At 44.4% G+C, this 57,671-nt stretch carries 46 protein-coding genes (1 of these 46 running past the window's edge); 31 read left to right on the top strand and 15 right to left on the bottom strand.

What is annotated here, in order from left to right; all coding sequences use genetic code 11:
* The 5 genes from BZA03_RS12670 to BZA03_RS12650 form a co-directional block, all read right to left on the bottom strand.
* Positions 1–1,022, bottom strand: partial view of an efflux RND transporter periplasmic adaptor subunit gene (locus BZA03_RS12670; RefSeq protein WP_012516822.1) — the 5' portion only. It extends 217 nt beyond the left edge of the window; only the first 1,022 of its 1,239 coding nucleotides appear in the window; it begins with the start codon at positions 1,020–1,022; the stop codon falls past the left edge of the window.
* Positions 1,019–2,308 (bottom strand): TolC family protein, encoded by a 1,290-nt coding sequence (locus tag BZA03_RS12665; protein ID WP_020742708.1) that lies wholly within the window; start codon positions 2,306–2,308, stop codon positions 1,019–1,021. Before BZA03_RS12665 ends, BZA03_RS12670 begins: the two co-directional genes overlap by 4 nt.
* 87 nt (positions 2,309–2,395) lie before the next feature.
* A complete protein-coding gene (locus tag BZA03_RS12660) occupies positions 2,396–3,340 on the bottom strand; it encodes a M56 family metallopeptidase (protein WP_012516824.1) in 945 nt (314 codons plus the stop codon).
* Between the two features lie 8 nt (positions 3,341–3,348).
* A complete protein-coding gene (locus tag BZA03_RS12655; RefSeq protein ID WP_020742709.1) occupies positions 3,349–3,735 on the bottom strand; it encodes a BlaI/MecI/CopY family transcriptional regulator in 387 nt (128 codons plus the stop codon).
* A gap of 143 nt (positions 3,736–3,878) precedes the next feature.
* On the bottom strand, positions 3,879–5,168 hold the full coding sequence (locus BZA03_RS12650) for a tyrosine-type recombinase/integrase (RefSeq protein WP_012516826.1): 1,290 nt from the start codon (positions 5,166–5,168) through the stop codon (positions 3,879–3,881).
* A gap of 682 nt (positions 5,169–5,850) precedes the next feature.
* Between BZA03_RS12650 and BZA03_RS12645 the strand changes: the two genes are divergently transcribed.
* Positions 5,851–6,306: a hypothetical protein gene (locus BZA03_RS12645; protein ID WP_232362794.1), complete on the top strand. Its 456-nt coding sequence runs from the start codon at positions 5,851–5,853 to the stop codon at positions 6,304–6,306.
* Between the two features lie 180 nt (positions 6,307–6,486).
* On the opposite strand, the gene BZA03_RS12640 is transcribed toward BZA03_RS12645, so the two are convergent.
* Positions 6,487–7,296 (bottom strand): HAD family hydrolase, encoded by an 810-nt coding sequence (locus BZA03_RS12640; protein ID WP_014975408.1) that lies wholly within the window; start codon positions 7,294–7,296, stop codon positions 6,487–6,489.
* A gap of 538 nt (positions 7,297–7,834) precedes the next feature.
* On the opposite strand from BZA03_RS12640, the gene BZA03_RS12635 reads away from it, so the two are divergent.
* The 18 genes from BZA03_RS12635 (at position 7,835) to BZA03_RS12550 (ending at position 30,168) form a co-directional block, all read left to right on the top strand.
* Positions 7,835–8,797: a methyl-accepting chemotaxis protein gene (locus BZA03_RS12635; protein ID WP_375342586.1), complete on the top strand. Its 963-nt coding sequence runs from the start codon at positions 7,835–7,837 to the stop codon at positions 8,795–8,797.
* 56 nt (positions 8,798–8,853) lie between these two features.
* Positions 8,854–9,219 (top strand): response regulator, encoded by a 366-nt coding sequence (locus tag BZA03_RS12630; protein WP_014947933.1) that lies wholly within the window; start codon positions 8,854–8,856, stop codon positions 9,217–9,219.
* Between the two features lie 37 nt (positions 9,220–9,256).
* Positions 9,257–11,350: a chemotaxis protein CheA gene (locus tag BZA03_RS12625; RefSeq protein WP_110288973.1), complete on the top strand. Its 2,094-nt coding sequence runs from the start codon at positions 9,257–9,259 to the stop codon at positions 11,348–11,350.
* Positions 11,347–11,850, top strand: a complete 504-nt coding sequence (locus BZA03_RS12620; RefSeq protein ID WP_014947935.1) for a chemotaxis protein CheW — start codon at positions 11,347–11,349, stop codon at positions 11,848–11,850. The genes BZA03_RS12625 and BZA03_RS12620 overlap by 4 nt, the downstream gene beginning before the upstream one ends.
* A gap of 51 nt (positions 11,851–11,901) precedes the next feature.
* Positions 11,902–14,802, top strand: a complete 2,901-nt coding sequence (locus BZA03_RS20665) for a methyl-accepting chemotaxis protein (protein ID WP_110288972.1) — start codon at positions 11,902–11,904, stop codon at positions 14,800–14,802.
* Between the two features lie 3 nt (positions 14,803–14,805).
* Entirely contained in the window at positions 14,806–15,636 is an 831-nt protein-coding gene (locus BZA03_RS12610; protein ID WP_014947937.1) for a CheR family methyltransferase, read from the top strand.
* 14 nt (positions 15,637–15,650) lie between these two features.
* Complete coding sequence (cheD, locus tag BZA03_RS12605; RefSeq protein WP_014947938.1) at positions 15,651–16,280, top strand: chemoreceptor glutamine deamidase CheD; 630 nt, start codon at positions 15,651–15,653, stop codon at positions 16,278–16,280.
* Positions 16,255–17,301 carry a chemotaxis response regulator protein-glutamate methylesterase gene (locus BZA03_RS12600; RefSeq protein WP_014947939.1) on the top strand — a complete coding sequence of 349 codons (1,047 nt, stop codon included), beginning with the start codon at positions 16,255–16,257 and terminating at the stop codon, positions 17,299–17,301. Before cheD (BZA03_RS12605) ends, BZA03_RS12600 begins: the two co-directional genes overlap by 26 nt.
* A 201-nt stretch (positions 17,302–17,502) precedes the next feature.
* On the top strand, positions 17,503–18,714 hold the full coding sequence (locus tag BZA03_RS12595) for a methyl-accepting chemotaxis protein (protein ID WP_110288971.1): 1,212 nt from the start codon (positions 17,503–17,505) through the stop codon (positions 18,712–18,714).
* 66 nt (positions 18,715–18,780) lie between these two features.
* Positions 18,781–19,146, top strand: coding sequence for a response regulator (locus BZA03_RS12590; RefSeq protein ID WP_014947941.1), 366 nt, complete (start codon positions 18,781–18,783; stop codon positions 19,144–19,146).
* Between the two features lie 36 nt (positions 19,147–19,182).
* Positions 19,183–21,144, top strand: coding sequence for a chemotaxis protein CheA (locus tag BZA03_RS12585; protein WP_110288970.1), 1,962 nt, complete (start codon positions 19,183–19,185; stop codon positions 21,142–21,144).
* Positions 21,141–21,644, top strand: coding sequence for a chemotaxis protein CheW (locus tag BZA03_RS12580; protein ID WP_014947943.1), 504 nt, complete (start codon positions 21,141–21,143; stop codon positions 21,642–21,644). Before BZA03_RS12585 ends, BZA03_RS12580 begins: the two co-directional genes overlap by 4 nt.
* Before the next feature lie 4 nt (positions 21,645–21,648).
* Positions 21,649–23,955, top strand: coding sequence for a methyl-accepting chemotaxis protein (locus BZA03_RS12575; protein WP_014947944.1), 2,307 nt, complete (start codon positions 21,649–21,651; stop codon positions 23,953–23,955).
* A gap of 103 nt (positions 23,956–24,058) precedes the next feature.
* Positions 24,059–26,968 (top strand): methyl-accepting chemotaxis protein, encoded by a 2,910-nt coding sequence (locus tag BZA03_RS20660; protein ID WP_110288969.1) that lies wholly within the window; start codon positions 24,059–24,061, stop codon positions 26,966–26,968.
* Positions 26,968–27,801, top strand: a complete 834-nt coding sequence (locus BZA03_RS12565; protein WP_061439173.1) for a CheR family methyltransferase — start codon at positions 26,968–26,970, stop codon at positions 27,799–27,801. The genes BZA03_RS20660 and BZA03_RS12565 overlap by 1 nt, the downstream gene beginning before the upstream one ends.
* Before the next feature lie 8 nt (positions 27,802–27,809).
* A complete protein-coding gene (cheD, locus tag BZA03_RS12560; protein ID WP_110288968.1) occupies positions 27,810–28,427 on the top strand; it encodes a chemoreceptor glutamine deamidase CheD in 618 nt (205 codons plus the stop codon).
* A gap of 2 nt (positions 28,428–28,429) precedes the next feature.
* Positions 28,430–29,476: a chemotaxis response regulator protein-glutamate methylesterase gene (locus tag BZA03_RS12555; RefSeq protein WP_014947948.1), complete on the top strand. Its 1,047-nt coding sequence runs from the start codon at positions 28,430–28,432 to the stop codon at positions 29,474–29,476.
* 431 nt (positions 29,477–29,907) lie between these two features.
* Complete coding sequence (locus tag BZA03_RS12550) at positions 29,908–30,168, top strand: hypothetical protein (RefSeq protein ID WP_014947949.1); 261 nt, start codon at positions 29,908–29,910, stop codon at positions 30,166–30,168.
* A 133-nt stretch (positions 30,169–30,301) separates the two neighbouring features.
* On the opposite strand, the gene BZA03_RS12545 is transcribed toward BZA03_RS12550, so the two are convergent.
* Positions 30,302–30,973: a haloacid dehalogenase type II gene (locus BZA03_RS12545; protein WP_110288967.1), complete on the bottom strand. Its 672-nt coding sequence runs from the start codon at positions 30,971–30,973 to the stop codon at positions 30,302–30,304.
* 280 nt (positions 30,974–31,253) lie between these two features.
* Entirely contained in the window at positions 31,254–33,512 is a 2,259-nt protein-coding gene (locus BZA03_RS12540; RefSeq protein WP_110288966.1) for a TonB-dependent receptor, read from the bottom strand.
* 306 nt (positions 33,513–33,818) lie between these two features.
* On the opposite strand from BZA03_RS12540, the gene BZA03_RS12535 reads away from it, so the two are divergent.
* From BZA03_RS12535 to BZA03_RS12525, 3 genes are all read left to right on the top strand, one after another.
* Complete coding sequence (locus BZA03_RS12535; protein WP_110288965.1) at positions 33,819–34,853, top strand: LacI family DNA-binding transcriptional regulator; 1,035 nt, start codon at positions 33,819–33,821, stop codon at positions 34,851–34,853.
* A gap of 167 nt (positions 34,854–35,020) precedes the next feature.
* Entirely contained in the window at positions 35,021–36,259 is a 1,239-nt protein-coding gene (locus BZA03_RS12530; protein ID WP_258364640.1) for a sugar MFS transporter, read from the top strand.
* Positions 36,260–36,261: 2 nt separating this feature from the next.
* On the top strand, positions 36,262–37,785 hold the full coding sequence (locus BZA03_RS12525) for a trehalase family glycosidase (RefSeq protein ID WP_101563323.1): 1,524 nt from the start codon (positions 36,262–36,264) through the stop codon (positions 37,783–37,785).
* 70 nt (positions 37,786–37,855) lie between these two features.
* Here the strand turns inward: BZA03_RS12525 and BZA03_RS12520 are convergent, their stop codons facing one another.
* Positions 37,856–39,655 carry a GGDEF domain-containing protein gene (locus tag BZA03_RS12520; protein WP_110288963.1) on the bottom strand — a complete coding sequence of 600 codons (1,800 nt, stop codon included), beginning with the start codon at positions 39,653–39,655 and terminating at the stop codon, positions 37,856–37,858.
* Between the two features lie 159 nt (positions 39,656–39,814).
* On the bottom strand, positions 39,815–40,708 hold the full coding sequence (locus tag BZA03_RS12515; protein ID WP_110288962.1) for a DMT family transporter: 894 nt from the start codon (positions 40,706–40,708) through the stop codon (positions 39,815–39,817).
* Between the two features lie 281 nt (positions 40,709–40,989).
* Between BZA03_RS12515 and BZA03_RS12510 the strand changes: the two genes are divergently transcribed.
* On the top strand, positions 40,990–41,508 hold the full coding sequence (locus BZA03_RS12510; protein ID WP_110288961.1) for an HAD family hydrolase: 519 nt from the start codon (positions 40,990–40,992) through the stop codon (positions 41,506–41,508).
* On the opposite strand, the gene BZA03_RS20420 is transcribed toward BZA03_RS12510, so the two are convergent.
* Complete coding sequence (locus tag BZA03_RS20420; RefSeq protein WP_181417296.1) at positions 41,505–41,663, bottom strand: hypothetical protein; 159 nt, start codon at positions 41,661–41,663, stop codon at positions 41,505–41,507. The two genes, BZA03_RS12510 and BZA03_RS20420, sit on opposite strands and share 4 nt — an antisense overlap.
* 80 nt (positions 41,664–41,743) lie before the next feature.
* On the opposite strand from BZA03_RS20420, the gene BZA03_RS12505 reads away from it, so the two are divergent.
* A complete protein-coding gene (locus BZA03_RS12505) occupies positions 41,744–45,613 on the top strand; it encodes an ATP-binding protein (RefSeq protein ID WP_258364639.1) in 3,870 nt (1,289 codons plus the stop codon).
* A gap of 18 nt (positions 45,614–45,631) precedes the next feature.
* Here BZA03_RS12505 and BZA03_RS12500 read toward each other — a convergent pair whose 3' ends face one another.
* The 3 genes from BZA03_RS12500 to BZA03_RS12490 form a co-directional block, all read right to left on the bottom strand.
* Positions 45,632–45,955, bottom strand: coding sequence for a DUF3392 family protein (locus BZA03_RS12500; RefSeq protein ID WP_110288959.1), 324 nt, complete (start codon positions 45,953–45,955; stop codon positions 45,632–45,634).
* Between the two features lie 64 nt (positions 45,956–46,019).
* Positions 46,020–46,958 carry a sugar phosphate isomerase/epimerase gene (locus BZA03_RS12495; RefSeq protein ID WP_075177571.1) on the bottom strand — a complete coding sequence of 313 codons (939 nt, stop codon included), beginning with the start codon at positions 46,956–46,958 and terminating at the stop codon, positions 46,020–46,022.
* A gap of 54 nt (positions 46,959–47,012) precedes the next feature.
* Entirely contained in the window at positions 47,013–48,017 is a 1,005-nt protein-coding gene (locus BZA03_RS12490) for a LacI family DNA-binding transcriptional regulator (RefSeq protein WP_012516940.1), read from the bottom strand.
* Positions 48,018–48,393: 376 nt separating this feature from the next.
* Here BZA03_RS12490 and BZA03_RS12485 point away from each other — a divergent pair, with 376 nt between their 5' ends.
* The 7 genes from BZA03_RS12485 (at position 48,394) to BZA03_RS12455 (ending at position 55,998) form a co-directional block, all read left to right on the top strand.
* Entirely contained in the window at positions 48,394–49,548 is a 1,155-nt protein-coding gene (locus tag BZA03_RS12485; RefSeq protein ID WP_110288958.1) for a Gfo/Idh/MocA family protein, read from the top strand.
* A 36-nt stretch (positions 49,549–49,584) separates the two neighbouring features.
* Complete coding sequence (locus BZA03_RS12480; protein WP_110288957.1) at positions 49,585–50,652, top strand: sugar phosphate isomerase/epimerase; 1,068 nt, start codon at positions 49,585–49,587, stop codon at positions 50,650–50,652.
* 26 nt (positions 50,653–50,678) lie between these two features.
* Positions 50,679–51,896 (top strand): nucleoside permease, encoded by a 1,218-nt coding sequence (locus tag BZA03_RS12475; RefSeq protein WP_020745223.1) that lies wholly within the window; start codon positions 50,679–50,681, stop codon positions 51,894–51,896.
* Positions 51,889–52,818, top strand: a complete 930-nt coding sequence (locus tag BZA03_RS12470; RefSeq protein ID WP_015066065.1) for a hydroxypyruvate isomerase family protein — start codon at positions 51,889–51,891, stop codon at positions 52,816–52,818. Before BZA03_RS12475 ends, BZA03_RS12470 begins: the two co-directional genes overlap by 8 nt.
* A gap of 44 nt (positions 52,819–52,862) precedes the next feature.
* On the top strand, positions 52,863–54,548 hold the full coding sequence (locus BZA03_RS12465) for a GMC oxidoreductase (protein WP_101563333.1): 1,686 nt from the start codon (positions 52,863–52,865) through the stop codon (positions 54,546–54,548).
* Positions 54,548–55,165 carry a gluconate 2-dehydrogenase subunit 3 family protein gene (locus BZA03_RS12460; protein WP_039225776.1) on the top strand — a complete coding sequence of 206 codons (618 nt, stop codon included), beginning with the start codon at positions 54,548–54,550 and terminating at the stop codon, positions 55,163–55,165. The genes BZA03_RS12465 and BZA03_RS12460 overlap by 1 nt, the downstream gene beginning before the upstream one ends.
* A 65-nt stretch (positions 55,166–55,230) precedes the next feature.
* The gene (locus tag BZA03_RS12455; RefSeq protein ID WP_075177568.1) at positions 55,231–55,998 is read left to right on the top strand and encodes a DUF1080 domain-containing protein; all 768 of its coding nucleotides are present in this window, start codon (positions 55,231–55,233) and stop codon (positions 55,996–55,998) included.
* On the opposite strand, the gene BZA03_RS12450 is transcribed toward BZA03_RS12455, so the two are convergent.
* Positions 55,995–57,143 carry an iron-containing alcohol dehydrogenase gene (locus BZA03_RS12450; protein ID WP_110288955.1) on the bottom strand — a complete coding sequence of 383 codons (1,149 nt, stop codon included), beginning with the start codon at positions 57,141–57,143 and terminating at the stop codon, positions 55,995–55,997. The two genes, BZA03_RS12455 and BZA03_RS12450, sit on opposite strands and share 4 nt — an antisense overlap.
* Positions 57,144–57,671: the final 528 nt, after the last annotated feature.

Below are 57,671 nucleotides of genomic sequence, written 5' to 3'. Positions count from 1 at the left end.
GCTCTTTCAACGGTGAATGAGTCAAAGAGAATTTGGGCAGTTATAAACTGTCCTGGTGAGTAAAAGCCGTCATTATTATTTACAATGGCGCGATAGACTTTTGCTTGCGAGCCGTTAACGGCATAAAGGCTGTCAAAAATTTTAGTGCTTATCGTCTTATCGTGACCCGGAACTTGTATATCGACGGGAGCATCTAACAATTTCTTGTTTTGGTCTTCTGGATATACGTTCAGCTCTGCTATTAATTGCGAGGTATCAGTAATAGCGACTAGTTTCTTGTCTCCCGATTGTTCGCCTACCCCAATATCCTGAAATGTAATTAGGCCATCAATCGGCGATTTAACTTGATAACTTTGCAAGCTTTCGCTTGATTGGATAGTGAAAAGAGTCTGCCCTTTCTTTACTGCTTGACCTAAAATGACATCAACAGAAGTTATTTCGCCTGGATAACGCGCAGATATATTCCTCACTGCATTGGGGGGTAAAACTAACTGGCCATATACTTTCAACCGCGCGTTAAGTTTTTTACTCGATACGAAATCGGTTTTAATGTCCATAGCCTTTGCTAGTGAATCATCTATTTTTGTCCTTCCTTCATAGTTATCGTAAGACCATTCGTATGTTTTGCCTTGGTAATTGGCAGTAAGTGAAACTAAAAAAGAGTGAGGTTCATAGATAACCATGTCACCGCGCAGATAATTGCCCTCAACATAAAAATCTATGTCATCGATGCCATCTCCCAAACGCGTGAGTTTTACGTTCACTTCAATGTCTTCAGCTGATATTCGCTGTCCTGCATAACTAGCGTATACACGAAATTCGGGAGGGGTGTCGGTTTCATAAATCGCCAGCTCGATAGCAAGGTCACCCTGTCTCAATACTCGACCATTATTAGGGCCTTTCTCTACTTCTTCTTGAGTAATTTCTTTAGCTGACTCAGCAACAGCTAGGTTACTGATTGCGGATAAGCTAATGCCAATATGGGCAAATGCTATTAAGGTAAATAATTTGCGAAGTTTCATAGTGCTCTCTCATTCTTGGATACCGAAGTACCCGTTAATCTCTCTAATTCAATGTTAAATAGTTGAATGTTGGTATAGGCATCGATTAGGCTCTTCTGCGCATTTAACAGTTCTTTCTGGACCGCAAAGAGGTCCGTATATGAGTAACTTCCGATGTTGTATGCTCGACTAGCTTGCTCATTTGCTTGCTCTAACATCGGAATGGAACTGTTTGATAATTTTTGGATTACATGGAGGCTGTGCTTTAATTTGTGAGTCAACAACAGAGCATCAGTGGAAATACTTTGAAGTAAGGCATCAGATTCAGCAGCACTTTGGCTCTGCTTTGCACGCAAAGACGTGATTAATCCTTTATTACGACCTTCGCCTCCAATAGGTATTGATATCCCAGCTACAAATGCAAAGTCGTCAATTACTTCGTTTCGTCTAATGCCTGTCGACACTTCCCAAGCGGGTGACTCCTCTACTACTGCCAAATCAATTTCAGATTCAATTTCTTGTTGCTGTAGTATGTAGCGTTGGATTTTCGGGTTTTCCTTCAATCTTTTCAAAACTTCATCTAACTCAGAAATTGAAGGAATATTTGTAAGCGTTCCAGTTACTGAAAAGTTTGTAGTACCCTTCCACTGCGCCGCTAATGCAGATTTTGTTGCTGCAATCTCATGAACAAGATCTTCTACTTCTAGCTCGTACAAAGATAGCGAAGCGCGAGCGCGGAGTTCATCGATAGCGTTAGCTTTTGCTGCTTTTACACGACCTTCTACATTGTCCAAGAGATCTTTCGCTTGGTCTTCTGCAATCTTCGCCAACTTTAAGTTCTCTTTTTGAGCCAATAAGGTTATATACAATCGTGCTGTATTTGCTGCGATATCAACGGCTTTAACCTCTTGATCAATTGTAGTTGCGTCAGCTTTCGATGAAGCTAGATTGACCCTAGACTCGATAATGTCATTTTCAAGTAACCATGAAATGCTCAATGTTGCTTGCAATCCAGATACCCCTGAGTTGTTACCAGAGCCCAAGAAATCCTCGAGTTGCGCATTAACTACTTTAGGCGTGCCAACCTCAGCTTGAGTAATAAGAGCTTTTGCAGCCTCTGATTTATGTGTGAATACATGTAATTCAGGATGTTGTTGCAGGGATAGACTAATTGCATCATTCAATGTGAGTATTTCTTGTGCATTAACACCAACAGACATCCCACTGATGGACATGCTTATAAGCATACCACTCACAAAATACCGATTGATGATCGGTTTTTTGCTTAATTTTTTTCCAAAAAACATAAATAAAATCCTTATGAAAGCTTTTTAAAAGCCTTCGACTAAGTTTGAAAATAAAAACCGTTCACCGATCGGTTTTTAGAATAAATTTTAATGGCTAAACACCGTTTCAATAAGATGATGAACACCGTCTAAAGAAGTCATACATAGAAAAAATAATGCAATGGCAAAAGAGAACGCTACAGTCTTATTGATAGGTGACAACTGCAACCTACCCAAGAGGAAATAGATGCGTTGCTCAAGGACATCTGCTCCGAAATTTACAACTAAAGCGCTTGATTTAAGTATGTCCTCTTGCGCATTAAGCTTTGCAACTTTAATTAAAGTGCTTGCAACGAATATCCGGTCAATTCCTTCTTCTAATACAGCATTGTCTGCATCTTGTTCCATAGCCAACACCATCTGTAGAGTTAGTAATCTTGCTACTGGTGCAAAATAAAATGAGACCAAAATACTAAAAAGCCACTTTTTCAGGGGATCATTATTTACAACATGCGCTCTTTCGTGCTTTAAAATGACATCAAGTTCTTCGGGAGTAACCTCATTCAAAAGCCCTGTAGTTATGAAGCATTTCTTGCTCCGTATTCCAGAGGTAAACGCTGCAAATTTAGGTATCTCAACTTCATATACCCCCCGGCTTAAGTTTTTTGAGAGGCAAGTTAGCAAGCTCACCTCCTGTCTATGAAGCCATAGCTGTCTCGTCTTTGAAGTCAATACAAACATCATGTAAGAGAGCAGGAGTATTATTGTAACTGCATGCCAACTAAACCAGTTGAAATCTGATATATGATGCCAATGAGCATATTGTTTAGTTTCAAATATGCTTGAGTAGACATATATATCAAGTAAGTAAAGACAGACTAAAATGCTCATTATCCATGGCATTGAAACACAAAACCAAAGCAGAGCTTTCCTTGGTTTTAACTGAACAGATGTTAACTTTTGTCCTAGTAAAGATACGCCAATAGACACAACCAAATTAGTTATTGCGAATGCAATAGTAAAAATTGCTAGCAGGTTGAAGAATATTGTCATTATTTTACTTAATCCTTGTTCACTGACTTGAGCTTTTTTTGCTCTTCTATAAGTTGCTCTAGTTTAGTTAGTTGGTCGACACTAAATTCACTTGAGATGGAAGAAAAAGCTGCGATAAGGCTGCTATCGTCGCCAGCAATAAAGTCACTAGCAACTGACTTTATAAGCTGTCCGATCAACTCGTATCTCTCGACTTTTGTGTTATAGATATATGCATGCCCCTCTTTTTTTCTGGCTAGAAGTCCCTTTTTGAAAAGGCGATCAAGTGTACTCTGGTAGGTATTTAAGCTTCCTCCCCTCACATTTATGAAATGCGAATAAACTTGCTTTACATCAACATCTTTGTGCTTCCATAAATAATGTAGAACTAGCTTTTCAAGTTCACCAAGATTCATATTCGCCGCACCCTTTTAAAAAACCGATTAACGATAGGTATTATACATAGAGAGTACCGACCGGCAATCGGTTTTTATCTCAGTTTTTTTCACTTCATCGTTAGGCGGAACTTATTAATAATATTATCTCACTATATTTTGCACTAAATACACCCACGCTTTCTCAACTCCTCAGCCCATTCTTTAAAGCGTTTTTCGTCGCGCTCTGCGGTCTTTGCACGTCTGTTCAATGTTTTCTTAGACAATGCTTTGGGCTCTTCTTTGTCAAATGTTACTCCAGACAAAGCATCGGCAAACATTTCCGGCTTTACGTGACTATAGTGCTGCTCGATCATTGCTGTACTGGTTCCACATTGGCGCGCAATTACGTCCATGCTGGTTCCGTTGAGAAGCTGCCACGTAATGTAGGTATGTCGAAGAGAGTATAGCGTTCGCGGTCCTCTGGGTGACTCTTTTAATCCCGAACTTTGGAGAGCTTTCTCAAATGCCTTACCTAATTGCTTTGTGGGTTCACCATTTGCTAGCAAAAATAGTTTTTGGTTAGGTGTACGCAGTGGAAAACGTTCTCTGAGTCTAGTTAAAGCACCAATCACATCACGTTTACAAACTACTTTACGAGGGCCTGTATATTTTGTTGTTTTACCTTTGGTGATGTGAATGAAGAATTGAGCTTTAGACCCTTGCGTTTTTATTTCGATGTCCTTCCACGTTAAGGCGTCCATTTCCGTTCCGTGTCTAATACCAGTATTTATTGTTATTTCACAATAATCATAAAGTAACTCACAGATCTGACGAGTTTTTTCACTATGGGCATTAAATTCTCTTTCTAGTATTGCGTCCAATACAGCTTCGTATTCCTCTTCCGAAAATGCAGAGCGGCGTTTGCCTGCTTCACCTTTAGATGAAAGAACAGGTACTTGAGCGGCGATCATCCATTTTTGCTCAATAGCTTCTTTAAAAACGAGCTGAAGAGCAGCATTGTGAGTTAATAATGTAGAGGAGGCTGGAGACTTCTTCATCCGCCCTTTACGCCACTCATCAAATTTAGATATTTCTTCTTGGTCAATTGAAGTAATAAATGTCCGTGAAAAGTAAGGTATGTGGTAGTTTTCTAAAGCTCGAATATAGTCTTTATAGGTGCGTTTACCGCCCCCGTGTTCTAGTTGCTCTTCAAGCTTTTCGATGACGCGGTCAGCTACGTCTTTGAATCGCTTACTTTGGACTAGTGTGTTATTTTCGTGTCTAATTTGGTGGTCTAAGAAGATTCGATGTGCCATGGCGATAGCTTCGTCTTTATCTTTCTTCTTAGTTGATTTACAGAGCCATTTTTTGTGGTTGGTTAGTATAAATCGCGCGTACCAGCGTTCACTGTTATCTTGTTTAAAGATATACAGCTCATCGTTTATGTCGTGTCTTTCAGTCTGTTTTGCCATAGCGCCAGTAAAACAGAAAAGAGTTCTTTTTGCAAAGAATTTGCAAAGAAATTAAAAGTTGCTTATTTTCAAAGGGTTAAAGTGGTGATTTGCATTGAAAATCCGCGTGTCCCTGGTTCGATCCCGGGTCGAGGCACCATTATTCAGAAAGCCCTGCATGAAAATGCAGGGCTTTTTTGATCTCGGCGGTTGAAAAACACAGGCACACGCTAACGTGCCCCTGCGGCTGCGCCGCGCGTTGCAATCCCGGGTCGAGGCACCATTATTCAGAAAGCCCTGCATGAAAGTGCAGGGCTTTTTTGATTTCGGCCAACCAGCCCCGAGCTTTCAATTAAATCCGGTTTTTCCAAAAACTATTCTGATAAAAGTTATTTCTCTAGTGCTTTAACCATCCAGTTATGCCAAATTCTGCGTTAATACATACGAAAGGGTACTTAATTTAGCGAGTGGTGCACTTATTGACTTTTAATCTAAGTAACTTGATGCACTTAATCGTCGAGGTTTGATTTAATGCGTCTTGTGTCTTGTGTCTTGTGTCTTGCGTCTTGCGTTTGGAGTCTTGTATGAGTTATGACTAGACTTTCGTTATAGATTTTCACAATTTAAATTAAAAGGGAGTTTAATTACGATGCTTAAGTATATTCATAGTTTTCTGTTTTCGAATAAAAGCCATCGAGTACGTGTGAAGTCGCCAATTGTATTTAAATTAGGTGCTTATGTAACATTCTTCGTGGTTTCATCTATTGTATTTTCCGGTTCTACCTTAGCAAAAACGGTTTGTAGTACTGAAGTGATAGAGGAAAAAGGCACCCCTACTCTCAGTTCTGGGCTGATTGATGCAATGTATGAAGCAATTAGCACTAACACGTTTGCCCTTGACGAACCTTATACTTTGATAAGTAAGAAACATTTCTGTACGGGTGTAGGTAAGTCTAATAAAGGAACCGAAAGCTCTTTGGAAACCTTTAACAGTGTTCCAAATCCTGATCCAGCTCCGAAAGGAGGTGATAAGCAAACAGTCAAGCAGACTAGAGCTGATGGAACCAGGGAGTGGACTTATACATATATGAATGGAGTTTGGGTATTGACTGGATACAAATACACACCTTTGCCTGATGCTGATAGTTTGGATCCATAATTGACCGGCTCCAAATAAATGGATTCACGATATAGATGAATTCGGGCATGATTATGCCCCCTAGTGGGGCTTATCGATGAAATCGAAATGAACAGATAGTTTCCAATATTAAGCAGCATGAAGCGGGGCTGAAAGGCCAATTAACACCTCAAGTCATTGATGATGACGAACACACAAGCGCTAAGACATCTGTACCAAACTTAAAAACTCTTGAAGCGAAGACACATGGAATTGTGCCTTTGGTGACTTTTTAACGCCCGGTCGAAGTATCTGAACCGTTTTCATACCTAAACTATTACCCGCACTAATTTCTGACTCCTCACTGTCTCCAATAACCCATACCTCACTCGGAGCTGTATTGTATTTTTTGGCTATGATGTCGAAGTAGAATGCTTTGCCTTTTCTAGGCGGGTTACCTGGGTCATCGTAGTAAATGTCTTCAAAAGCACCTTCAACGCCCAATTGGCGAATTTTCGAATGTTGAAATTTTTGGAATCCAGAAGTTACAAGTATCTTCACCCCTTCAAACGCATGAACTAAATGAGTGTCTTCATAGCCTTCAATAGGGTGGGCAATACTCAACTGCGAAAAGTACGCATAACTCGCAGATTTTGAATGCTTAGAGAACTTATATTTTTCAACAATATAGTCCAAAGGTTTACGCCAAAAATCCAGACGCATTTCTTGTCTCATAGAGGGAGTTAAATCGTTACTTTTATCTGACTCGATGACATCGAATAGAGGTAGCAATATGTCTTCACCTACACTATTGCCCGGAGCTAAGCAGTTGTCGAAATCAAAAATAATTAATGGCATGTATGGATAAATTACTAGGGAGTGGTGTGCACCATAGTCGCACATGAATGTTTCGATTTCAGAAAGAGCAACCTGCATAGTCGCGTACTTGTCGCATAGTGGAATTACGCCAAATACTCTGAAAACAAGCCTGATAAGAACTAGTTTGCGCTTTTTAGACGCAGTTAAAGCCAAAAAACGCTTTTTTAATAAAAAACTTATGCATGTTCTTGCCTACTTTTCAAAATGGGTACTACGCTTACTTCATATGTAAAACGCAGCGAAATATAACGTTGTTACTTTTTAAAAGAGGTAACGCGCCATTGCTCTGTGTTTTAAAGAGATAGTTTTTGGCTTAACACCTGTGATTTTAAGCGGAGTGAGAAACTTCGAACTGTTAATAATGATAGGAAGCTAGCTGCTTCGTTCAACTGCCTTGTCTGAAAGAAGCAACCGGCAGTTGAATGTTCAGGGTGAAACTAAGCCGCGCGTAATTCTCAAGGAGAGTTTTTTGTCAGCTAACAACACATCTTCAAATCAGCAGAGCGCAGTAAACACCATATTTGCTATTTCAGGTATTGGAGTTATCGCTTCGTGGGTGCTCTACTTTTCAGTATCGGCGTTAGCCGCTCTCGCTGTGCTAACCGGCGCAGTGGTGATTTGTGCCCTTATTCACTCAAAAAATAACAGCGAAAGCGACGAGATATACCCGACAGAGAATAGTGCTGCGGATATGGCGACAAGCAGAAATACTGATATTGAAAAAGCCAGTGAGGGGTTAAGTGTTTCACTTGGCACTTGTGACGCCAATTTATCGGACATCAAATCGACGCAGGATGACGCAGTAGAAACTTTGTCTCACGCCTTTAGCAGTTTGAAATCACTAGTTTCTCAACAAATTGAGTGTATTGAAGATCTGTTAAGTGTGGACGAAGCGCATACGCAGTCTTACTCCGACCGAATGCGTAATTTCGCCCGCGAAACCGATGGAACACTAACGCAATTCATTGAATCTACAGAACAGATGTCGTCGTCGACAAAGCACCTAATGGAGCAAGTGCAAACCATTCAACAGGCCATGCCTACGGTAATTGAAGCACTGAGTGGTATTGATGACATCGCTGCACAAACTAATTTACTTGCTTTGAATGCGGCTATAGAGGCGGCGCGAGCAGGTGAGGCTGGTCGTGGCTTCGCTGTTGTTGCTGATGAAGTCAGGGCGCTCTCAACTCGCTCCACTCAGTTTAGTGATGTGATTAAAACCCAGGTCGAGAACATAAGAAGTCTGGTAGATAAGCTCACAGACACCGCTGAATTTGTAGCGTCGCAGGATATTTCTCAGGTGGTTAATGCTAAATCACATATCAGTGAGCAGTTGTCTGAGATTATCAAGAAAGCAGAGGCTGACCTTGTAACCACAAAACAGATTGAAGACATTGGCTCTCAGCTTGACGAGTCGATAAATGCGGCCATTCGGGGTATGCAGTTTGGCGATATCAACGGCCAACACATTCAGTATACCCAAGATATGATCAAGTTCATTTTAGAGCAGTTGGCGACGTTAGATGTCAACAATATCGAGCGTTTCGTCAGTGCATTAAACGAGTACCAAAAAGGACTCGCTGCGAAAGGGAAAAATGACCACAACCCTGTGTCTGCAACATCTATGGACGCTGGGGAAGTCGAATTGTTCTAGCTAAGCAAGGAACAGCAAGCACAGTCAGTAATGACCTACTTTGGAGAAGTGAGCATATGAGCAAACACATTTTAGTTGTAGACGATTCAGTATCTATTCGTCAGATGGTAGAGATGACCCTCAAAGGCGCAGGCTATACTGTCACGACAGCCCAAGACGGGCAAGATGCGTTAGATAAATGCAAAAGTCAGCAATTTAATTTTGTTTTAACCGATCAGAATATGCCACGAATGGATGGCCTTACGCTTATAAAAAATTTGCGCGGTTTGGGGACTTACAGCAGAACGCCTGTTGTTATGCTTACTACAGAAGCAGGCGACGATATGAAAGCAAAAGGTAAAGCCGCTGGCGCCACAGGCTGGATGGTAAAGCCTTTCGATCCAAACAAGCTTCTTGATGTAACGAAGCGCGTGCTGGGCTAAATCGCCCACCCACTCCTAAAATCTGGAAGGATTCGGAATGAGCATCGATATAGAACAGTTTCATGGCGTGTTTTTCGACGAGAGCGATGAGCATCTCGACGATATGGAACAGCTATTGATGAGTTTAGATGTTGAATCCCCTGATCCTGAAGAGCTAAATAGCATTTTTCGCGCTGCCCATTCGATTAAAGGTGGCAGCGGTATTTTCGGTTTTGATGCGTTGATGAATTTAACGCATGTGATGGAAAACTTGTTAGATAAAGCCCGCAACAATGAGCTTAGTGTTACCGCTGACATTGTAAATGTGCTTTTAGAAACTCTCGATGTTTTAAAAGACACGCTTAACGCCTACCGCGATGAGACCCCCGTACCAGAAGACAGTATTGCCGAGCGCATTAAAATTCTAAATGGCGTAATCAACGGTCAATATACAGACCCAGCCCCCGGCGATGGTGACGATTCTTCAGAAGTAAGCGTGAATGCGCAAAACGAAAGCGCTCAGGACGACAGCTTTGGTTTCTTTGACGATGAGCCTAATAGTGCTATTGAAGCCGCTGACGACAGTTTTGGTTTTTTCGACGACGAGCCAGTTAACGAAGTGCTCTCTCACGGCGACAACACTAAAAGTGAGAATAATGACGATGACGGCTTTGGCTTCTTCGATGATGAAATATCGAATAATACCGTCGACGCACAAACTGAAACGACTAAAGCCGAAACAGCTGAAGTAGAGCAGGGTTTCGGTTTTTTCGAAGACGCACCGTCAGCTACCAATATCAATACTTCCCCAGAAATTGCGAGTAGTAATAACGCGCAAAGCGCGAGTACTCAATTAAATACAGCAACAACATCTAACAATGATAAAGCGCCAACAAGTGGCGTTGCCCCCACGACAACACAAGCCAAAACGCCACCAAAACCGCCAGCGAAAAAGAGCACCGCCCGTGAATCGGCCTCTATTCGTGTAGACACCACTAAAATTGATGCCATGGTTAACTTAGTCGGAGAGCTGGTTATCACCCAGTCAATGCTGTCTATGATAGGGCAAGACGTTGAAGGGCAGGTTGGCGAACGGTTGCAGCTAGCTATTGATGAGCTGCAGCGAAACACCCGGGAAATTCAAGAATCAGTGATGTCTATGCGCATGCTCCCGCTAACCGCAACCTTTAATCGTTTCCCGCGCTTAGTAAGAGATTTGGCAGGTAAGTTAGGTAAGCAGGTAGAACTGGTACTCCAGGGAGGCAGCACGGAAATTGATAAAAGTTTAATTGAAAAGATTGTCGACCCCCTTACCCATCTCGTTCGCAACAGCATCGATCACGGCATAGAAATGCCCGACAAACGCGTCGCTGCTGGCAAGCCAGAAAAAGGCACGGTTATTCTAAGTGCCGAGCAGAAAGGCGGTAGCATCATTATCAGTATTATTGATGATGGCGGTGGTCTTCACCGCGACAAAATTCTCGATAAAGCGCGAAGTAACGGGCTCACCGTATCTGATGACATGCCTGATTCAGAAGTATGGCAGCTTATATTCCAACCTGGGTTTTCAACTGCCGAAGCCATTACCGATGTATCGGGAAGAGGGGTAGGTATGGATGTGGTGCGCCGCAATATCGAATCGATTGGCGGTCGTATCGATATCGAGTCTAGCGCCGGTGAAGGTTCAGCGTTTTTCATTCACCTGCCGCTTACGCTAGCCATAGTTGATGGCATGTGTGTGTCGGTGGGTAAGCAAATCTTCGTGATCCCACTTTTAAATATTATTGAATCCTTCCAGCCTACTAAGCAGCAGCTGAAGACCTTGGGCAACGACACCGTTCTCCATATACGAGATCAATACTGGCCTTTGGTGCCCCTCTACGACTTCATGGAAGTAGAGGATGCCGCGCTTTCTCCCACAGAAGGCATTGTAGTGTTGCTTGAAAGCAGTAAAAAACGCTTTGGTGTTTTGGTTGATGCACTCGTCGGTCAGCAGCAGGTGGTGATTAAAAGCTTAGAAGAGCACTACCGTAAGGTGGCTGGAATAGCGGGGGCAACCATTATGGGCGACGGAAAAGTCGCACTTATTATCGATGCAGACTCCATTGCTACAACGTATACCTCCAGTCAAATAGAGGAGTTACTTTCATGAGTGAAACTGCCTTGCATCAAGCGGTTACCGGCGGACAGGACAAAGAATACTTGAGCTTTGTGCTTGGCGATGAGCATTACGCCTTGGACATCACCACAGTAAAAGAAATTAGAGGATACGAACAAGTCACTAAGATTGCGAATGCGCCAGCCTTCATAAAAGGCGTGATTAATTTGCGTGGTGACATCGTTCCTATCGTGGACTTGCGCATTAAGTTTAACGTAGGCGAGGCCACATATAACGACTTCACAATAGTGATAATGCTGAATATTCAAGAGCGTATTGTTGGCATCGTGGTAGATGGTGTATCCGATGTTATTCGCTTGTCTGAAGAACAAGTACTTCCGCCACCAGAGTTTGGCGTAGCTTTTGACAGCAGGTATCTACACGGTTTAGCTGATGTAGATGAAAACATGGTCATTCTGGTGAACATAGAAAGCTTAATAACCAGCGAAGAGCTGGGTTTAGTCGCACCTGAGAGCGTAAAAGACGACGCGTAGTTACAAGGTCCTTCACTAAACGGAAACACCTGACATTGGGAAATATTAGTTATGGGCGTATTTAATTTTCTGAACGGCGAAGAGTTAAAAATAGCGAAGCACGACTCGCTATTGAAGTCGAATATTCTAAAGGCCAGTGCCTCAAACTTGTTGGTTATCGACAAGTCGGGGGTTATTCACTACCACACTCCCGCATTCCTGCGAATGACAAAGGCCTACCCTAAGGACTTTACTGTTCACGATGGCGAGTCTTCACTATCAGGAAAGCACATAGACGACATTGCAAATGGGGCAAGCGCTTCAGAAAACCTGTCCTATTTACTTACCCATACTTCGGGCGATAAGCACCTCGTTTCTCTTGCTGAGCACGGCTTTTGTGTAAGTGCATCTACAATAACGATAGACGAGAATGGCACTCAGCTTTATGTCACCGAGTGGCAGGACAACACTGAAAATAAACGCAACAAAGGTATGGTCGATGCCATTATGCGAAGCCAGGCGGTGATATCGTTTACGACAGACGGAGAAATCTTGTCGGCCAACGATAACTTTTTATCCGCAATGGGCTATAGCGAAAGTGAAGTGGTGGGAAAGCATCATCGCATTTTTGTCGACAGTGATTATGCTCAAAGCGAAGAGTACCAGCAGTTTTGGAAAAAGCTAAAAAGCGGCGACGTACACAGCGGTGAGTTTTGCAGAATTAACAAGCAAGGCGAAGAGGTGTGGATCCAAGCGACCTACAACCCAGTATTTGATGACAACGGTGACGTAGATTACATCATCAAGTTTGCCTCTGATATTACAGAGCAAAAACAAAAAAATGCTGACTACGAAGGGCAGATTACGGCCATTAATAAATCACAGGCCGTTATTGAGTTCGATCTAGAAGGTAATATTCTTAACGCCAACGAAAACTTCCTCGCCGCAATGGGTTACAGCCTTTCTGAAATTAAAGGGCAGCATCACAGCATGTTTGTTGACCCAAGCTATAAGTTAAGCGCTGAATATGCTGCTTTTTGGCAAAGCTTAAAAGCCGGAGAGCACAGTGAGGGTGAATATAAACGCATTGCAAAAGGTGGCAGGGAAATATGGATCCGCGCATCGTACAACCCCATTTTCGACAGCTCGGGTAAGCCATTTAAAGTCGTTAAATTTGCCACCGATGTAACGCAAGACAAGTTAAAAAATGCGTATTTCGAAGGACAAATTAACGCTATCAGTAAATCTCAGGCTGTGATCGAGTTTGATGTCGACGGCACTATCATTACTGCTAACGACAACTTCCTCAACACCATGGGCTACCGACTAGACGAAATCAAAGGTAAACATCACCAACTATTTGTGGATGAAGAAACCAGACAGTCAGAGTCGTACCAGCGTTTTTGGTCTGAACTTAAAGAAGGTAATTTCTTCTCAGGAGAATTTAAGCGCGTAAGCAAAGCAGGAAAAGCCGTTTGGATCCAAGCTTCTTACAACCCTATAGAAGACATGAATGGCAACCCGTTTAGGGTGGTCAAATACGCGACAAACATTACCGAAGAGAAGTTGAAAAACGCCTACTTTGAAGGTCAGTTAAATGCCATTAGCAAGTCACAGGCTGTCATTGAGTTTGACCTTGAGGGGGTAATTTTAAACGCAAACAGCAACTTCTTAGCCGCGATGGGATATACCCTAGATGAAGTGAAAGGAAAGCATCACAGTATTTTTGTGGACCCTGCTTTCAAAAACAGTCCTGAATACGCAGCATTCTGGGAGCAATTGCGCCAAGGCGTTTACGCTAGCGGAGAATACAAGCGTTTCAACAAGTCAGGAAAACCAGTTTACATTCAAGCCTCTTACAACCCAATCCTAGACCAAAACGGCACACCGTTTAGAGTCGTGAAATATGCCACGGACGTGACAGGAAGAACTTTAGCGGTAGAAAGTATTAAGTCTATTATGGCAAGTCTGACAGACGGTGATTTACTGAAAACGATAGAAGAGCCATTAGAAGGTGACTTCAAGGTGCTTGGCGAATCTATTAATCATTTTATTGGTGAACTGCGCGACACCATAGTGAAAATTCACACCGCTGTGGAAACCATCGATACGGCTTCAAATGAAATCGCCACCGGCAACGCCGATTTGTCTAGTCGTACCGAACAGCAAGCGTCTAGCTTAGAAGAAACAGCGTCAGCCATGGAAGAGTTAACGGGCACAGTGAAGCTGAACGCAGAGAATGCCGATCAAGCAAAAGGCTTGGCAAGCCAGGCATCAGAAGTAGCATCAGAGGGCGGAAAAGTCATTGAACAAGTAGTGCATACCATGGGTGAAATTAACGACTCTGCCCAGCGTATATCTGACATCATCGGCGTTATTGATGGCATTGCTTTCCAAACTAACATACTCGCACTGAACGCAGCAGTTGAAGCTGCAAGAGCGGGCGAGCAAGGTCGCGGGTTTGCCGTTGTTGCCTCTGAGGTGAGAACGCTAGCGCAGCGCTCTGCCGAGGCGGCAAAAGACATAAAGGCACTAATTTCTGCGTCGGTCGATAAAATTGGTGATGGCAACGTGTTGGTGAATAAGTCTGGGGAAACCATGGCCAACATCGTCACTGCAATTAAACGCGTTAACGACATTATGTCTGAAATTGCAGCGGCATCGTCTGAGCAAGCCACCGGAATACAGGAAGTGAGCAATGCGGTGGTTCAAATGGACGAAATGACTCAGCAAAATGCTGCGTTAGTTGAACAAGCAGCAGCAGCTGCAGACAGTATGAGACAGCAATCGGGTGAACTAGCCCAACGGGTGTCTGTGTTCAAAGTGGGAAGTAGTCGCAAGCCCACTCAGAATGCTGACATTCAGTCGCTAAACGGCAGCAAAGCATTACCTAAAGAGCGTGAAGTGCCCAAGCAGCGAATGAAAGCGCTGAACCCAGCGGAACCAGATGCGTCAGATTGGGAGGCGTTTTAGTGTATGACCGCTCTACAAAGCACGGATGCGCAAAGGGAATTTCCATATAGCCGAAGAGATTTTGAACGGGTTAAAAGCCTGCTGTTCAAACAAGCCGGAATTAACTTAGCTGATTCAAAAGATGCGATGGTATACAGCCGCCTTGCCAGGCGGCTGCGTGCACTAGAGATACACAGCTTTAAAGAGTACTTAGCGTATGTAGGAAGCTGTAAAGATGAAATGGAACACTTCATTAATGCGCTCACTACTAACCTCACGGCTTTTTTCAGAGAGCCACATCACTTTGACGCACTCGCCAATTACCTGACAAAGCGACCTCAAACCAAGCGTATTTGGTGTGCCGCAAGCAGCACTGGCGAAGAGCCTTATAGTATTGCAATGACAGTAGCGTCGGTGTTTGGCACCTTTACTCCCAATGTACAAATACTTGCCACTGATATCGACAGTAAAGTACTGCAAAAGGCTCGGGAAGGAGTGTATGCCCAAAACAGTATCAGCCAGCTCTCTTACGATTATAAAACGCAATTTTTCTATAGGGGAAAAGGCGCACAAACCGGAAGAGTAAGAGTAGTGGATGAGCTGAGAAAAATGGTGCAGTTCGAACCACTAAATTTGATGTCGCCAAACTGGTGTGTAGATGCGCCAGTGGACGTGATTTTTTGCCGTAACGTCATGATTTATTTCGATCGACCAACGCAGCGCAAAATTTTAGCGCGCATGGTTAAATTGATGTGCAATGACGGGATGTATGTCGCAGGGCACTCTGAGAACTTCACGATGTATCCTGAACTGGTCGCTCCCATGGGGAAAACCATTTATCGGCCAGTCGTTTAAAAGGAATTTGCAGTATGAGTCAGGACGAAAATCCCATTAGATACTTTGATAACCGCCTTCAAAAAGAAGCCGTTAAACTTTTGCCGGGTCAGTACTATGCCACTGCTTCAGACAAAGCGCTGGTAACCATTCTTGGTTCTTGCGTAGCAGCGTGTATTTTCGATCAAGAAAAGAAGATTGGCGGTATGAATCACTTTATGTTGCCCGACCTCAACTTCACCACCAATCTCGACGCTTGCCTTGCCACAAAGTACGGTGTACACGCCATGAACATGTTGATCGATCAGCTTGTACACCTTGGCGCACGGCGAAATAAGTTGATGGCCAAAGCATTCGGAGGAGGAAAGGTGCTTCCTGGGTTTGTGCAGCAAGACATTGGACGAGTAAACGCTGAATTTGTCTTGGAGTATTTGGATGACGCGAACATACCGTTAATAAGTAGTGATTTAATGTCCACTTATGCTCGCAAAATTTATTACTTTCCTGCCGACGGTAATGTTTATATGAAGCGTATTCGAGAGTTTAACAATGCTACCCTCTACGAGCGCGAATCTACCCACCGGGTTCTACTTTCTGAACAAGCTAAGACGGGTGTAATCTCATTTTCGGAACAGTCACATGCCTATAAAAGTCCTCGTAGTTGATGACTCTGCGTTAATCCGCCAAATTCTTTCAGAAATAGTAACCCGTGATCCAGGTTTAACGCTTGTGGGTGCGGCGCCGGATGCTTATGCGGCGAAGCGAATGGTGCAAGAGTTCAGGCCTGACGTTATTACTCTGGACATTGAAATGCCGAAGGTAGACGGGTTACGTTTTTTAGAAGTAATGATGAAGGCGATGCCGACCCCAGTTGTGATGATATCTACGCTGACTGAAAGAGGTGCCGACGCAACACTGCGTGCGCTCGAACTAGGCGCTGTGGATTTTATGGCAAAGCCAAAGCTCGGCGTAGCGCAAGGTATGGCTGAATATGCGGCGGTTATTGTTGAAAAGATAAAAGCAGCAGCGCATTCGAGGTTAGGCCAACCTACGCAAACACGCTGCACAAAACATGCTTCTATGCGCTACACAGGAACCGAAAAGTTAATTGGTATAGGCGCATCAACTGGGGGAACCGAAGCAATAAAAGACGTTATTATGCATTTTCCCCGCAATGCACCGGCCACCATTATTTCCCAACACATGCCTCCAGGGTTCACAACCACCTACGCCAAGCGGCTCGATAGCCTTTGTGAAATAACCGTGAGAGAAGCGCACGGAGGGGAGCGTTTATTGCCTGGATTTGCGTACTTGGCACCAGGTAATAAACATTTAAAAGTAGAGCGTAGCGGCGCTGACTATCGTTTAACCCTTGATGATGGCCCCAAGGTATCGGGACACAAGCCCTCCGTTGATGTGATGTTTGACTCGCTGGCTGAGCATGCTGGCGCAAACGCGGTGGGTGTGCTGCTTACAGGCATGGGACGGGATGGAGCAAAAGGCCTTAAGAGTATGCACACAAAAGGCTCTGTTACGTTTTGTCAGGATGAAAAAACCTGCGTTGTTTACGGTATGCCTAAAGTGGCTGTAGAAATGAAAGCCGCGAGTTTTATCAAGCCGTTAGAAGATATCTCAGATGCAATTCTAGATACGCTTGAAGCATTGGGCGCGGGCTCGCGCCTTTAATCTTAATGCAATGCCCACAGTGCTGAACTATTGAAGCTTTTTAGTCTAGCGCAATGCTGATGATTGGGTGTCACAAATGTCACTAAAGTAATAAGTTAACAAAAATATTCAAAAGTATAATTGTTGAAGCTGGAAACTTGACCATAATTTGATTGTGTTTTGTACATCCGTTAACGCGGTAGTAACAATTGAGGTGGGATTGTGGTCGCCATTGCAGCAAATTATCTGGATAACTTTTTCTCTAATAAGAGCAACGCGTTTATTATCGCGTTTCTTATGATGTTGGCGAGTTGGAGTCTGGCTTTCACCTCGATAGCGCACTTGGGGCTTGCTATCAGCTCTGTTTGCGTTTTATTTTTGCTTTTCGTACTTCTTAAAGTGACAAAGGGTAATCAGGACCCTGCAGCCAATAGCACAAGCAGGCCATCACAAGATTTTTCATATTCAAACACAAACTCGTTAGCCAATGACTCTATGGGTGTTGCTGTATCTGAAGCAAGCAGCATATTGACGATCACCTCATCAAACCTGGCCGACATATTCTCAACACAAAATGACGCGGTTGCCACATTAAGCGACTCGTTTATTTCGCTACAAACCCTTCTAGGCCAACAAGAAACTAGCATCAATAATCTTCTGACAGATGATGACGACAGCGACTGTGCCTATGCTGATAAAATGCGGACATTTGCTTCTGATACTGACATCACACTAACGCAATTTATCGCCTCAACAACTGAAATGACCGAGTCTACAAGGGCGTTAGAAACCCAAGTACAAACCATTCAGCAGGCCATGCCTACTGTCATTGAGGCGTTAAGTGGTATTGATGATATTTCTTCGCAGACCAATCTTTTGGCGCTAAACGCTGCCATTGAAGCAGCGCGCGCTGGTGAAGCAGGACGCGGTTTTGCTGTTGTTGCCGATGAGGTCCGTGCGCTATCTACCCGCTCTACACAGTTTAGCGACGTTATAAAAACGCAAATAGAAAACATCAAATCGCTCATCGATAAACTAACGGAAACTGCAGAAGTGGTTGCTTCTCAGGACATTTCTCACGTGGTCAACGCGAAAGACGCCATTAGCGAGCAGCTAAAAGGCATTATCAAAAAAGCCGAAGCCGACATAGAGGGCGCAAGTGAGCTTGAAGCTATTCGCCAACAACTTGCAGACTCAACTGCTGCCGCTATTCGCGGCTTACAATTTGGCGATATAAACGGTCAAAACCTTACCTACACCCGCGAGATTATTGATTTCATCGTGTTGCAGCTTTCAGAACTAAGCCCTGAGTCTGCGACAAAAGTGAAAGACAACCTAGCTAACTACCAGATTTCGTTGACGGAAAAAGGGCAAGCAGATCACAACCCTGTTTCGTCAACGTCAATGGACGCAGGTGACGTAGAACTTTTTTAACAGCAAAAATAAATAGTTACACAACGATGTGTGATTAACCCTGACATTTTTATAGGTGATTGAGTTATGAGTAAAAGCATACTGATTGTGGACGACTCTGTGTCCATCCGCCAGATGGTAGAAATGACCCTTAAGTCAGCGAACTACAACGTTACTACTGCACAAGACGGCCAAGATGCGTTGGACAAATGCCAAGGCGCGCGTTTCGACTTCGTGCTTACCGATCAAAACATGCCTCGCATGGACGGATTAACGCTTATCAAATCGCTCAGAGGTTTAGCGAACTTCAAGTCGACGCCAATTGTCATGTTGACCACTGAAGCCGGTGATGACATGAAAGCAAAAGGCAAAGCCGCGGGAGCAACCGGATGGATGGTGAAACCTTTCGACCCCAATAAGTTACTTGATGTGATGAAGCGCGTTCTAGGTTAAGAGAGTCGGTTTGAATAGGGTAAGTGGGAGTCAGTCATGACCATTGATGTAAACCAATTTCACGGTGTGTTTTTTGACGAGAGTGATGAGCATCTCCAAGATATGGAGCAGTTGCTCATGACCTTGGATGTGGATGCGCCCGACCCCGAAGAGCTGAACAGTATCTTTAGAGCGGCGCACTCTATCAAAGGCGGCAGTGGGATTTTCGGGTTCGATGCACTAATGAATCTGACTCACGTAATGGAGAATTTGCTCGATAAAGCCCGAAACCAGGAAATTCAGGTTACGGCAGACATCGTCGACGTATTTTTGCAAACCCTTGATGTATTGAAAGACACCTTATCGGCGTATAAAGAACAAACAGATCTTCCCCAAGAACAAATTGATGCAAGCATAAAAGTCCTTGAAGATACCCTCGCAAGTGCGTCAGGACAAATGCCACAAAACGCAGAAGAAACATGTGATCAAACTGCTCAAGGTGAAGCTAATACAGACAACGAGATTGATGGATTTGGATTCTTTGATGAAGACGAGACTGGATCTCAAGAAACCAATTTAGCAAGTTCTCAAAGTCAAAATATCTCAGATGACATTGAAGGCTTCGGACTTTTCGAAGATGAAGCAGCATCAGAAGAGACGCAGGCTAAAGGTGAAGCGAATACCAAGGTCGGCATAGCTGATGAGGGCTTTGGCTTTTTCGAACCCGACACCCTTCCTGTAAAAACAGACGCTACTGAAACTTCTTCGCAACAAGTTACACCAAAACAACCTATTGTGAAGCCCGTTAAAACCAAGCCAAAAGCAGCGACGAAAGAGGCAGCATCAATTCGTGTCGATACCACAAAAATCGATGCGATGGTTAATCTGGTCGGCGAACTCGTGATTACTCAATCCATGCTTTCAAACGTGGGGCAGGAAGTTGAAGGGCAAGTCGGAGAGCGCCTACAGCTTGCTATAGACGAGTTGCAGCGCAATACCCGTGAAATTCAAGAATCAGTCATGTCTATGCGCATGTTGCCGGTAAATATGACGTTTAACCGCTTCCCTCGTGTGGTACGTGATTTGTCTTCGAAGCTAGGCAAAAAAGTGGATTTGGTGATTCAAGGTGGTAACACCGAAATAGATAAGAGCCTTATCGAAAAACTGGTGGACCCGCTTACGCATTTAGTGAGGAACAGTATCGATCACGGTATAGAAAGTCCTGAAAAACGCCTTGAAGCTGGCAAAGCCGAAAACGGCACAGTTATCTTAAGTGCAGAGCAGAAAGGTAGCAGTATCATCATTGGTATTATCGACGATGGAGCCGGTTTAAACAAAGCACGCATTGTAGAGAAAGCCACACAAAACGGCCTCACGGTTACGCCAGATATGCCCGACAGTGAAATTTGGCAGCTTATCTTTCAAGCGGGCTTTTCGACTGCTGCAGAAGTTACTGATGTGTCGGGCAGAGGTGTCGGCATGGATGTGGTTCGCAGAAACATCGAGTCTATTGGCGGGCGCATTGAAATTGAATCATCGCAGGGTGAAGGCTCTGCGTTTTATATCCACTTACCACTCACGCTCGCTATCGTAGACGGCATGTGTGTATCGGTTGGCGATCAAATTTTCGTTATCCCACTACTTAACGTTATCGAATCATTTCAACCCACATCATCTCAAGTGAAAACCCTTGGCAATGACAAAGTACTGTGGATTAGAGACCAGTACTGGCCGCTGGTGTCACTTACTCAACTTATGCAGGTAGACGACGGCATCACTGAGCCAACCAAAGGCATCGTCGTGCTACTAGAAAGCAGTAAGAAGCGCTATGGCGTGCTGGTGGATTCGCTTGTGGGTCAACAACAAGTCGTAATTAAGAGCCTTGAGCAACATTACAAAAAAGTAGCAGGGATCGCAGGTGCAACCATTATGGGGGATGGCAAGGTAGCCATGATTTTGGATGCAGACTCGGTGGCTACTAACTGTACAAATGTTCCAAATGAAGAGGTTTCACTATGAGCGAAGCAGCCTTACAACAAGCCGTTAGCGCATCGAAAGAGAACGAATTCTTAAGTTTTGTCTTGGGTGAGGAGCACTATGCCCTTGATATCACAACCGTGAAGGAAATTCGTGGTTACGAGCAGGTTACCAAAATTGCCAATGCGCCAAACTTCATTAAAGGCGTGATAAACCTTCGTGGCGACATTGTACCTATCGTCGACTTACGCATTAAGTTCAACGTAGGTGAAGCCACTTATAACGATTTTACTATCGTCATTATGCTTAACGTTCACGAGCGGATCGTTGGCATTGTGGTAGATGGCGTGTCTGACGTCATTCGCCTTTCCGAAGAAGACATGCTGCCGCCACCAGAGTTCGGTGTGGCGTTCGATAGCAAGTACCTTCACGGACTGGCCGATGTCGATGAGCACATGGTTATTTTAGTCAATATTGAAAGCTTAATTACAAGTAACGAATTGGGTTTAGTTGAAACAAAAGCACAAGTGGTAGAGGGCTGAGAAAATGGGAATTATGACGTGGTTAGAAGACTTCACAAAAGCAACGGACGTTAACCAAGCATTAAGAAACAAACAGGCACTTGATGCTACAACCTGTTGCATCATGATGGCCGATGCAGACAGAAATATTATCTATGCTAATCAGTCTGTAAAGTCGCTGCTTAAAGAAAACGAGAAGAAACTTCAGGCTGTACTCCCCAGTTTTTCTGCTGACAACTTGGAAGGTCAAAACATCGACCAGTTTCATCGTAATCCTTCGCATCAGCGCAATATCCTTGCTGAATTGAAATCGACAATGACCTCTACGATTAGCATTGGCGACTTAAACTTCAAACTCACCCTTACGCCGTTTTTCGACCAAGAGAATAACAATATAGGCACCATGGTTGAATGGGTTGATCAGTCAGAATTACTCATTAAAAGCACGATGCTTAATGTGTTGAATAATGCCCAGGCTGTTATCGAATTTAACGCCGATGGTGTTATCCAAAACGCGAACGACAATTTTCTTAATGCGCTTGGCTACAGCCTCAATGAAATTGTTGGCAACCATCACAAAATGTTTTGTGACGCACAATACATTCGCTCAGAAGAGTACGCCCAATTTTGGCGCGACCTCAAAGAGGGCAAGTCACAAAACGGCGAGTTTTGTCGATTCGACAAAATGGGGAAAGAGATTTGGATCCAAGCCACCTACAACCCGGTTTTCGATGGCGAAGGTAAAGTTATTCGCGTTGTGAAATTCGCCACCGACATCACTGCATCTAAGTTACGCAATGCCTATTTCGAAGGACAAATAGACGCAATAAACAAAGCGCAGGCCGTTATTGAATTTGACCTTGAGGGCAAAATTTTAAACGCCAACGAGAATTTCACAAACACGGTTGGCTACAGCCTGGATGAAATTAAAGGCAAGCATCACAGTATGTTTGTGGAAGATGAGTATAAGCGCAGTGTTGAGTACAGTCAGTTTTGGGAACAGTTGCGCCAAGGCGTGCAGTTCACTGACGAATTTAAGCGCGTGGGCAAAGGTGGGAAAGAAGTTTGGATCCAAGCGTCTTATAACCCTATTTTGGATCAAAACGGTAGACCTCACCGTGTGGTGAAATATGCCATTGATATTACTGGTAGAAAACAGGCCATTAGCGATATCAAAACCGCCATGAATGAATTGGTTCAGGGTAATTTAGATTGTCGCATTGAGCATGAGTTCGAGGGTGAATTTAAAGAGCTTGGCACGTCAATAAACCGCTTTATCGACGATATGCGTCGCATTATCGGTTCTATCAGTGATGTGATGACCCGCTTATCTGGCGGTGATTTAACGGCAGAGCTTGATGAACAGTTCGAGGGTGAATTCCAAGTACTAGGCGATGCTATCAATCAATTCGTTAGTGAAATGTCTGGCACTATCGGTTCAATTTACCAAGCAGTAGAGACAATCAATACGGCCTCGTCTGAAATTGCCACGGGGAATTCAGACCTATCAAGTCGTACCGAACAGCAGGCGTCTAGTCTTGAAGAAACGGCGTCGAGCATGGAAGAGCTTACCGGTACCGTCAAGCTCAACGCTGAAAATGCGGAACAAGCCAATAGCTTAGCGTCTCAGAGCTGTGAAATCGCGTCGCGGGGCGGTGAGCTAATCCGTCAGGTTGTGGACACCATGTCGTCTATCAACGAGTCTGCGCAGGAAATTTCAGACATCATCGGCGTAATCGACGGCATCGCATTCCAAACTAATATTCTGGCATTAAACGCTGCCGTAGAAGCTGCACGAGCAGGTGAGCAAGGCCGTGGCTTTGCGGTAGTTGCGTCAGAGGTACGAAGCCTGGCTCAGCGTTCTGCCGAAGCAGCAAAAGAAATCAAAGAGCTTATATCAGACTCGGTAAGCAAGATTGATGGCGGTAACAAACTCGTCAATCAGTCAGGCGACACCATGGAAGAAGTGGTGACTTCCATTAAGCGAGTTAACGACATTATGTCGGAAATTGCAGCGGCGAGTTCTGAGCAAGCTTCTGGAATTGAAGAGGTAAGTAAAGCCGTTGTGCAAATGGATGAAATGACGCAACAAAATGCAGCGCTGGTGGAAGAGGCTGCGGCTGCCGCAGAAAGTTTGCAGCAGCAAGCGGGAAGTTTATCTGAACGCGTATCAGCATTTAACATTGGTGATAAAGCGACGGTCAGTGAAGAAAAGCCAATAAAGGTTGCATCAGTAAACAAGAATAAACACGTTGCACCGGTTACAGCAATTAAAACGCAAAAGAAACTGGCTCCAAAAGTACCAAGCAGTGACGATTGGGAGTCGTTCTAAAAAAGCGAAGGCGAATTCTTGAAAAGGAATTCGCCTTTTATATTACACGGCATTTAGTTTGACGCTTTTAGAACAGAGCGTCGCAAATCAGGTGGATGGAATAATGGGCGTATTTAATATATTTCATAATGAAGAGTTAGTAGCGGCACAAAGTCTTTCACGCTTTCAAGAGCAAGCGCTAAGCGAAAGTACCGCATGTTTGATGTTGGTCGATGCCGAGGGAACGATCACCTTCGCTAACAAAGCATTTTATGCTTTAGCCAACGAGCACCAAACGCAGTTCGAGCGTGTTTTACCAGGCATTAATTTTCAAGGCCTGACGGGCTCTACTATGGCCGCGTTTTTCGCCAACAATAGCGACCTGAATTTGCGTTACAAAAGCTGTGATAGCAGCGATACCTTTTTACTGCCTGTGGGCGACTTACTCTTTACCCTTAAGTTATCTACCATTAAAAGTGTTGAAGGCGACAAGCTCGGCACTATGGTGGAATGGCTTAATGATCAGGAGCTGCAATATAAAACAGGTTTATTGGCAGGGTTAGATCGTTGCCAAGCCATTATTTCCTTTACGCCGGAGGGAATAGTAGAAGACGCCAATGAAAACTTTTTGAAGGTTACAGGCTATTCGAAAGAAGACATTGTTGGTAAGCATCATCGCCTTTTTGTATTGCCAGACTACAGCGTGTCTGAAGAATATAAATCATTCTGGGAATCGCTGCGAAACGGTGAGCACAGCAGCGGTGAATATTGCCGCGTAGCGAAAAACGGCGACAAAGTATGGATTCAAGCCTCTTACAACCCTATCTATGACAAGCTCGGAAATATTGTTCGTGTAGTAAAATTTGCTACCGATGTAACGGAGCAAAAACGCAAAAATGCAGACTACGAAGGCCAAATCAATGCCATCGACAAGTCCCTTGCTGTGATTGAGTTCGACCTTGAAGGCGTTATTCAAAACGCCAACGCAAACTTCTGCGCAACAACGGGATATGAGCTGAACGAAATCAAAGGTCAGCATCATAGTATGTTTGTTGAACCCAACTATAAAATGAGCCCTGAGTATGCAGCGTTCTGGCGTGACTTAAAGAAAGGTGAGTTTAAGTCAGGCGAATTCAAACGGGTAAAAAAAGATGGCAGTGAGCTTTGGATCCAAGCGTCTTATAACCCTATTTTTGACGAGTTCGGCCAGCCAATAAAAGTGGTGAAATATGCCTCTGATGTGACTGAACAAAAGCTGCAAAATGCGTTTAATACTGGGCAGATAGATGCGATAAGTAAATCGCAAGCGGTGATCGAGTTTGATACAAAAGGCAATATTCTCGTAGCCAACGATAACTTTCTGGCAACGGTTGGCTATTCCCTAGATGAAATTGAGGGCAAACACCACCGCATTTTTGTCACTAAACAAGAGCGAGAATCTGAACAGTACCAATCGTTTTGGAAAAAACTGGCAGAAGGCCAATTTTACTCGGGTGAATTTCACAGAATTGCGAAAGACGGCTCAGATATTTGGATTCAAGCGACCTACAATCCTATTTTAGACATGAGTGGGAATGTAGTTAAAGTGGTGAAGTACGCCAGTAATATCACCGAACAGAAAGTTAAAAATGCCTACTTTGAAGGGCAGTTAGCTGCAATAGGAAAGTCTCAGGCCGTCATAGAGTTCAATATGGATGGCATTATTCAGCACGCCAATGAAAACTTTCTAACTACGGTGGGCTACACCTTAGATGAAATCAAAGGTAAGCATCACAGCATGTTCGTCGACCCTGCTCACCGAGCTAGCCCTGAATACGCGGCGTTTTGGGATGCGCTACGCAGCGGCACTTTTTCTTCAGGTGAATATCGTCGATTAGGTAAAAACGGCAAAGAGATATTTATTCAAGCCACGTATAACCCTATTTTAGACCACAACGGTAAGCCTTTCCGTGTAGTTAAGTTTGCTACCGATATTACGGGTAGAACCCAAGCTGTTGATGAAATTAAACACGTAATGACCAAGCTGACTGAGGGCGACTTAACGGTCAACATTGAACATGCTTTAGACGGTGACTTTGCTGTGTTGGGCGAGGCCATTAATCAGTTCATCAACGAAATGCGAGGCACCATCACAAGTATTAACGAAGCAGTAGAAACCATTAATGTGGCGTCGGGTGAGATTGCAACGGGAAATGCTGACTTATCAAGCCGCACCGAGCAGCAGGCATCCAGCCTGGAAGAAACTGCATCGAGTATGGAAGAGCTAACGGGAACCGTAAAACTCAACGCAGAAAATGCAGAGCAAGCGAATGGCTTAGCGGCACAGGCGAGTAAAATTGCTTCAGAAGGGGGGCAGGTTATAGGTGAAGTGGTGAAAACCATGACCCAAATCAACGACTCGGCACAAGAGATCTCTGACATTATTGGTGTTATAGACGGCATCGCTTTTCAAACTAATATTCTTGCTTTAAACGCAGCTGTTGAAGCTGCTCGCGCGGGCGAACAGGGGCGAGGCTTTGCGGTAGTTGCTTCAGAGGTAAGAAACTTAGCTCAGCGCTCAGCCGAAGCTGCTAAAGACATCAAAGAACTGATTTCCGACTCTGTTACTAAAATAGCCAGCGGTAACGAGCTGGTTGTGAAATCGGGTGATACCATGGCTGAGGTAGTAACTTCCATTAAGCGCGTAAACGATATTATGTCTGAAATTGCCGCTGCGTCTGCCGAGCAAGCGGCGGGCATTGAAGAGGTGAGTAAAGCGGTCATTCAAATGGATGAAATGACCCAACAAAATGCAGCACTGGTAGAAGAGGCTGCCGCCGCCGCGGACAGTTTGAAACAGCAGTCGTTGCAACTTAATGAACGGGTATCGGTATTTGAAGTTGGAAAGGGCTTGTCAATGGAGCAAAAGCACATCGCTGCGCTCTCTCACACCGACTTCAAGCAGCCACGCGTAGCCTCAGTGATTAACAACGCGCCTCAAGCACAAGCACTGAAACCCGCTCTGCCTGATGAAGCCGAGTGGGAGTCGTTCTAATGACAACGGTTCTTTCATCACGCGATAGCACTCGGGAGTTCGCCTTTGAAAAGGCGGACTTCCACAAAGTGCAAAACATGCTTTTCAAAAAAGCAGGTATAAAGTTGTCAGACGCTAAAGAAGCGATGGTATACAGCAGATTGGCTCGGCGTATCAGAGCCCTTCAGCTCACAAGCTTTAACGATTATCTAGGCGTAGTTGATAAGTCTGAACCTGAGCTAGAGCAGTTTATCAATGCATTGACGACCAATCTTACGTCGTTTTTTCGCGAGCCACACCACTTCACTGCACTGGCCGAGCACTTAAAACAACATCCAGAAGTAACCACTATCTGGTGTGCTGCCAGCTCAACCGGAGAAGAGCCTTACTCTATTGCCATGGTCGTCGCAGAGGCGTTTGGAAGCTTCAAAACGCCTGTGAAAATCATTGCATCAGACATAGACAGTAAGGTACTGCAAAAAGCCAAAGCGGGTATTTATCCTTTAGCATCGATCGCGAAAATACCCATCCAAAGACAAAAACAATTCTTCCATAAAGGTAAAGGTGCAAACGAGGGAAAAGTGAAAGTAGTGGATGAGTTAAGACACATGGTGCAGTTCAAAAAACTCAATCTTACCGATGCAAAGTGGGATGTAAAAGGTCCACTCGATATCATTTTTTGTCGAAACGTAATGATTTACTTCGACAAGCCCACGCAATTAAACGTGTTACAAAGAATGGTGGGTATGTTAAAGCCTGCAGGACTTTATATGGCAGGGCATTCTGAAAACTTCAATATGTGTACTAATCTTGTGAGACCGGTAGGTAAAACTATATATCGCCCGGTTCATTAGGAGCACGTGTGGAATCTTGTAATTTCGAAGTACCTATTAGCTATTACGACAAACGTTTTTCTATCGACGCAGTAAAGCTATTACCTGGACAATACTTCGTAACAACACAAGATAAAATGCTGGTGACTGTGTTGGGGTCTTGTGTGGCGGCATGTCTATACGACCCTGAAACGGGCATTGGCGGCATGAATCACTTTATGTTGCCTACAGTAAATAAAACTGCCAGTGAGTTCGAAAAAACACAAGGTATGGCTGCCAAATACGGCGTGCATGCCATGGAAATTCTTATCAACGACTTAGTGAAAGCCGGTGCCGATAAAGCCCGAATAAAAGCAAAAGTGTTTGGTGGTGGAAAAGTGGTGCCGTCCTTCGTGCAGCACGATGTTGGGAAGTTCAACGCAGAATTCGTAACAGACTTTTTAAGCACGGAAGGCATACCGATATTGGCCAGTGACTTATGTGATGTTTACGCGCGCAAGGTTTACTTTTTTCCAAGCAACGGCAATGTCTTTATGAAGCGAATTCACGAGCTTAATAACGCCACTATTATTGAAAGAGAAAGTCAGCATCGGTGGGAACTGTCAAGACGTGCACCTACCGGTAGCGTAGATATCTTCGAGGACTAACAATGACGATAAAAGTTTTGGTGGTAGATGACTCGGCACTAATCCGGCAAATTCTAAGTGAAATTATAAAAAGTGAGCCAGACATGGCATTAGTGGGTGCTGCTCCCGATGCTTTCGTGGCAAAAAAGCTGGTTCTAGAAAAGTCGCCAGATGTTATTACGCTTGATATAGAAATGCCTAAAGTGGACGGATTACGCTTTCTAGAAGTATTGATGAATGCGAGGCCAACGCCCGTAGTCATGATTTCTACGCTAACCGAAAAAGGCGCTGATGCCACGCTGAGGTCCTTGGAGTTAGGAGCTATCGACTTTGTTGCAAAGCCCAAAATAGGTGTGGCGCAAGGCATGGCAGACTATCACCAGTTGATTGTTGAGAAAATACGTACGGCTGCGCGCTCTAAAGTAAAAAAATCAGCGCCTTCGAAAGTGTCTACCGTGAGCAAAGTCAATTATTCGGGCACTGAGAAAATCATTGCAATTGGTGCCTCGACCGGAGGGACAGAAGCCATAAAAGAGGTGTTACGTACCTTTCCGGCGAACGCTCCTGCCACCGTGATCACACAACACATGCCAGCAGGGTTTACTTCGACTTACGCTAAACGACTAGATGCCGTGTGCCAAATGCAGGTCAAAGAAGCGAAAGGCGGAGAACGTTTACTACCAGGCCAGGCCTACCTTGCACCTGGCGATAAACACATGGAAATTGAAAGAAGCGGGGCTGATTACCGGATTAGATTGACCGATGGCGCGCGCGTATCGGGTCACAAGCCCTCGGTGGATGTGTTATTTAATTCTATCTGTAAAAGTGCTGGTAGCAATGCGTTAGGCGTTTTACTTACGGGCATGGGTAGCGACGGCGCAAGCGGCCTTCACGAAATGTTTAACGCGGGCTGCGAAACATTTTGTCAGGACGAAGCTAGTTGTATAGTTTTTGGTATGCCCAAAGTAGCCATAGAAAAGGGCGCCGCTAAGCGCGTAATAAGCCTAGATGATATGGGCAGAAGTGTTATGCAAACCGTAGAAAAGCTCTCGGCAGGTAGTCGCTTGTAAGTATAGTGAGTAAATACTTACAGAATGCAATTTCTGTCCTAAAACCTGTAAAAGGATTGTTATAACTTTTCTTGTTCCAGAAAAGCTAAGGTGTTTTAATAGCAACGCTTAATAGTGAGTAATGCTGCTGCAGAATGCTGTTGCTGTAGCCGATACTATGGATAGGCTCACTATTTAGTGCGTAAAAATATAAAAATCGATACGTAAGTGGAATGGTAAGGTAAATCATTGTCGACATAATAATATAAAAGACAATGGCTTATGTGCGTTAGCAAGAACAAGGTAGGCAAAGTTTTATTACTGCGTATGTTTTGTAGTACCTAACTAGAATAAAAGGCCTGCTATATTCCTTACAGATTTGAGAGCAAATATATGCTCATTCTTACGGTATGACACTAACCCGGGATTATAACGAGTAGTTGGGGACTCTTATGAAACAGCAAACGCTTATAGCAGTATCAGCTTTAATGTTTTCTTCTTCTGTTTTGGCTAATGGCGGCTTTGAACCGAATAAGAAAGCATGCGTGAACGTCGGAAAAGAAATCACTCGCGTAAGCACTGAAATGGACGCAGCTAAGTCAGGTATTCAGAAGTCATGGCTTAAGCGTCAATTAAGCGCACTAGAAACGAAACGCAATTCTTGCAGCACACAAGGTTTTAAGCCAAACCAGCCCGAGCTAGCAAAAGTTTAATTGTTTTGTATTTCGATTTGAAAAAAGTCTTACTTCGGTAAGACTTTTTTGTTTGCGCCTAACTATTTTGCAACTACGCTAGATTTATAGTGGTCAGGCACAGCGAGGTCGTTGTGCCCTCACACAGAACACGTTACGAACTTATCATTTCGATAAGCGCAGTAAGCGAAGCAATGCTGTGATCGGGAGCAATACCTAACGGGTACATCATTTTCCCCGAGCGCTCTACGAATGCGGTTTGCATACCTGTCGCCTTAGCACCACTTACATCCCAACCATGAGCCGCCACCATCATGGCATCTTCGTTCTTTACGTTAGCCTGCTGACAGGCCCAGTGATAAACCGCAGCATGTGGTTTATAGGTACGTATACTTTCTACACTTAATACATGGGAAAAATAGGGCTTAATATTGGCAAACTCAAGCTGTGCGTCTAGTCCGGATTTAGAAGAGTTTGAAAGCGCGACCAAGGTTACACCAGCGCTTTGAAGCGCCTTTAATGTAGGAACAACATCGTCGTGCGCTGGCAATCGGGTAATATGCTGTTTGATGGTATCTTTTGCGGTAGCCTCATCAACAGAAATATCCTTACTGTGAGCTACCATGGTAAGTGCTGCGGCTCCAATATCAATGAAATCGTGAAACTGTCCAGACGCAACATCCACTAAACTGTGATGCAATAGGTTAGCAAACCATAAGTCTACCAGTGTCTCATCGCCGTTTAGCACCGACGCTAAACCTGTTTTTATGGCCTGCATGTCTAGTAGTGTTTCATTAATATCGAAGAAAATAACCTTTGGCGTCACGATTCACCTTCCTATAGTTGATGATAGTAAACGGTACGTTTCGTTTTTAGCTTGTTCGTTGCTTATACCACTGTAAAACATAATTGGTTTTGCTAAAGCACATTACGACCAATGTCGATGAATTAACGCTGACAGGATATAAGAAGAATCTAACAAGAAAGGGGTGCAAGAAAAGGCAGCAATAGCCTCATAAACCTTGAACGAAATATATTGAGAGAAACGAACAACAAAAAGCCGGCACTAAGGCCGGCTTTATTTTTAGGTGTTGCGCTTTTTGTTCTTAGAAGAACAAGTAAGAAACGCTAAGCTTCATGCTACGAGGCATAATGTAGCGGCCGTTTGGTGAATCTGGATTACGCGGGTCACCCTCGGTAATACCTTGTTCGTCAGTCAGGTTATCAACAGAGAACTGAAGACGAAGTGATTCAGTTGGCTCTAGCGTTAGACCTACATCAATCTTCTCGTATCCCTCTAGTACAACTGTGTTTTCGTTGTTACCAAAGCGATCATCAACCGCTGATAATGTACCGTATACCGTGGCATACATATCGCCGATATCGAAGCCGTAGCTTGGTGTTACACGTACTTGCCAACCAGGCTGACGCTGAGATTCATTGCCTTCGTTATTGGCGCTGGCAGTAATTTCAGTTTCCTGAATAGTTCCGTTCACGCTCAACGAGAAGCCTGAATCGTGGCTATAGCGACCGTCAAGTTCTATACCGTAAGCTTCGTTGGTAAGAATTTCAGCCGGTGCGCCTGGACGGCGTACAAACGTATCGCCTTTTACTTCGTTTGCGAATGCAGTCGCAAAGAACTGGATGCTGTCATTCATGAACTTATAGCCAAGCTCGCCTTGAGTAACTTCTTGAATCAAGTCGTTACCGCCAGTGAAGGCACCCCAGTTGTCTCTGAAGTCGTCGAAGTAAGGCATTTTATAGCCTCGGTTCATACGAACAAATACACCGCTGGTGTCATTAAGCGCGTAGTTTGCGCCCACTGTCCACGACGTTTTGGTTTCGTCGTACTCAAGCGCTTTAGTTATTTTGCCGTCAAGATCTTCATCTACCGAATAGTTCACTTCGTGATTTTCACGGCGTAGCCCTAAGTCGATGCTCAGGTCTGTGGTTGCGTACCACGTACCCGTTGCATAAAGTGCGAACGTGCTTGCATCACCTACTGAGCTGATGTCGTAGTTCCAATCGCAGCCTTGTGCGTCGGTGTTACATTCGATCCCGTCTAGCAATTCGCCGCCTGGCTGCAACACGTGGTAAGCCGTGTTACCAATGCTCCACCAGTCATTAGCTTTGGTTGATGCACTGTAAATACCAAATGATGTATCGAAGTCTTCCCAGCTTTTCGACACAGCAAGGTCGTTAGTGAAAGCTTCAATATCTTTAAGTACTACCCAACGGCCGATTTGCTGAATAGGCGTATCACCGTCATACACTGTGCCAGTTACTGCGCCAGTGGCTGATTCGCCATTGTCGGCAACATTTGCTACGGTAGTTGCAGAACCATTCGGTACAAGACCAAAAGTATTGGCTTCACCTTTGGTAAGGTTAAAGCGGTCAACTAGCTGCCAGTCGTTGCCTAAGTCAAGCTTAATGCTACCGCCACTTACGTGACCGTCCCATCCACGACCTTCGCCAAAGTCGAATGACTCAGTGGTATCATTAGGGCCATACGTAATGGTGCCTTGGCGATTCAATGGACCAATTTGCGTATAGTTTGCGTCGATACCTTCAACGTTTAAAGGTGTAGGTAAGTACCAAGTACCGCGATCGTCAGTTTGACGGGTATAAAGGTTAAGCTCGCCTTTTTCGAAAACTTTAGTGATGTTTACGGTGAACTGGTTACCCTGCTCAGAGTTAAAGCCGGCATCACGAATACCTTCTGAGCTCTTAATGTAGCCACCTACCATGTAGTACAAGTCGTCATCTAGTGCGCCGCTTGCAACCACGTCAATGCGGTTTAGGCCGTAGTCAGAGATAGTGTACTTCGCTGACGCTTCTGTCGACTCGCCACCACGTTTGAGGCGGAAGTTTGTTGTAAGGCCTGGTTGACCGTTGCTTACTACTGGGTTTGGACCACCGCGTAAACCTTCAACCATTTCAATGGTATCGTCTATGCGAAACAGCTGAGAGTTCTCAAGGAAAGATAGCGTAGGTGCAGGGTAGATAGGAGAGTTCTCAAGCGCAATCGTTAAGAACGGCGCATCGCCACCACCTGGAAAACCACGCACAAATACGTTCGCGCCAGACTCACCGCCTGAGCTTTCAACCCAAACACCTGGAATGGCCTTAAACAAATCGGCCGTAGACTTAGGTGCCAATTTTTCAATGTCGCTAGCGTCGATGTTGGTTACCGCGAAGCTTGCGTCAATCTTTCTAATCCCTGCGCCGCCTGGCGTACCGCTGACAACAATGCTCTCTGCGTTGTCTTTCGCTTGTTGTTTTACGTCTTCTTGTGCCATGGCAGGCTGCGTTAGTGCTACCGCTACTGCACTCGCCAGCATTCCTTTTGTAAACAACGTTTTCATGGTGTGTGCTCCCGAAAATGTTCTATTGCGTTGTTAACTGAATGCGTTAAACAGGTTTAAAAATTGTTATACGCATCACGATTGCGAAACAAAATAGATCTGTTTGCAAACGATTGCAAGAATAAAATGCAATCGTTTGCAAATTTTTTGTTTATTGTTGTTAACATGGTTTTACGCCAAGACGATTCGCGCTATATTGTGAATTCGGCTGTAGAGTCGACGATTTATCCGGTTTAGGTAGCGGTTTTAGGCTTTTATTTTGTAGTGCTATCACGGGTAACCCGGTATACCGAAAATTATTAGAGAATGGTCACATTGGTTTCTGAAACAAAACTCACCTTAGCGAAGCTGGCTGATATTGCTGGTGTATCAACATCGACAGCATCACGGGCACTGAAAGACAACCCGCTTATTAAGCAGGAAACCCGAAACAGAATTCAGGCACTAGCTAAAGAGCACAATTTTAGTATTAACGCGGCCGCTAGCCGCTTAAGAACACAGAAAACTCACGTGATAGCGGTGATTTTAAATCTAATCGACAACACCGAACAAAGCACTACAGACCCATTCCTGCTTAAGCTGGTGGGAGAGATAAATCAGGCGCTAAATGCCAAAGGCTACGAGCTACTGCTGTCTAATTCATTTATGGCATCTGACGATTGGGCGAACTACTTTATTCGCAGCCAGCGCGCCGACGGCATTATTGTCATTGGGCAAGGCAAATCCACGGCCAAAATCGACCGTGCAGCACAGTCGGGCATTCCCATTGTCGTGTGGGGCGATGCAAAAACAGACGCGCCATATCCCATTATCGGCGGCGACAACTATTTGGGTGGCTATACGGCAACCCAGCATTTGCTGAGCCACGGCGCCAAACGCATCTTGTTTCTTGGAGACTCTGAACACGCGGAAATGCAGGAACGTCACAAGGGATATTCGCAAGCCCACCGCGATGCGAATGTGCCAATAGACACGCAGTGCACCTGCGCCATCGATATTACGTCGAAAGCAGCATACCAATACATTAACGAGCGTATAAAGGCGAATGGGTTAGATTTCGACGGGATCGTTTGTGTAAGTGATATGGTGGCATTAGGCGCGTTAAAAGCGTTAAAAGAGCGCTATGTAGGTATTCCAAGTGATGTAGGCATTGTGGGTTACGACGATATTTCTTTAGCTGAACTTATGCACCCGTCGTTAACAACGGTGCGTCAGAATACTCAGCAAGCCGCAATAGAGATGGTTACGCAGCTATTAAACCAGTTTGAAAACAAACCAACAGAAAGCCAGGTAGTGGAAACAACCTTAATTGCCCGTCGCTCTACGCAGCACAGCGACTAATATTTCGCTTTTTTATCAGCTTTTTACCGCATAAACGCTATTATTCAACGGTAACAGGGTGTCGATATTAAGCTCTAACGAAAAAATAATAGCGTTTTGCAAACGTTTGCATTTTTATTTTCTTACGACTACACTCCTGCATAATTCAGTTAACAGAGTGTTTACACATGTCCCGATTCATGGTCATTGCAGCCATTGCCATTAGCTACTACGTATTTGCCATACTACTTAACAGTGTGGGTACTGTTATTCTGCAATCGATCAATAGCTTCGACATTAGTAAGCCAGAAGCAAGCACACTAGAAGGCTTTAAAGATCTTTCTATTGCTATTGTCTCGTTCCTAGTGGCCAGCTTCATTCCAAGAGTTGGCTACAAGCTTTCAATGTTACTTGGGTTAGCATTAGTGGCCGTTGCCTGTGCGCTGACGCCTTCTATCGCAAGTTTCTGGTTCATTAAAGTGTTGTTTGCCTGCATAGGTACTGCATTTGCGCTAGTGAAAGTGTCGGTGTACGGCATTATTGGTCAGCTGTCGTCTACCACTAAAGCGCACTCATCGTTAATGAACACTATTGAAGGTATTTTTATGTTGGGCGTGTTGTCTGGCTACTGGGTGTTCGCTGGGTTTATCGACCCCAATAACGATGCTTCTTTATCTTGGCTGAATGTTTACTACTTACTAGCTGCGCTGGTTGGTTTTACGTTAATCGTTGTGGCATTGGCTCCTATAAAGCCTGTGGAAAAAGCGCAATCAGAAGGCCTTGCAAGCGAGTTCTTCAGCATGCTGAAATTGGCCTATAAGCCGTTAGTGCTGGTGTTTATCTTCTCTATTTTCTTATACGTGTTAATAGAGCAGGGCATAGGTTCGTGGCTGCCAACTTTTAACAAAGAGGTGCTGGGCTTACCTACTCAAGTCAGCATTCAAATAACCAGTATCTTTGCGATAGCGCTGGCCGTTGGGCGCTTAACTGCGGGCGCAGTACTTACGCGAATGAACTGGTATCCCTTCTTAAATATCTGTTTGGCGGGTATGGCTACGGTAATGCTACTAAGCTTACCGCTTGCCGAAAACGTGGCTGACAGCACAATAGCCAGCTGGGCTGACGCACCAATAGCTGCGTTTCTTATTCCATTAATTGGATTGATGATGGCGCCTATTTACCCCGTATTAAACTCGGTAATGCTAAGCGCGCTCCCTCAACATCAACATGCACCTATGACAGGGCTAATTGTTGTATTTTCGGCTCTTGGGGGAACCACAGGTTCTATCGTGACTGGATTTATTTTCGACGCAGTAGGGGGCCAACAAGCATTTTATCTATCGCTTATTCCAATCGGTGCATTAGTGGTAACCCTATTCTTCTTTAAACGAGCGTCTTCTTCTCTATCGCCTAAAGGTGCGCAGTAACTATGAGTTCTTCTTCACACAACTGGCGCGACAGCTTGTCGTTTTTTGCCAGCGACCTATTTAAACATGTGCAAATGGCACAGCTATTCCCAGACAGCAAAACCTTCGCTGACGCTATTGTTAAAACCGATCTCAACACCGTTTTAGCGGCTTATGAACAAGCGTGTTTAGATGCTGAGAAAAGCGGCGAAGCAGTAGACTTAGCTACGTTTGTTAATACCCATTTCGATATTCCAGAAATGATTAGCGCAACATCGCAAACCAAGTTTGAAAATGTAGCCGATTATATTGAGCATATGTGGCAGGTGCTAACGCGTACCCCCGACACTGAGCAGAAAGACAGCTTAATAGCGCTTACCCGCCCATACATAGTGCCGGGTGGACGCTTTCGCGAAATCTATTACTGGGATACATATTTTACCGCGTTAGGTCTAATTGACGCGGGGCGCACCGACATGGCAATTAACATGTTGGTGAACTTTGTAGATATTTTAAATGAAGTAGGCTGCATTCCTAATGGCAACCGCGCCTATTATTACTCTCGCAGTCAGCCTCCTATTTTGGCGTTGTTTTATAATTTGCTTAAAGACGCACTAAGCGACCAGCAAAAAGAATACGTTATCTGGGGCTTGAAGAAAGAATACCAGTTTTGGATGAATGAAGCGGGCGAGAACGCGTCACAGAAGGGCGCAGCACAACTGCGCACGGTTACCATGCCGTGTGGTGCTACACTTAATCGTTACTTCGACACCGAGCCTACGCCTCGCCCTGAGTCTTATCGAGAAGACATAGAAACAGCAGAGCACATAGGCGCTGACAAAAGTCAGTTTTACCAGCATGTTCGCGCGGCTTGCGAATCGGGTTGGGACTTTAGTTCGCGCTGGCTAGCTAATCCCAATTCACTAGCAAGTATTCGTACAACTGAAATTATTCCCGTAGATTTAAATGCGCTTTTAGTAACGCTTGAACAGACTCTGGCAAGCGTGACTAAAGGTGCCGAGCAAGCGCGCTACAGTGCGGCATCTACAGCGCGAATTAACGCAATAAACACCTATTTGTTTAATGCTGAAAAGGCGGGCTATTTTGACTATCACTTCCCCACACAAACTCAAACCGATGTAGTGTCAGCGGCTATGTGTGTGCCGTTGTTCGTTGGTATCGCAAATGAACAACAGGCAGAGGGAGTGCGGGCTGCGGTAATGAACACCTTGTTAAAAGAAGGTGGCGTGGTAACCACTTCAAACGCGACGTCGCAACAATGGGATGCGCCAAATGGCTGGGCACCGCTTCAACTGTTTGCCGTTGAAGGGCTGCGCAACTATGGGTTTGAAATGCAGGCTCAAACCATCATGCTACGCTTTTGTAAAACCATTGAGCGTCACTTTGCATCAAGCGGTGTGCTACTTGAAAAGTACAATGTGTGCGAACCGGAAATAAAAGCAGGTGGCGGTGAATATGACGTACAGCTAGGTTTCGGGTGGACCAATGGCGTGTATACCCGTTTTCAGACATATCTGAACCAGTAAACACGCTTCGGTTAAAACAAAAACGCGCGGTACCGTAACAACGGGCCGCGCGTTTTTGGTTGTGTAGATATTAATTGTTGCCTGAGCGGTTACCCATATCAATCGACATGGCAATATCATCGAGTATGTCGTTTAGTCCCGTAATTTTCTCGTTAGCGATAAATACGCTCATCTGCGACTCAACCACAATATGGTCGGAAGTCGCATCGTTTTCAAAGGTATTGTCTAACGCGTTCTGTACGCGGTCGAAAAACTGTCGCGCACTTCGTTCTTCAATATTGTGCAGACATAAAATAAACTGCTCGGTACCAAATCGCCCTAAAATATCGTTACCGCGGGTAACATTTTGAAGAGTTTGTGCAATTTGTCGTAATACTAAATCACCTTTTGTTGACCCCATTTTCCGCGTTATTTCACGCAGGTTGCTAATGTCGAAGATCGCAATGGCAATGGCTCGGCCTTTTTTCGGCGCATCAAGCTTGTTAATGCGGGCTATCGCCGAATTCGCATTAAGCAGCAGAGTAACGGGATCGATGGCTTTGCGCGCAAGGTGTTTTCTACGAAGTACGTAGCCAGTAATACCGCTTACCAGAAGAAAAATAATGATAGCGGTATACAGTGTGTTCTTTCGTTGCTGTTCCGCTTGTTCAATCGCAGATTCCAAATCATAAATGCGGGTATACAAGTTAGCAGCACCAATAATTAAGGCCGAGTCTTGAGTAACTTCACGGCGCTTAGTCACTTCTTTAGAATAAATCTCGTGCGCTTCTTTCGCCTTAGCTAAGTCCTGCAATGCGATATACATGGATACGTTGAAGCTAAGGTAATCCAAATTTGAACGAAAGACCGGCGGTATCGCGTCATCATTTAACGCTTCAATACCTGATATATACTGCTTAATACAGGTGAGATCGTTGTCATGTAAGCAAATCTCAGCTTTGTGCCAGTTAACAAGAAGCTCGCCAAACGAACTCGAGATGTTCGAAGACGCTTTTTCTAAATCGGGAAGGGTGTAGGTAAGTCGGTTGTAGTTTTGTGTTTTTCTATAGTAAATAGACAGTGCATACTGATACAAGAAGTTGGTTAGCGGTGTGTCTATTTCGCTATTGAGTACACCTAGTTCTAGAATGCTTTGGTAGGCGCGCTCAGTTTGACCGCTGCTTAGCAATGACACAATGGCGCTGATAAGAATACTTACCTTATTACTGCCTTCATATACAAGCAAGCCCATTTCATGTGCTTTTAGATATTGCTCTGCTGCTAAGGCATGTTGCTCTAAATCGCCATATAGTAAACCAATTGCGTTGTGAATATGCGCTAACTCACCGGGGCTGCCGTCGTCTGAATAACGCTTAAGCACACCAAACATCTTACCTAATCTTATTTCAGGTGAAGTGGTTTCTGAACAGTAGTTAATAAGGCCTAAAGAAGAGCTGGTAAAGATATCGCTGTGGCGCTCGGGCGATGATAGTTCTTGGGCTTGTTGGTAGTACTTACAGCGTGCTGGGTTTTCTCTGGCGTCATAAGAAAAGCCAATTTGATAAATAGCCGATGCAAATGCATAAGAGCTTTGATCAATATTGCTTTGCATAATGGCTTTAAGCAGCATAGTTTCAGCTTCTTCGTACTTGCCACGGCAAATTAGAAACTGCCCTTTGGCTACGGTTAAGGCAAAACGTTGTTGTGATGTAAGCGACTCAAGAGCAAGTGTGTTTTCAAGTTCTGGAAGTAGAGACTGATTAGGGCAATCATACGAAGGCGTGCGTACCTTTTCGATAACGGCATCGATGTTGTCGTTTGCCAACGCGGCAAAAGAAGCTAGCGCAACGCTCAAAAAAGAGAATACTGTTAAAGATAACCTTTGAAACATGAGAAATAACGTTTTTGTTTTTTCTTCATAATATCGATTTGAGCCCAGAACTACTACACGGGGCACCTAAAAGTTACGTATTTTTTGTATCTTAATGCGTCTACTATTCTCTAAAACGTTGGGCTATATAAGCATGTGTTAGGTATTTACCCTACATTGCTAATGGGTAGGCGAACCAAAACTAACCAATATAGCTACTCCAACCAAGGCAACGGCAGACCATACAATAGTGGCTTTAGTCGCCCGTTCACCAAGTACCCATGCAACCCCAAGCGACATTAATGCGCTTGTAGCAATAAGGGTTTGAACCACGGCCGCTTTCGCATAAGCAAACGCAAACATTTGTAGGTAAATAGCAGCAGTGGTGCCAAGTAACGTGGCTAACACAAAAGCAGGCCATACACGTTTTCCGCTGTTGCTTTGGTAGTTAATAACGGGCATGTAGCGCGTTTTGGTTATGGCTATAAATGGCACCACAAAGATCATACCGCCAACTAATCGTAAGAACGCAGCGCTGGCAGCGTCAATTTCACCGGCACTTAAAATGTCGCGGCTAACTACGGCACCAACTGCCTGACATAACGCCGCGCCCACACCATACAAATAGCCACTGGTTGCAAACACGTGTGTAGTGCTGCGTTTGCGTACCTTTATAACCATATCTACCGAAAACAGTACTACTGCAACGCCAACCCACTGCTGCCAGGTAATCCATTCGCCAATAAACGCCATAGCAAAAAGGGCAGTGAATAAAGGCGCAAGGGTTTCGGCGACCAGCACCGCTTGGCTATCGCCAATGCTTTGTAAGGCTTTAAAAAAGCAAGTGTCGCCAATGCCTATACCAATAAGCCCGCTAAGCAATAACCACAAAACTGCATGAGTGCTAAACCCCGTAGGCTGAACTACCACTAAAACCACTGCCAAAATGGCAATAGAAATAAGCCCCTTCCAAAAGTTCATGGTGAGTGGCGAAAATGCGTTACCCGTTCCACGGAATAAACGCGCAGCAATTGCCCAACAAAGCGCTGTACCTAGCGCAGCAAAAACACCCATACATTACCTGTTATAACTTTGCCCAAAAGCGCTGGGGCAAATAAGTAGCTTGCCAAAAAGAGCGGCTATGCTAATGCAAGGTGTGGGCGGGGTAAACTTAAATCACATCAGTAGTTTTTAACTAAATATATTGAAGCCTTAAGCAAACGTAACAGAAGGCTAAAGGCATTCGTGGCATTATGTTGGCGGTAAAATTCGTGAGTAAGTTAGGCGCTGTTCTCAATTAAGTGGGCGTTAACCGAACTTTAAGAATAACAGTGAAGTAAAAGGACGAGAAAAGCGTGAGCGTAGAGCAGATGAACTTAACCGGCATTAAAGGTGTAATATTCGATTTAGACGGCACCTTGGTAGAGTCTAGCCTTAACTTCACGCAAATGCGCGCCGACGTAGGCTGCCCACAAAACGAAGATATTCTTACCTTTGTAGATGCCCTTAGCTGCGCCGAAACCAAAGCGAATGCTCACCGCGCTATATTGCAGCACGAACTTGACGATGCGCAAAATGCCAAGTGGTTACCCATTGGCAAAGCCATGGTGGAAAAGGTGCAGGCACACAAGCTTCCCATGGCAATAGTTACCCGCAACTGCCGACAAGCCACCGCAATTAAGGTAGCAAATAACAGCATTCCCATCGATTACGTGCTAACCCGCGAAGATGCCCCAGCCAAGCCCGATCCAACCGCATTACTGATGGTGGCGAACACATGGCAGCTTCAGCCGGAAGACTGCCTGTACGTTGGCGACTTTATTTATGATCAGCAAGCCGCCGAGAATGCTGGGATGAAGTGGTTGTTGGTTTAGAGATCAATTTTATGCCCTGAAGGTGGAGTCGGTACTTCGGGTAAGATCGTCATCAATTCTTCTTCTACAAAGCATGGGTTTCCGATGCCCGCATATACTTTAGTATACTCTTCTTCTCCTAGCTCTTGCATGTTCATATTTTGTTCGATACTCATAGTTAATTCCTTTTCAATTAATTTCAAATAGCTAAAAAGCGCAGAAAGGTTAACAAGGCTACTGACATATGGATTTGCGATTGAAGACAGAAAAGAGATTCATTAAGCACTTTTTCGTGTTTGGCGCAATATTGATGTTTTTCTGTCTCATTATTTCAAATGATGCTAGAGCTCTCGGCGTTACATTAAATGGTAAAACTAAGTTCGCAGGTATTCCCGCAGGTATCATAAGAGACATCGAAGTAGTTGGTGATGCTGTTTATATTGCATCTGAAAATGGTGTGTTTAAGTACTTGGGAGGACAGTCAGAGAGGGTAATTTATGGTTCGACTCTCAGCACCCGTGGTACGGTTTCTGATCTTTATTTTGATGGGAAAGAAACACTATGGATAGTTGAATTTGGAGTAGGGGTTTACAAGTTTAATGTGGGTACTGGCCTAGCAGAAAGTTTTCATCACGAAAGCAAGTGGCCCAAATATGCATGGAAGATAGGAGTCTTGGAACACTATGTTGTTGTCTCTTTGATAAGCGGCATTATCGTTGTAGACATTGCGACGGGTGAGCTACAAAGTTGGGCATCAAATGTTGGTGTCGGAAACGTAGAAAGAGTCTTATCGCTTTCGGTATCAAAGAGCGGTCTGGTCTTCTTAGCGTCTAAAGACGGATTAGTGATAGTTGATCCTGACAGGAAGGTCAGTGAGTTGATAGCGGTTGACAATTCCTTGACCGCTCTCTCTTCAGTTGACGCAGTCTCAGCGTATGACTCTATAGTTCATATTGGTGGAAAAGAAGGAGTTTATGCTTGGGACATGTCAACTAACGAAAAGCGATTTTATCCGTTCAAAATTCCAAGTTCATCCAGCTCTATTTCAGATGTTTATGTTTCAGAATTAGGTAGGTTATATGTCGCAGCAGGAGGCCTATTCGAAATCAAAGAAGGACGAATAATCAAACCTGACTTTATGTCACCTTTGATAACTTCTGATGGAATAAAAAGCATTGTAAAAATTGCAGAATTACCGTCGGGAGAATTATTAATAGCGTCTTCTCAGCTAGGGCTTGTTTCTATTTCTCACTCACATGAAGCTATAAATCTTGTCCATCAAAATGGCCAAGTCTTTAGAAAGAACATTAAATCATTTGGCACCAGCAATGATTTTGGGTATGCCGTAGGCACAAAAGACCAAGACTTTCTCATTGATTTGAAAACAGGGGAGGTAAAGCCATTTAGTTTTTGGGAGAATAATAGTTGTATAGATGAATTGTTGAACGAAATTAGTGCGGAATTTACAAATACAGTTTCTGGCTACGACTTCTGCAGTTCTGAGTATTCACACATCACTAGTAACTCTGTTTCCCATTCTTATGTATACCATGACTCTGGTGAGAATGCGTTTTATAACATTATTGATAGAGGTGTGATAGTCGATAAAATACCTGCCCCTCAAAACATGATCACTTCGGTTTTGACTGCCTCTGGTGAAATCGCAGGATTCGATACTAATAATTATTTTCATATCCAAATGTCCAAATTTAACTGGAAGTCAATTTCTCCTGATGAAGGCAATTGGGTTGGACTGACTTGCTTAATTGAACTGGAGAACACTTTCTTACTCTGTACTTCAGGGCAGGGAATAAAATCTATCAACAAGCGTACAGGAGAGATAGCTTCATCTAGTCTACTCGCAGATACAGGTGCAAGATTTATTAGGGGAGCTCTGTTAAGCACAAATGATAACTTATGGTTCTTATCAAACATGGGGCTCTTTGTTGTAACGTCAGACGGTAACTTAATTTCTTTTAATGAAAATGATGGAATATTTGATACTGACTTTGAATACCGTGGAATACAAGAACTGGGAGATCGCATAATTGTCCTCGGTGACAAGTACTCATATGTAATCTCTGAGAAGAAAGCCATTCTGGCTATGAAGGCCAAAGAAAATATTAAGAGTAGAGTTGTTTTTACCCGTATCGACTGGGCTGCTAAAGATTCGAAATCTCATAAGATGCTTCAAACAACTGGGGGTCTCTCTAACCCAATAATGCTAGAAAGTGATTTTGATGCATTTGCAGTGGACTTTAGAACTAACAGTTTTTCAGAGAATGAAACTCAAAAACTAGAGTACAGAATTCTAGGAATAGACGATGAGTGGAGCGTGCATCCTCAATCACAAGCCTTTCTCACATTGTCGGATCTTAGGTCTGGAAGCTATGAGTTTCAAGCGAGGGTGATGGGAGTTGGAAACCCTATATCTACATTAGCGTTTGAAGTAAAGCCACCGATATACTTTCAAAGGTTTGCTTTTTGGATTTATCTCACTATTACTTTAAGTCTCATTATCGCATACAAGCTCAATTATCTGAGCAAGGTATGGGGCTACTTTAAAACTACTAAACTCTACAACCATCTTACCCGCTACGAAATAACCGACGGGCACTCTAAATTTGAAAAGATGCTTCGCAGCAAAGAGCGTTTCATCAACGAAATCACCCAAGAACTTCGCACCCCAATTCAGCTCATCAATGGATCGTTAGAAGGCATATCCAAAACAGCTCATGCAGCGAGCAAAGAACTGATATGTGTTCAGGACAATATGAAAAGGGTCGAACAGTTGATTAATCAAATGAGTCAAGATGTCCCTAAAGCCTTGGCTGCTGCTGACTACTACAGGTCCTACTCGCCAGACAACATAAAGTTTATCGTCCTATCGCTAGAGCCATTAGCCAAGCAGAAGCGGCAGAATTTAGAGTTACGTATTAAAGGGAAAAAAGAAATTTCGCTCATTAACGACAGCTTAGAGAAAATCCTGGCAAACCTAATTCAAAATGCAATTAAGTTCACACCAGAACTTGGCACAATAAAAGTAGCCGCTATACAAGATAGTAAAGTACTTAAAGTTATCGTTAGTGATGACGGAGAAGGAATTGATGAGCACTTTCACAAAAAAGTATTCGAGCGATTCACTAAAGGGAGCAGTGAGCATGAAGGTCATGGTGTTGGCTTAGCAATGGTGAAAACCTTAGTTGAACTGAACCAGGGCGACATTGCGTTAGAGAGTCAAAAAGGCATTGGAACTAAAGTTACCGTAACGTTACCCATTGATGATATTGAGTATGTAAATTCGCATGCTGAAAAATTGTCACCCGCAAATGCCAAATCGAACAAGAAATCACTATTAATAGTTGATGACAGCAGAGAGTTCCGCTCTTATCTATTTGATTTGTTTTCTAGCAAATATCGCTGTTTAGTTGCGCGAAATGGTGTGCAGGCGTTAGACGTTATGCAGCATTACCTTGTCGATCTAGTTATCACAGATCAAATGATGCACGAAATGGACGGGCTGAGTTTAATAAGAGAAATTCGCGGTAATGTCAGCTATGCCAGTATTCCCATATTGATGTTAACTGCGGAAACCGGAACTGAATTAGAAAAATCAGCGCTAGAAGAAAAAGTGGACTACTTCTTGGCAAAACCTGCATCAAAAGAGGAAATTACTCTTAGGGTTGAGCATTTATTGTCGGTCAGAGAGGCAAAAGAGCGCGAGGAAGAGGAAAGCGAAGAGCCTGCATTTAAATTTGGATGCTTGAAAATCCCCGAGTTTGATAACGAAAAGGATATGGCGTTCTTTTTGAACTTTATCGCAGTATTGGAAAAGAACTATCACAATGAATCATTCAATAGAGACCAAGCTGCCTCGCAGTTATTGATAAGTCCTAGAAGTTTGAACCGAAGAATGTCAGAGTTGTTTGAATACAACTTCAGCGAGTTTCTTTCACGCTTCAGAATCGAAAAGTCTATTCCGTTACTGTTAGAGGGAAATAGCATTCTAGATACCTGCCTAGACGTTGGCTTCGGCACCGCAGCTTATTTTTCGACGTCCTTTAAAAAGGTTATGAGCTTACCACCCAAAAAGTTTGTGGAGCAATACAATAAAACAGTAGCGTAAAGGTAGTATCTAAAAGAACTAAATATACCTACGCCTTTCCGCCAATAAACCAATCAATAGAAACGATGCCACATAGCCTGCGCCTTGGTACTGCCAGGGCAGGTAGGCTAGGGTGTGTTTTAAAAAAGGTGCGCCGTACAAAGTTAGTGCGCCATAACCAAAGGCACACAGCACAACAAACAAACTAACGCGAATGGTGAAATGGTAAGGTGCCAGTATGCGTTTTACATGGCCGTTAATCAGGTCGCCGTACACCACTAGAATAGTGGCCATAAGCATAATGCTAATTTCGGTGTAATAGGGGCTTAGGGCGCGAGAAAGGGCACTGAAAAGTTCACTCATAAAATTACTACTATTATGACGTTTTTACTGTGTGCCCATTATAACCACGGTAAGGTCAAAAGCGTTAGCTAACGCCTTTATTAAGTGCGCTTACTGCTTTAAAGCCTTGCTCAATAGTGGCAATGCGGTCGGTGGTCTGATCGCGCTCTACAAATTTATGTTCAATACCGGCTAATTTGCCGTGCGCGAATATCTCTTTAAAGTTAATGGTGCCTGTGCCCACATCAGCAAAACTGCCGTCTTCAGCCAAATCTTTTACATGCCAAAGTTTAAAGCGGCCTGGGTACTGCTTAAAGTAATCAATGGGATTTTTACCTGCTTTTACCGTCCAGTATAAATCCAGTTCCATGGCAACAAGGTCTGGGTCGGTCTGAGTTATAAGCACGTCTAATGGTGTCTTACCGTCGCGTACTTCAAATTCAAAATCGTGGTTGTGGTAGGCAAGAGTAATACCTTCCTTCTTACACGCTTCACCAATGGTATTTAGCTTATCGGCAAGGGCTTGGTAAGGCGCAATGCCTGTACCGCGCTGCGCTTCGCTAAGCCATGGAACTACCAAGTACTTGTGACCAACGGTTTGTGCGTCATCTAAAATTTGTGACAGGTTAGTATCGAACGCGTCTAACTGAATATGAGCCGAAGGCGCAGTAAGGCCATTGTCATCAAGCAGTTGCTTAATTTCCTTTGCGCTATGGTCAAAGTAGCCTGCAAATTCCATTTCTGAATAACCAACATCTGCAACCAGTTTAAGTGTAGCCGGCACACTTACTTTCATAATATCTCTAAGCGTGTAAAGCTGCAGACCAACAGCACTTTTGTGCATGCCCTTCATCATGGCTCCTTTATCACTACCATGCCCGTGCGCCAAAACAGCAGGAGCGCTCATAGCCGCCAGTAAACCAGATGAATATTTAATGAACTGTCGTCTTGAAACGCCAGAGCCAATATTACTGGCCGCGTCTAAAATTGCTGTCTTACTTAAGTTTGTTTTACTTAAATTCACTGCTTGCTCCTTTTCTGTAGTGGTACATAGGTGATGACGCATCGCTATCATCAATTAACCCAAAGCTTTGCCCGTGCTCTCACGCACAATAAGTTCAAACGGCATAATAACTTTGGGGGCCTTGCGAATTTTTCCGTTAAGAAGGTCCACCAGTAGCGTAACCGCCGTTCTACCAAATTCTTCTGCAGGTTGGGCAATAGTGGTTAGCGGTGGATCCACAAATGCTGAAAACGCAATGTCATCGAAACCTGCCACCGATATGTCATTAGGAACATGTAGGTTGGCTTGCTTGAAGGCTTGCATGGCACCAATAGCCGTTTCGTCGTTCTCACAAAATACGGCGGTGGGTCTACTTTCAAGGTGACTAATGGTTTCCCCTGCGTTGTATCCGGCCTGTAATGTAAAATCCCCCGGGAACAACAAGCTCTCATCAAAGGCAATATTGGCTTGCGCTAATGCGTCTTTATATCCAACCAAGCGTTCTTGGGTAAGCGGGCTTGAATTAGGTCCTTTGATCATGGCTATACGGGTATGGCCTAATGAAATTAAGTGCTCGGTCATTGCTTTGGCTGCAGCACGGTTGTCTAACGACACAACAGGATATTGGCCATCGTCAATCACCTCACAGGCATTCACCATGGGAAGTAGGCCATTGTCGTTGATCATCGTGGCATCAAATGGGTTGTGCGCACGTAACTGTATAAGCCCATCAGCCTGAGAAGTACTTACCATCTTGGCGTAATGGCTTTCTATTTCACTATTACCAAGCGTATTGGCAAGTAAAATGGAATAGCCCAGTTCGGCTGCCGCTTCCTGCATGCCGCTAATAACACGGGCAAAAAATACGTTCGCTACCGTAGGCACCAGTACCACTAAATTGTGCGTTTTTCCCGAACGAAACTTAACTGCCATTAAGTTAGGTTTATATCCAACTGCCTGAACAGCGGCCATCACCTTATTGCGCGTTTTAGGAGAAACACGCTCAGGTTGTTGCAATGTTCTTGATACGGTAGCGACCGACACGCCGGCACTATCTGCTACATCTCTAATATTTGCCATTTACGTTATTGTTGTTTGTTAATTCACTCGCGCATTGTAAACCTAACCCAGTAGAGGTGTGGTCTATACGATGGTAGCGAATTCAAAATTTACGTGAAATTAATATGTAACCGTTTTCATTTTAAGCAAAAGAATACGCACTTTCATTAAAACGTCAAAGGTTATTTGTAGGATTTATGTAAATTTGAGCTAGTGTTATGTTCAAATTTGGTGCAGGAATAGGCGGTTAAAGGTAGTAAAGCCCCGGTATTACCGCGCTATTTGTAAACTTTAGATTAACAAAATGCTGTTTTTTGTATTGACCATTAAAATGTAACGGGTTACATTTTGTGGCATTAGTAACACCAATAGTGCGTTTGCACACAGAGGAATTTCAATGCAACCAATTCGAATGGGAATGATCGGAGGCGGGGAAGGCGCGTTTATCGGTGCCGTGCATCGTCATGCCGCAGGGTTAGATGGGAACTACCAGTTGGTGTGTGGCGCATTTAGCCGCAACGAAGAAAATAATACGCGTACTGCTTCTGCATTGAACGTATCAATATCGCGTACATACGATAGCTGGCAGTCAATGTTAGAAGAAGAAGCCAAATTACCTGAGCAGCAGCGCATGCAGGTTGTGGTTATCGTAACGCCTAATCATCTTCACGTACCTATTTCACTTGCCGCAATTAAGGCGGGCTTTCATGTCTTCTGTGAAAAACCAGCAGGCGTTAGCTTTGCAGAAGTAAAAGAGCTTCAAGATGTTATTCACGCCAGTGAATCGCTATACGGCTTGGCTCATACCTACCTTGGTTATCCTATGGTTTGGCAAGCACGTCATCTCGTTGAAAGCGGTAAGCTGGGCAAAATTCGAAAAGTGTATGTTGAGTATCCGCAAGGCTGGTTGTCTGGCGAAGAAGAAACGCACAATAAGCAAGCGCAGTGGCGTACCGATCCAGCAATTTCTGGCGCAACGGGCGCAATGGGCGACATCGGCACTCATGCGTTTGGACTTGTTGAGTTTGTATTAAACGACAGTGTTACCTCGCTTTGTGGCGAGTTAAATACGCATGTTGAAGGACGCCGATTAGATGACGACGGCGCCGCGCTTATTAAAACTAAAAAGGGCGCATCGGGTGTGCTGATTGCTTCACAGGTTTGTGCCGGTGAAGAAAACGCATTGAAGATCCGCGTCTACGGTGACAAGGGCGGTTTAGAGTGGCGTCAAATGGAGCCAAACTCCGTTATCTATCGCCCTGTTGATGCCCCTTATCAAGTGTTTAGAGCCGGCCAAGGTCAAGTTGGGTTATGTGATGCTGCATCTGCACGTTGTCGTGTTCCAGCTGGCCACCCAGAGGGCTACTTAGAAGCAATGGCAAACTTGTATACCGATTTTGCAAAAGCGGTACGCGCGAATCAAAAAGGCAAAGCTGACGGCGTTCCAGGAATAAATTCAGGCATACGCGGAATGGTATTTATAGATGCCATGCTTGCCAGTACTGACAGCGACACTAAATGGGAGTCGGTCAGTCAGGAAGGAACGCAGTAATGCAATTAAAACATACAATGAAAAAGGTGAGCGCTTATGGCTACTAATCAACAACCTATAAAAGGGCCGGCTATCTTCCTTGCTCAGTTCATGGGAAAAGAAGCGCCGTTCGATACGCTCGAAAATATGGCGAAGTGGGCAACGTCGCTTGGTTACAAGGGAATACAGGTACCTACTGACCCTAGTCTGTTTGATTTAGAAAAAGCAGCCGAGAGCCAAGAGTACTGCGACAACATCGCTAAAATTTGTAAAGACGCAGGCGTAGAAATCACTGAGCTTTCGACGCACTTACAAGGTCAACTAGTGGCGGTTCACCCCGCTTACGACGAGTTATTTGATAACTTTGCGCCGGCACACTTACACGGCAAGCCACAAGAGCGAACCGAATGGGCAATTAATCAGCTCAAATGTGCGGCTATTGCCAGTAAACGTTTGGGATTGAAAGCTCACGCTACCTTTTCTGGTGCATTAATGTGGCACTTGGTTTACCCGTGGCCTCAGCGTCCTGCTGGCTTGGTCGAGCAAGGCTTTGCTGAATTAGCCAAGCGTTGGAAACCCATTCTCGATGCATTCGACGATGCGGGTGTTGACGTATGCTACGAAATTCACCCTGGGGAAGACCTGCACGATGGCGCTTCGTTCGAACAGTTTTTAAAAGCTGTAGATAACCACCCACGAGCAAATATTCTTTTCGATCCAAGTCACTTTGTTTTACAGCAGCTTGACTACCTTGACTTTATTGACCGCTACCACAGCCGGATCAAAATGTTTCACGTCAAAGATGCCGAGTTCAATCCGAACGGTAGAAACGGTGTTTACGGCGGCTATCAAGACTGGCAAGACCGCGCGGGACGTTTTCGTTCCCTTGGCGACGGCCAGGTCGACTTCAAAGGTATTTTCAGCAAGCTTACCCAGTATGGCTTCACAGGTTGGGCGGTACTAGAGTGGGAATGCTGCTTAAAAGACAGTGCGCAAGGCGCGGCAGAAGGCGCACCGTTTATCGCTTCACACATTATTGAGCCAAGCAAATATGCGTTTGACGACTTTGCTGGTGGAGACGTTAGCGAAGCGAAGAATAATCGTATTTTAGGCCTTGAGCGCTAAGCGCCATCAATAGGATAACAATAACTATGATAACCCTACGCCTTAGTTTGATGATGTTCCTTCAGTTCTTCATTTGGGGAGGCTGGTTTGTAACATTAGGCACGTATCTATCGAATACCCTGTCTGCCAATGGTGGGCAAATCGGTATGGCTTTCTCAACCCAGAGTTGGGGCGCCATCATTGCCCCCTTTATTGTGGGCCTTATTGCTGACCGATTCTTTAATGCAGAAAAGATCCTCGGCTTACTACACATTGTTGGCGCCGTGCTTATGTACTGTATGTACCAAGCGAATGATTTCGCCAGCTTTTACCCTTATGTGTTGGCATACATGATTGCATACATGCCTACGCTTGCTTTGGTTAACTCAGTGTCATTCGGACAAATGGTCGACCCGTCAAAAGAGTTCGGAAAAGTTCGTGTGTGGGGCACTATCGGCTGGATTGTGGCAGGCCTTATGATTAGCTATGTCTTCTCATGGGATTCTGCACAGTCTATTGCCGATGGTATGCTCAAAAACACGTTCTTATTGTGCAGCGTTGCCTCGCTAATGTTGGGCGTATTCAGTTTTACACTGCCAAACACGCCACCTCAATCTAGCGGTAAAGCGGTAACTATTCGCGACATTCTTGGCTTGGACGCGTTGGCACTGTTAAAAGACAAAAACTTCTTTGTATTCTTTCTTTCATCTGTACTTATTTGTATTCCGCTGGCGTTTTACTATCAGAATGCAAACCCTTTCCTTACTGAAATAGGCGTTGAAAATGCAACGGGCAAAATGACACTAGGTCAAGTTTCCGAAGTGTTGTTCATGTTGGCTCTGCCAGTATTTTTGAACCGTTTCGGTATTAAAGCCACGTTGGTGATAGGTATGGCGGCGTGGGTTGTTCGTTATGCACTGTTCGCATTCGGGAACGCTGACGAAGGCTTGTTCATGCTTATTGTTGGTATTGCACTACACGGTATTTGTTACGACTTCTTCTTTGTATCAGGGCAAATCTATACCAATGCAAAGGCGGGAGAAAACGTAAAAAGTGCAGCGCAGGGGCTAATTACCTTAGCGACATATGGGGTAGGTATGCTGGTGGGCTTTGCAGTAGCAGGCGCAATTACCGACACCTACACGATGGAAACCGGTGCGCATAGTTGGCAGCAGGTCTGGTTATTCCCAGCAGGGTTTGCCGCGGTTGTGTTAGTGCTATTCGCCATTCTGTTCAGAAAGGAAAAGGTGAACGCAGATGCATAACATTACCCGCAGAAAATTACTTCAAAGTATGGCTATGACAGGGGCAGGCATTGCCGGAACAGGGTTAGCAGCAGCTGGTTTAGCCACTGCGATGCCTGCTATAGCGAGTACAAACGGCACGAAAGGTAGCAACACCATGAATACGCCGCTTAAAGGAAATGTAAATCATTCGGTAAGCCGATGGACCTACGGCGATTTAAGCATTGAAGAGTTGTGCCAAACCGTTAAGCAATTAGGATTTGGAGCCATTGACTTGGTAGGTCCTGAAGATTGGCCTGTGCTAAAGCAGTACGGCATCGACTCTTCTATGTGTAACGGCGCCGAGATAAGTCTTGAAGACGGCTTCATTCACAGTGAGCTCCACGACGAACTAGAAGCGCGTTATATAAAGCACATCGATTTGGTCGCTGATGCAGGTTATACAAACCTTATCTGCTTTAGCGGCAATGCCCGAGGCATGTCACGAGAAGACGGACTGGAAAATGCGGTTAAAGGGTTAAAACGCATTTTACCTCATGCTGAAAAACGCAACGTAGTGATTTTCATGGAGCTGTTTAACAGCAAAGTCGACCACCCTGATTACATGGCCGACAATTCTGCATGGGCGATAGAACTTTGCAAACGCCTAGGTTCTAAGCACTTCTCACTGCTTTACGATATCTACCATATGCAAATTAATGAGGGAGATATCATCCGAACTATTCGAGATAACTATCAGTACTTTGGCCATTACCATACGGCCGGCGTACCTGGGCGTCACGAAATAGATGCTTCACAAGAACTCAATTACGAAGCAATTGCTAAAGCCATTGTCGAGACCGGATTTAAAGGCTACTTAGCACAAGAGTTTATACCCACACCGAAAACCAAAGCCAACAGAATAGCGTCGCTACAACAAGCGATCCATATCTGTGATGTGTAACGTGCGAACAGGCACAGCGACGAATTAAGTTTTAAGGACGTGTTATGGCGAGTAACGAATATGATGCAATAGTTATTGGATCTGGTATCAGTGGCGGTTGGGCTGCTAAGGAGCTAACTGAGAAGGGCCTAAAAGTGCTCATGTTAGAACGTGGCCAAAATATCGAGCACATTAAAGATTATAAAAATGCGCACAAAGAAGATTGGGATTTCCCTCACCGAGATTTGCCTACTCAAGCAATGAAAGTGGATTATCCCGTGCTTAAGCGCGACTACCCGCTAAATGAAAAAACGTACGGTATGTGGGCAAATGAAAAAGAAAACCCTTATACCGAAGACAAGCGCTTCGACTGGTACAGAGGTTACCACGTAGGTGGACGCTCACTGTTGTGGGGACGCCAAAGCTACCGTTTGAACAAAGAAGATTTCGAAGCCAATGCTAAAGAAGGCATTGCAGTCGACTGGCCTATTCGCTACGACGATTTGGCGCCATGGTATGACTACGTAGAAAAATTCGCGGGTATCAGTGGTAATCGCGATGGCTTAGATGTATTGCCTGATGGTATATACCAGCCACCAATGCCAATGAACATTGTAGAGGAAAGTGTCGCGGCGCGGGTGAAAAAGGCCTATGAAGGCGCGCGGCACATGGTGCATGGCCGCACTTCAAACATGACACAAAGCAAGCCCGAAGAAGGGCGTGTTCATTGCCAATACCGCAATAAGTGCTGGTTGGGTTGTCCTTTCGGTGGCTACTTCAGTACACAGGCATCTACGCTTCCAGCTGCGGTTAAAACAGGTAACTTAACCCTTCGACCTTTTTCGATAGTAAAAGAGATCTTGTTCGACAAAGACAAGAAACGCGCGACTGGCGTTGAAATTATCGATGCTGAAACCAACGAGACCTATGTATTTAAAAGCAAGATCATCTTTGTAAATGCGTCAGCACTTAACTCGGCGTGGGTACTGATGAATTCTGCCACAGACGTATGGGACGGTGGTTTAGGAAGCAGCAGCGGCGAGTTGGGTCACAACGTTATGGATCACCACTTTAGAGTAGGTGCTTCGGCAGACGTAGAAGGCTTTGACGACAAATATACCTACGGTCGCAGACCGAGTGGCTTCTATGTGCCAAGGTTTAGAAACTGGGGAAGTGATAAGCGAGATTACTTGCGTGGATTTGGTTATCAAGGCGGTGCAAGCCGTTCAGGTTGGAGCAAAGACATAGCGGAACTTGGTATAGGTGCTGGGCTTAAAGATGCGATAACCGAGCCAGGTCCTTGGACAATAGGCATGACAGCCTTCGGTGAAATTCTTCCGTATCACGAAAACAAAGTGTACTTGAATAAAAAAGTCACCGACAAATGGGGCTTACCAGTACTCGCAATGGATGTAGAGATTAAAGAAAACGAGCTTAAGATGCGTAAGGACATGCAGCAAGACGCTATTGAGATGTTTGAAGCGGCTGGCCTTAAAAATGTTCAGGGCTGGGATGCAGACTACGCACCTGGTATGGGCATTCATGAAATGGGTACGGCGCGTATGGGAAGAGATCCTAAAAGCTCTGTGCTTAACGCGCATAACCAAGTATGGGATGCACCAAACGTATTCGTGACCGATGGTGCGGCAATGACATCGGCCAGCTGTGTTAACCCTTCACTGACCTATATGGCATTAACGGCAAGAGCCGCAGACTTTGCCGTAGAAGAGTTAAAGCGAGGAAATCTATAATGGAACGCAGAGAACTACTTAAACTCATCGCAACTGCTACAGGCACAGCATTGTTCGCAGGTAATGTACTTGCCTATACAGATGTGCCCGCTGTACCGCTTAGCGACACATTATTTAATGAAAAAGATGTGGCCTTGCTAAATGAAATGGGTGAGGTGATCATTCCTCAAACTGACACGCCTGGAGCAAAAGCGGCCAACGTTGGCGCGACAATGGCTGTGTTGATAACCGATTGCTACACACCTTTGCTTCAGAAAACCTTTCTTGATGGCATTAAGAAAATATCTTCGTTAAGTCAAAGTCGTTTCAACAAGCAATTTGTTCAGCTTACCAAGCAAGAACGAGAGGCTTTATTTAACGACCTGGATGTAGAAGCGAAAGCGGCGAATCTTGCTAACGGTGTTTATCAAGGTGTTGAAACAGGAAAGCCAAGTCAGTGGGAGCCAGGCACCGATGAGCCAACCCCTCACTACTTTACGTTATTAAAACAGCTAACACTTTATTGCTTTTTCACGTCTCAAGTTGGCGCGACTAAAGTACTTCGATATGTGGCTATTCCTGGACGTTACGACGGTGCATTCCCTTATAAAAAGGGCGACAAAGCGTGGGCTACCTAAGCCTGCGCTATCGAGCTGCCAAACACAACACAGTTATATAACGGATAAAACAAGGTACAGACACTATGAATAAAACACTCGTCGCTTCAACTGTGGCTTTGCTTATGCCACTTTCTGCATGCGCAACGACAGATGCAGATACTGAAAAAAGCGAATCGCGTTTAACCCGAGAACAACAGGCCGCTAAAACGGAAGTTTGGGAACCTGTTCCTGAAGTGGTTTCTTTTGATAAGGCAGGCGTGCCCTCTGATGCCATCTCTTTAATTGGTGATGACCTATCTAACTGGACTTCAGTAAAGGAAGGTGATGCTAAGTGGACGCTGGAAAACGGTGTTCTAACAGTGAAGCCGGGAACAGGCGATATCAAAACGAAAGCAGAGTTCTGTGATGTTCAGTTGCACGTAGAGTGGAAAGCGCCACAGCCAGAAGCAGGTATGGAAGGACAACAGCGCAATAACAGTGGTATCTTCCTTCAGCAGCGATATGAAATTCAGGTCTTGGACTCATATCAGAATAAGACCTATCCCAATGGACAAGCGGCAAGCGTATATAAGCAAACTATTCCTTTAGTTAACGCTATGAAGGCGCCTGGCGAATGGCAAACTTACGACATCATATATAAAGCGCCTACCTTTAACGGTGAAGCGCTAGCAACGAAAGGTTATGTTACGGTAATACATAACGGCGTAGTGGTTCAGAATCATACTGAAATTCAAGGGACAACAGAATGGATCGGTGCACCTAAGTACAAAGCTCACGGATGCGCACCGCTTCAATTGCAAGATCACGGCAACTTAGTAAGCTTTAAGAATATGTGGGTAAGACCACTTTAAAAAGCTAGCCGATAGATATCTTCAATCTCTTCAATACTCAATTGCTTGGGATTATTGCGAAGAAGGCGAGTTACTTTACTCGCCTCTTCTGCTAACTCCCCTACACAAGAAGGTGGAATATTAAAGTGGGTGAGTGAAGCGGGAATGCCTACGTCGCGACACAGTTTTTCTATAGCAACTAATAACAGTTTAATTGCTTCCTCTTTTGAGTGGTGGCGCTCACATACCTTTAAAAGCTTAGCCACACAATAAAGTTTGTCTTGGCAGAACGGCGCATTTACTTTCAATACATGAGGTAGCATTACCGCGTTACTCATGCCATGTGACAGATGAAACCGTCCACCTAGTGGATAAGCTAAGGCATGTACTGCCCCCACGCCCGCGTTTCCAAACGCAAGACCGGCCATTAAACTGCCGGTGGCCATATCTTCACGTGCTGATAAGTTCTCACCGTTATTATAAGCGTGAAGTAATGAATTAAAGATAAGCTTCAGTGCTTTCTCTGCTAATGCGTCGGTAATTGGGCTGGCATTTACACTTATATAAGCTTCAAGCGCGTGAACGAATGCGTCTATACCGCTCGCTGCTGTAATGGACGGGGGGCAGGTTTTTGTCATTTCAGGTGCAACGATCGCAACATCGGGTAGCAAGCAGTGGCTAACAATTCCTTTTTTCATCTGTTCTATCGGATCTGACAAGATAGCAATATTGGTAACTTCTGAACCTGTACCGGCAGTAGTGGGGATAACAATAAGAGGCAAACGCCGTTTTGAAAGCGTATTTTCTCCGAAGAGCTCACTGAGGGAGCCAGTATGATCGTATGTAGCTGCAAGTACTTTTGCACTATCAATAGCGCTACCTCCACCGAGAGCAATAATTCCGTCTACTTGCTTCTCACGAAGTATCGCTAACTTATCTTCTATGATATTCACTTCAGGCTCTGGTGGAATGTCATCAATAACAAGTAAGGGTGAAGAGGGTAATAGTGTGAGTAGTTGATCAAGAAGACCAGATGAAGAGACGCCTTTGTCAGTAACGATGGCACTGTCCTTTATAGATAATCTCGCCATTTCATCCGTGAGGGCTTTAATAGCGCCAAGACCCGTTATGAGTTTTCCAGCGGTTTTAAATTCAGAAACCTTCATGCAAACCCCTCAATAATCCACGTACACGTTCAAATACTGTTCTATTAATTTATAGGACACAGCGTGACTTACCAATTAACTAACCTTATAGATCGTGAAAAGCGCGGTGAATTAGTGGTTTTTATGAACGTATTGCGCATTGTTTATGCAAACGATCGAAAAATAAGGATTTTTTTAAAATACTTGTTGACGTGAGCGCTCATTTCCCTAAAATGCGCATCCGCTTCGGGGGAAAAGCAAAACAGCAAGCCTCCTGAAGTAAGTCTCTACTACCTTTATAGGCCAGTAAAGACGGGAGTTTAGAAGAAGCGCTTCAGAAAATAAATTTTCAAAAAGTGTTGACAACGAAAACTTCCAGCGTATAATGCGCACCTCACTCGAACAGGGTGAGTCACTAAGAAGCAACGGCTTCAAGTGAATGTTCTTTAAAAATTTAGACAAGACAATCTGTGTGGGCACTCGTTAAGAGTGTCACAACGACGATTCATATTTCGATATATTTAATTGAAGAGTTTGATCATGGCTCAG

This window comes from Alteromonas sp. I10, from assembly GCF_003201515.1.
Classification (GTDB): domain Bacteria; phylum Pseudomonadota; class Gammaproteobacteria; order Enterobacterales; family Alteromonadaceae; genus Alteromonas; species Alteromonas macleodii.
Note: the sequence above shows the minus strand (reverse complement) of the source record. Positions and strands in the feature narration are given on the sequence as shown.

Bases quoted from the DNA above. Each gene is read 5' to 3' on its own strand.
- BZA03_RS12665 (WP_020742708.1), bottom strand. From the start codon at position 2,308: ATGTTTTTTGGAAAAAAATTAAGCAAAAAACCGATCATCAATCGGTAT.
- BZA03_RS12660 (WP_012516824.1), bottom strand. From the start codon at position 3,340: ATGACAATATTCTTCAACCTGCTAGCAATTTTTACTATTGCATTCGCA.
- BZA03_RS12655 (WP_020742709.1), bottom strand. From the start codon at position 3,735: ATGAATCTTGGTGAACTTGAAAAGCTAGTTCTACATTATTTATGGAAG.
- BZA03_RS12650 (WP_012516826.1), bottom strand. From the start codon at position 5,168: ATGGCAAAACAGACTGAAAGACACGACATAAACGATGAGCTGTATATC.
- BZA03_RS12635 (WP_375342586.1), top strand. From the start codon at position 7,835: ATGGCGACAAGCAGAAATACTGATATTGAAAAAGCCAGTGAGGGGTTA.
- BZA03_RS12630 (WP_014947933.1), top strand. From the start codon at position 8,854: ATGAGCAAACACATTTTAGTTGTAGACGATTCAGTATCTATTCGTCAG.
- BZA03_RS12625 (WP_110288973.1), top strand. From the start codon at position 9,257: ATGAGCATCGATATAGAACAGTTTCATGGCGTGTTTTTCGACGAGAGC.
- BZA03_RS12620 (WP_014947935.1), top strand. From the start codon at position 11,347: ATGAGTGAAACTGCCTTGCATCAAGCGGTTACCGGCGGACAGGACAAA.
- BZA03_RS20665 (WP_110288972.1), top strand. From the start codon at position 11,902: ATGGGCGTATTTAATTTTCTGAACGGCGAAGAGTTAAAAATAGCGAAG.
- BZA03_RS12610 (WP_014947937.1), top strand. From the start codon at position 14,806: ATGACCGCTCTACAAAGCACGGATGCGCAAAGGGAATTTCCATATAGC.
- cheD (WP_014947938.1), top strand. From the start codon at position 15,651: ATGAGTCAGGACGAAAATCCCATTAGATACTTTGATAACCGCCTTCAA.
- BZA03_RS12600 (WP_014947939.1), top strand. From the start codon at position 16,255: ATGCCTATAAAAGTCCTCGTAGTTGATGACTCTGCGTTAATCCGCCAA.
- BZA03_RS12590 (WP_014947941.1), top strand. From the start codon at position 18,781: ATGAGTAAAAGCATACTGATTGTGGACGACTCTGTGTCCATCCGCCAG.
- BZA03_RS12585 (WP_110288970.1), top strand. From the start codon at position 19,183: ATGACCATTGATGTAAACCAATTTCACGGTGTGTTTTTTGACGAGAGT.
- BZA03_RS12580 (WP_014947943.1), top strand. From the start codon at position 21,141: ATGAGCGAAGCAGCCTTACAACAAGCCGTTAGCGCATCGAAAGAGAAC.
- BZA03_RS12575 (WP_014947944.1), top strand. From the start codon at position 21,649: ATGGGAATTATGACGTGGTTAGAAGACTTCACAAAAGCAACGGACGTT.
- BZA03_RS20660 (WP_110288969.1), top strand. From the start codon at position 24,059: ATGGGCGTATTTAATATATTTCATAATGAAGAGTTAGTAGCGGCACAA.
- BZA03_RS12565 (WP_061439173.1), top strand. From the start codon at position 26,968: ATGACAACGGTTCTTTCATCACGCGATAGCACTCGGGAGTTCGCCTTT.
- BZA03_RS12555 (WP_014947948.1), top strand. From the start codon at position 28,430: ATGACGATAAAAGTTTTGGTGGTAGATGACTCGGCACTAATCCGGCAA.
- BZA03_RS12550 (WP_014947949.1), top strand. From the start codon at position 29,908: ATGAAACAGCAAACGCTTATAGCAGTATCAGCTTTAATGTTTTCTTCT.
- BZA03_RS12540 (WP_110288966.1), bottom strand. From the start codon at position 33,512: ATGAAAACGTTGTTTACAAAAGGAATGCTGGCGAGTGCAGTAGCGGTA.
- BZA03_RS12535 (WP_110288965.1), top strand. From the start codon at position 33,819: ATGGTCACATTGGTTTCTGAAACAAAACTCACCTTAGCGAAGCTGGCT.
- BZA03_RS12530 (WP_258364640.1), top strand. From the start codon at position 35,021: ATGTCCCGATTCATGGTCATTGCAGCCATTGCCATTAGCTACTACGTA.
- BZA03_RS12525 (WP_101563323.1), top strand. From the start codon at position 36,262: ATGAGTTCTTCTTCACACAACTGGCGCGACAGCTTGTCGTTTTTTGCC.
- BZA03_RS12520 (WP_110288963.1), bottom strand. From the start codon at position 39,655: ATGTTTCAAAGGTTATCTTTAACAGTATTCTCTTTTTTGAGCGTTGCG.
- BZA03_RS12515 (WP_110288962.1), bottom strand. From the start codon at position 40,708: ATGGGTGTTTTTGCTGCGCTAGGTACAGCGCTTTGTTGGGCAATTGCT.
- BZA03_RS20420 (WP_181417296.1), bottom strand. From the start codon at position 41,663: ATGAGTATCGAACAAAATATGAACATGCAAGAGCTAGGAGAAGAAGAG.
- BZA03_RS12500 (WP_110288959.1), bottom strand. From the start codon at position 45,955: ATGAGTGAACTTTTCAGTGCCCTTTCTCGCGCCCTAAGCCCCTATTAC.
- BZA03_RS12490 (WP_012516940.1), bottom strand. From the start codon at position 48,017: ATGGCAAATATTAGAGATGTAGCAGATAGTGCCGGCGTGTCGGTCGCT.
- BZA03_RS12485 (WP_110288958.1), top strand. From the start codon at position 48,394: ATGCAACCAATTCGAATGGGAATGATCGGAGGCGGGGAAGGCGCGTTT.
- BZA03_RS12480 (WP_110288957.1), top strand. From the start codon at position 49,585: ATGGCTACTAATCAACAACCTATAAAAGGGCCGGCTATCTTCCTTGCT.
- BZA03_RS12475 (WP_020745223.1), top strand. From the start codon at position 50,679: ATGATAACCCTACGCCTTAGTTTGATGATGTTCCTTCAGTTCTTCATT.
- BZA03_RS12470 (WP_015066065.1), top strand. From the start codon at position 51,889: ATGCATAACATTACCCGCAGAAAATTACTTCAAAGTATGGCTATGACA.
- BZA03_RS12465 (WP_101563333.1), top strand. From the start codon at position 52,863: ATGGCGAGTAACGAATATGATGCAATAGTTATTGGATCTGGTATCAGT.
- BZA03_RS12460 (WP_039225776.1), top strand. From the start codon at position 54,548: ATGGAACGCAGAGAACTACTTAAACTCATCGCAACTGCTACAGGCACA.
- BZA03_RS12455 (WP_075177568.1), top strand. From the start codon at position 55,231: ATGAATAAAACACTCGTCGCTTCAACTGTGGCTTTGCTTATGCCACTT.
- BZA03_RS12450 (WP_110288955.1), bottom strand. From the start codon at position 57,143: ATGAAGGTTTCTGAATTTAAAACCGCTGGAAAACTCATAACGGGTCTT.